Below are 56,928 nucleotides of genomic sequence, written 5' to 3' on the forward strand. Positions count from 1 at the left end.
ACCCCGCGATCTTGCACTTTTGGTCGGGATAAAGCCGACACACGCGACATTTCAGCGACCAAAAGTGCAAGATCGGCGGCGAGGCGCCGGGGTGTCGAATCCCCCGGCAAGTCTGGGAAGTCCTGGGAGTCTCAGGCAGTCCTGGGGCTCTCGGGGAGTCAGGGGGTCAAGGGGTGAGGGGGCGGCGGAGGGCCAGGAGGTGGACGTCGGGTAGGGGGGTCCAGTCCAGGTGGGGGGTACGGGTGAAGCCGTGGCGGCGGTAGAGGTGGTGGGCGGATTCGGCCAGGCCGTCGCGTACGCAGATGACCAGGGCGGTGCAGCCCAGCTCGGTGGCACGGGCGACGCACGCCTCGACCAGTGCTGCGCCCGTACCTCGGCCCTGTGCCGCCGGATCCACCGCCAGCATCCGGAACTCGGCCTCCCCGGGACCGCACAGTTCGGCGTACGGGCTGCCGGGCAGGACGAAGGTGACCGAGCCGAGCAGTTGCCCGGTGGCCGGGTCGGCGGCGACCAGCACCTCACCGTGCGCCGCCCGACCGGCCACGTCGGCCAGCACGTCGGCGTACCCGTTCTCGCCCTTGAGCTGCCCGTCCGCCTCGTACGCGGCGACGGTGAGCCGGGCCACGGCCGGATAGTCCGCCGGCACGGCCGGACGGACCAGCGGGCCGGTCAACCAATCACCGCGATCAGGTCGCCGTCCTGCACCACGTCGCCCTCGTTCACCGCGAGCTGCTGCACCACGCCGTCGGACTCGGCGACCACCGGAATCTCCATCTTCATCGACTCCAGGATCACCAGGGTCTCGCCTTCGGACACGGTGTCCCCGGCCGCCGCGACGACCTTCCAGACGTTGGCCACCATCTCGGCGCGGATCTCCTCGGCCATCTTCGGCCCCTTCCCTCGCGACTGCCTGCGACGTATCAAATCATGCGACGGCCGCCTGTGGGCCGGAGCAGCCCCGCCCGCGTTCGCCAGGAGCGGGCTCTAACATCAACAGGTCGGACCCTGGCGCCGGAAGGACCGGTGCGTGCACCGGCGCCGAGGTCGTGCGCAGGCGATCCGACCATCACGAGGAGGTCAGCATGGCGAAGAAGGCCCGCAAGAAGAAGGCCCGTAAGAAGAGCGCCGCCAACCACGGCAAGCGCCCCAACTCCTGAGCTGGCCCGCATCGCGGACCGGACAGGAAACGCCGATGACCCGGCTCGGGTCATAGCCGAAACGCCGGTGGCCCAGCTCGGGCCACCGGCGTTTGCGTACGAAAAGTGGGTCAGTCGGCCAGTTCGCGCGATTCGGTGCTCTCGAAGATGACGAGTTCGCTGATCCGTACCCGCAGCCGTTCGCGCAGTTCGTCAGGCGCGGACTCGTTGCCGCAACAGCGGGCCACCAGCGCCTTGACCTCCTGCTCGATGCCGTACTCCCGCAGGCAGGGGCCGCACTCGTCGAGATGGTGCCGGATCAGCGTCCGGCGCTCCTGCGCGCACTCCAGGTCGAGGTAGAGGTAGACCTCGGCGAGAACCTCACGGCAATCCGTCTCATGCGGATCTCCACAGCTCACGTCACACCTCCCGGCCACTGGCAGCGGCCGAACTCCGGGCCGACGGCGCGGCGGAGAAGCCGCGCTCCGCGGCATAGCCCTCAAGCAGCTTGCGCAGATTACGACGACCGCGGTGCAACCGTGACATGACGGTACCGATCGGCGTACCCATGATGTCGGCGACCTCCTTGTAGGAGAACCCCTCGACATCGGTGAGGTAGACCGCGAGCCGGAACTCCTCCGGCAACTGCTGGAGGGCCTCCTTGACGTCGCTGTCGGGGAGCCGATCCAGCGCCTCGGTCTCCGCCGAACGCAGACCGCTGGAGGTGTGCGACTCCGCCTCGGCGAGCTGCCAGTCGGTGATCTCGTCGGTCGGCGCCTGCACCGGCTGTCGCTGCCGCTTGCGGTAGGTGTTGATGTAGGTGTTGGTCAGGATCCGGTAGAGCCAGGCCTTCAGGTTCGTACCCTGCTCGAACTGGTGAAAGGCCGCGTAGGCCTTCAGGTAGGTCTCCTGGACCAGGTCCTCGGCATCCGCCGGGTTACGGGTCATCCGCAGCCCCGCCGCGTACAACTGGTCGACGAATGGCATCGCGTCCCGTTCGAACCGGGCCCTGCGCTCGTCCGTCTTCTCGGTGGTCAACCGCACATCCCCTCGGGTCGGATGCTTCCTCGCCGAGGATACGCGTCCAGACCTGCCGGGAGATTGGGTTCCGACGGGTGTGCCCGTCACCACCCTGGCCGGCGGCTCAGCCGCAGGCCACTCCGGTCCGGCCAACAGCTGCCTGAGCTGCGTGGCCTCCCGTTCGTCGCGCTCCCGGATCCGGAACTGGATCGGCACCGGTCACCCCCCTCGCACAGTGTTCGTCCGTGGGGTGCAACATCCGTCGCAGGTCCGGGCATTCCATCTCGCGTCCTCCCATTCCTGGTCCCGGCCGGGGGTGGGTGCACCACGGCCGGGACCGGGAAAGGGCCTGGGAGCCCGGTGCCATCCGAACCCGGGTGACACCATCGGGTGCAACGACCCGAACGGCAGCCGGAAACGGCGCGCTGCCTCAACCCGCCGCGAGCCCGATCCCGACAGCCCTGCGGTCAGTCCTGCGCCCAGCCGTGTCGGCGCAACCAGTCGAGCACCACCACAGCCGTGCCGGTCGGGTCGACCCGCAGGTCGTGGCGCTCCCCCGGCCGGATCACCACGTGCACCCCCGGAGCAGGTTCCGGCACGCCGAAGGGATCCCGGTCGCCGTTGACGACCAGGGTCGGCAGTCCGCTCGCCAGCTCACCGGCCCGACTGCGCTCCGGTCGCCCGGGCGGATGCAACGGAAAGGCAAGCGCGACCACCCCGACGGCCCCGACCGTGGTCGCGGTGCGGCAGGCCACCCGGGCCCCGCTGGACCGGCCACCCACCAGCACCGGTACGCCCGGCCAGCGGTCCCGCAGCACGGCGAGCACCACGCCCCACGCCTCGTCGAGGTGCCCGGCCGGTGCCGGCGCACGCCGACCGGCGACCCGGTACGGCTGGGTCACCCGAGCGACGATCACCCCGGCGGCCACCGCGGCATCGCGCAGCGCGCACAGGTCGGGGGCATCCACACCCCCACCCGCGCCGTGGCCCAGCACGAGCAGCGACCGGCCCGGTCCGGGTGGAGTGTCGATGTCCACCCGGGCCGGGCCACGCGGGGTCTGGATGATCTCGTCCTGCGGCACCGCCTCATTCTGCGGCCCCACCTCCCCAATGCGGGGCAGGCCTCGGCAGGAAGGGGCGCGCCGCGGTCACGGTCGAGGCGGCAGCCCGGTCCTCAGCGGGACGTCACCAGCGCGAGCAGTTGGTCGCGGACGGGAGGGCCCGCCTCGCTTGCCACATCGGGGTCCGGTTGGACCTCGTCACGCCAGGCCACCAGCATCGCCCGCCGCTCGCGGGGGGTGGTGCCGCCCCACACGCCGTGGCAGTCGCCGACCTCCAGTGCCCAGGCCAGGCACGAGCCCTGCACGTCGCAGCTGCGACACAACGACACGGCGGCGTCGGCCGGCTCGTTCGGCGCCGGAAAAAATGTCTCCGGATCGACGCTCTGGCAGGCACCTCTGGTGCGCCAGGCTTCATCCTGTCGACGCTCGCTCAGTGCCCGCAACAGTCGCGGATCACGCCGCGCAGCGGCTACCTCATGTGGACGGGGCATACGTGCCCGAGTCATCCACCCACCTCCCCCGTGGGACCAGCAAGATCGATGAATATCGCTCTATTTGAAGGGAGCGACACCCACCACCGGCGCTGTGTTCTATCGCACTTGTGCACATCGAGACAAGACTTCGCCGCGAAGTTGGCAGAACGATTTGCTGACCTTTCGTCCGCAACCGCGGCAAATCACTCCCGACAATGTGGGGGCGGACCGGTCAGAACAGGGTGACATCCACCTGCTCGGCCGCAGGCATCGACGGCACCCGGGCGATCAACTCAGGGCCGTCGTTGCGCACGTTGCCCACGCCCGGCCCCACCGGCCGGATCTCGACGCCGGCGAGCCACTCCAGCGGCGGCGGCGCGAGCAGGCTCGCCGGGTCGTCCGAGGGGCCCAGCCAGGTCGCCCACCGCTGGCGCGGCAGCAACAGCGGCATCCGGTCGTGCACCTCGGCCAACTCGCCGAGCGCAGCCGTGGTCACCACGCTGAAGGTCAGCAGCGGTCCGCTGGGAGCTTCCCAGACCGACCAGATGCCGGCGAAGGCGAGCACCGGATCGTCCGTCGAGGTCATGTAGTACGGCTGTTTCGAGCCGTCCGGCCGCCGGACCCACTCGTACCAGCCGTCGGCCGGGACCAGGCACCGGCGGCGGGCGAAGGCGGGAGCGTACGCCCGGCTGGTGGCCACCGTCTCGGCCCGAGCGTTGATCATGCGGGCGGCGTTGGCGGGTGACCGGGACCAGGGCGGCAGCAGGCCCCAGCGACCGCGCGAGAGTGCTCGGTGCCCCTGCGCGTCGAGCCGGACCAGGGGCACCGGATCGGTCGGCGCGACGTTGTAGTCGGCGACCAGCTCACCCTCGGTCTCGTCGGTGGCCTCGAACAGTCCGCTCAGCTCGCCGGAGCTCCGGGTCGTGGCGTACCTCCCGCACATGCCGCACACGCTAGCGCGCCGGCGACCGATTGCGATGTCCCGTCCACCGGGAGTGGTACCGGCGGCGGACGGACCGCCCGACCGCGACGCGGCAGAATGTAGTCGTGGGGAACCTGACCGCGACCCGGCCGCTACAGCCGTGGACCGCCCCGACCGCCAGCAATCCGGTCACGGCCTCGCTGCGGCTGCCCGGATCCAAATCGATGACCAACCGCGCCCTGGTGCTCAGCGCGCTGGCCGCCGGCCCTTCGACCCTGGCCAAGCCGCTGCGCGCCCGGGACACCGAGCTGATGGCCGGAGGGCTGCGGGCGCTCGGTGCCCACGTGTCGATCGCCGACGACGAGCGGTGGCTGGTCCGGCCGCACCGGCTGGTCGGCCCGGCACACGTCGACGTCGGGCTGGCCGGCACGATCATGCGTTTCGTGCCGCCGGTGGCCGGGCTGGCCGAGGGCCGGGTCACCTTCGACGGCGACCCGGCCGCCCGGACCCGCCCGCTCGGGCCGTTGATCGAGGCGCTGCGCTCGCTGGGCGTACGCGTCGACACCCCCGCCACCGGCAGTCTGCCGTTGGCGGTGCAGGGCACCGGCCGGGTCACCGGCGGTGAGGTCGTGATCGACGCCTCCGCCTCCAGCCAACTGGTCTCCGGTCTGCTGCTGGCCGCGCCGCGGTTCGACCGCGGGCTGGTGATCCGACACGTCGGCCCGCCCGTGCCCTCCGCGCCCCACCTGCGGATGACCGTGCAGATGCTGCGGGCCGCCGGTGCGGCGGTCGACGACAGCACGCCCGACGTCTGGGTGGTCGAGCCGGGCCCGCTGAGCGGCCGAGGCTGGGAGATCGAGCCGGATCTGTCCGGTGCGGTGCCGTTCTTTGCCGCAGCCCTGGTCACCGGTGGTGAGGTGACCCTTCAGGGTTGGCCACGCAGCAGCGCCCAACCGGTGGAGCGGCTGCGTTCGCTGTTGCAGCAGATGGGTGCGGAGGTCGCGCTGACCCCAGAGGGGCTGACCGTGCGGGGCACCGGCAGGGTGCGTGGTGTGCACGCCGACCTGTCGGACGTCAGCGAGCTGACCCCCGCGTTCACCGGGCTGGCCATGCTCGCCGACTCTCCCTCGGTGTTCACCGGCGTCGGCCACATCCGGGGTCACGAGACCGACCGGCTGGCCGCGCTGTCCCGTGAGTTCACCGCGCTGGGCGGGGACGTCACCGAGTCGGCCGACGGGCTCCAGATCCGCCCCCGGCCGCTGCGCGGTGGGGTCTTCCACACCTACGATGACCATCGGATGGCGCACGCCGCCGCCGTGGCCGGCCTGGCCGTGCCCGGCATCGAGTTGGACGACGTGGCGTGCACCTCCAAGACCATGCCCGATTTTCCGGCGCTGTGGTCGGCGATGGTGACCGGTAAGAGCTGAACGCAGAGACGGGAGCGGTCCTGGCGACCAAGCGGCGCGAGTACGACGAGGACGACGTACGGGTCCGGCCCGGCAAATCCTCCCGTCCGCGTACCCGCACCCGGCCCCGGCACGCCGACGCGCAGAACGGCTTCGTGATCGCGGTGGACCGGGGGCGGTACACCTGTGTGCTGGCCGCAGCCGCGCCGGACGCCCCCACCGTCACCGCGATGCGCGCCCGCGAACTCGGCCGAAAGTCGGTGGTGGTGGGCGACCGGGTCGGGCTGGTCGGCGACACCTCGGGCGCCCCGGGTGCGCTGGCCCGCATCGTCCGGATCGAGCCGCGCCGCTCGGTGCTGCGTCGTACCGCCGAGGACGACGCCAGCACCGCCGAGGGGCGGCTGGAACGGGTGGTGGTGGCAAACGCCGACCAACTCGTGATCGTCAGCGCGCTGGCCGACCCGCCACCGCGTACCGGCTTCATCGACCGGTGCCTGGTGGCCGCGTACGACGCGGACATCGAGCCGCTGCTCTGCCTGACCAAGGCCGACCTGGCCGGCCCGGAGACGGTGCTCGACTACTACACCGAACTGGAACTGCCGTACGTGCTGATCCGGCCGGACTCGTCGCTGGACGCGCTGCGCAGCCTGCTCGCCGGTCGGGTGTCGGTGCTCGTCGGGCACTCCGGGGTCGGCAAGTCGACGCTTGTGAACCGCCTGGTTCCGGAGGCCGAACGGGCGGTCGGCACGGTCAGCGCGATCGGCCGGGGCCGACACACCTCGACGAGTGCGGTGGCGCTGCGGCTGCCCGCGGTGGCCGGCCTGCCGGACGACCCGGGTTGGATCGTGGACACCCCCGGGGTGCGCAGCTTCGGGTTGGCGCACGTGTCGGCCGAGAGCCTGTTGCACGGCTTCTCGGATCTGGTCGAGGCCACCGTCGACTGTCCGGCGAACTGCTCACACAGCGCCGACGAGACCGAGTGCGCGCTGGCCGCCTGGGTCGCCGACGGTCGGGCCGACCCGCGCCGGCTGGCCTCGTACCACCGGTTGCTGGCCTCCCGGGCCGGTGAGACCGACCCGCGCGGTGCGACGAACCCCCGGGACGAGCCGGAGCACGATCCGCGCGGGCGGGCGGAGTGAGCGCGACCCACTCCGCCGGCGCGCCGCCGGCGTCGCTACGGTGCAACCCATGACCGGGTACGCCGACGACCTCGCCCTCGCCCACCGCCTCGCCGATGCCGCCGACGCCATCTCCACGGCCCGGTTCCGCGCCCTCGACCTGCGGGTGGAGTCCAAGCCGGACCTGACCCCGGTCTCCGACGCGGACACCGCAGTGGAACGCGAGATCCGCGCGCTGCTGGCGCAGCAGCGGCCCGACGACGGCCTGCTCGGCGAGGAGTACGGCGCGACGCCCACCGCCGGCACCCGCCAGTGGGTGGTGGACCCGATCGACGGCACCAAGAACTTCGTCCGGGGCGTACCGATCTGGGCCACCCTGATCGCGTTGCTGCAGGACGGCCGCCCGGTCGTCGGCGTGGTGTCCGCGCCGGCGCTGGGCCGCCGCTGGTGGGCGGCGCAGGGCAGCGGGGCGTACGCGGGCCCGACCCCCGACCGGGGCGAGGCGATCCGGGTCTCCGGGGTGCGCCAGCTGTCCGACGCGAGCCTGTGCTACTCGTCGCTGAGCGGCTGGGAGGAGCACGGCCGGCTGGAGCCGGTGCTCCAGTTGATGCGGGACACCTGGCGCAGCCGCGCCTACGGCGACTTCTACGGCTACATGCTGCTGGCCGAGGGTGCCCTCGACATCATGATCGAGCCCGAGTTGTCGCTGTGGGACGTGGCCGCCCTGGTACCCATCGTGACCGAAGCCGGGGGCATATTCACCGATCTGGACGGTCGTCCAGCCCCCGCCGGAGCCGAGACCAGCGCCGTGGCCAGCAACGCGATGCTGCACCCGGACATCCTCGAAAGGCTCGGTCGGCCGGCCGCGCGCTGACGCCCGGTAGCCTCTATCCTCGCCAGGTGGCTACCGCGAGTTGGTGTTTTCTGGCGGCGATGATCGTCGCGTACGGCATCGCCAACCTGTTGCAGTCGGTCGCCGCCGCTCGCACCACGATGCAGCACACCTTCGATCCCGGGCTGCTGCTGCGCCTGGCCGGGCATCGCGCCTATCTGGTCGGTCTGGTCTGCCAGGTGGGCGGGTTCGTGCTGGCCTTCCTGGCCCGCCGGGACCTGCCGCTGTTCCTGGTGCAGGCGAGCGTGGCCGCCGGGTTGGGCGTCACCGCCCTGCTGGGCGTGATCGTGTTGAAGTGGCGACTGCCGATGGCCGAGGTCGTCCTGTTGCTGCTGCTCTTCGCCGGGATCACCGCGCTGGTGCTCTCGGCGCAGCCGGCACCGTCGAAGCCACTCGGCACGGCCGGGGTGATCGCCCTGCTGGTGGCCCTGGGGGCGATCGCGGTGCTGGGCATCTTCGCGGTCCGGTTGCAGGGCGCGCCGGGCTCGGTGGCGCTCGGTTCCCTCGCCGGGTTGGGGTTCTCCGCCGCCGCGGTGGCCGCCCGACCGCTGGCCTCCGCGCCGACCTGGGACGCGTTCCTCACCGACCCGCTGCTGTACCTGCTCATCGGCCACTCGATCGTCGGCCAGCTGCTGCTGGGGCTGGCGATGCAGCGGGGTTCCACCACGGCGGCGGTGGCCGCGATGGACGCCGCCGGGGCGGTGCCCGCGGCGATCGTCGGCCTGCTGCTGCTCAACGACAAGATCTGGCCCGGCCGGGAATGGCTCGCCGGCACCGGTTTTCTGATCACCCTCGCGGCGGTCATCGGGCTCACCCGGTACGCCGAGCCGCAACACCATCACGCGGTCGCGCAGGAGACCACCCGGGCCGTGCTGGACGGCGGCGTGGGCGGCCGGCAGCTGCCTCTGGTGGCCCCTCGACTGGCCGAGGACCGGCTGTGCGACTCGGAGTCGACCGGCCCGGCTCAGGCCGCCTCGACCCAGGCCGCCTCGACCCAGGCCGCCTCGACTCAGGCCGCCTCGACCGGTTTACGCCGTCCGATCACCCGCTCGTAGAGCCGCTCCAGGGCACTCGCGGTCCGTTCCCACGTGTAGCTGCACCGGACCCGGTCGACGGCCGCGTGCCCGTACGCGAACCGACCCGCGTTGTCGGTGATCAGCCGGCGCAGGGTCATCCCGAGCGTGCGTACGTCGCCCGGCGGCACCAGCTTGCCGGTGACCTCGTCGACCACGGCGTCGGCGATGCCGCCCATGGCGTATCCGACCACCGGGACACCGCAGGCCATCGCCTCCAGGGACACCCGGCCGGCCGAGGAGTAGTGCGGGGTGCAGGCCACCACGTCGGCCGAGCGGTACCAGGTGGCCATCTGGTCGTGCGGCACCGCACCCACCAGGTGCACCTGGTCGGCCACGCCCACCCGTTCGGCCAGCTCGCGCAGCCGGCGGGCCTCGGCGTGACCGGCCAGCTGACCGGCCGGCGGGCCACCGGCGATCACCAGCTCCGCCTCGCCGACCAGGCGCATCGCGCGAATCAGGTCGTCCTGACCGTGGCCGGGCGACAGCCCACCCACCGAGAGGATCCGGGGGCGCTGGTCACGCGGGGCGGCCTCGCCGTCGGGATGGAACTGCCCGGTGTCCACACCGGTCGGCACCATCGCCACCGACATGCGTTGCAGACCCATCCGGGTCAGTTCCTCCACCTCGTCGTTGCACTGGGCCACCGCGATGTCCACCGCCCGGGTCAGCGCCCGCTCCAGCGGGATGCGGGTACCGGGTCCGTCGTAGCGCGGGCCGAGGTGCCGCAGTTGCTCCATGCCGAGCGAGTGGAACGTCTGCACGACGGGGATGTCGGTCTCCCGTACGGCGTGCGCGGCGGCCAGCCCGCCGATCCAGTAGTGACCGTGCACCACCTCGGGCGTCCAGTCGGTCGCCCACCGGTCGGCGAGCCACTGGCCGAACTCCGACACGTACGGCACCAGGTCGGCGGTGGGGGTCGGGGCTACCGGTCCGATCGGTGCCCGCTCGATCCGGTAGCCGTCGACCAGGTCGGTATCGGTGACGTCCGGATTGTCCCGTCGGGTGTACACCCGCACGTCGTGACCTCGTCCGGCCAGTTCGGCAGCGACCCGTGCGATGTGCTGGTAGGTGCCGACGACGGTCCCGTCGCCGGAGGTCGGCGCAGCGGCGTGGGCGCAGACAAGGCCGACGCGCATGGGTCACCTCCATGCGTAATTGAGCGGTGGTCCTCCGGTCAGAGCGTCCCATTAACCGGGGCCCGACGAGCCGAAACCTGGCAGATCGCCGCTGCTCGGCGGCGGCATGACCGGCGACACGGTGGGGTATCGGTACCCAATGCCTCTCGTTCGACCGATCAGCGACAGCACGGTGGTGATCACCGGCGCCTCCAGCGGCATCGGCACGGCGACCGCGTACGCCCTGGCCCGACGGGGATGCGCTCTCGTGCTGGCCGCCCGGACCGAGTCGGCGCTGCTGGCGGTGGCCCGGCGCTGCGAGGAGTTGGGCGCTCGGAGCCTGGTCGTACCCACCGACGTCACCGACCCGGCGGCGGTCGAGCGGCTCGCCGCGAGCGCGGTCGCCCAGTTCGGCCACATCGACGCCTGGATCAACAATGCCGCGGTCGGCGTGGTCGGGCTCTTCGACGAGATCCCGGTGGCGGAATTCCGCCGGGTGCTGGAGGTGGATCTGCTCGGCACCGCGTACGGCATGCGGGCGGCGCTGCCGCATCTGGATGCCGCCGGTGGCGGTGTGGTGGTCAACAACGCCTCGGTGCTGGCCGAGGTGGCGATGCCGTACCAGTCCGCCTACAACGCTGCAAAGCACGGCATCCGCGGGCTGTCCGACACGGTACGACAGGAGTTGCGGCTCACCGGTCGGGGCGACATCTCGATCTGCACGGTGCTGCCGGCCGCCATCGACACGCCCTTCTTCCGGCACGCCGCCAACCACACCGGCCAGGTGTTCGCACCGCCACCGCCGGTCTACCCGCCGACGATGGTGGCGGAGACGATCGTCCGGCTGTTGCAGCGCCCCCGTCGGGAGGCGTACGCCGGTGGTGCCGCCCGGTTGCTCGGCCTGCAGTGGCGGCTGGCCCCGGCGCTCACCGAACGGGTCCTCGCCTGGTACGCCCAGCGCACCCAGTTCGGCCCCGGCACGCCCGCCGACAGCAGCGGCAACGTCTTCCAGCCGGACGCGCAGGGCGTCCCGGAGGGCGGCTGGCACGGTCGCCGCCGTCAGGTGGTCCGGGTGACCGCCGCCCTCGGTCTGGCCGCCGCCGGCACCGCGGTCGGCACCGTCGCGGCGATGGCCCGCCAACGCCGTGACGTCCGGTGACGGCCTCGGCGTCCCCGATCGGCACCGACGATGCCGGTTACGGCACCGGGGCAGCGGGTAGTGGTGCAGGTATGCGCGAAGACGAGTACCCGACCCCGCTGTCCGACCCCGAGGCCGACGGTCTGCCCGACACCGCCGACGACGACTCGACGGCCGGGGACGACGTACTGACCGGACGGGAGGCGGACGGCCCGGCCCCCGCCCAGTTGCCCGGCGACCGCGTGCCGGTGGCGGTGGACGAGTTCGGCACCACCGCCGACGAGCAGCTCGACGGTGAGTCGCTGGACTACAAGCTGAGCCGGGAGCAGTTCGAGTTGCCGGTCGACGACCCGCTGGCCGCCCCGGTGGACCCGGACATCGCGGCCGAGGCGGACAGCCGGGAGCAGGCGGCGCAGGCGCAGCTCGATGCCGACGTGATGGACCCGGGCCCGACCTCCGACCCGAAGTCCCAGGTCTCCCTCTACGACCACGGGCAGTTGGGCGCGGGGGACGCCACGGTGGGTCGGCTGGTCCAACCGGACGAGGGCACGCACACCGACCAGGAGGCCGACGCCATCGCCTACGACGCGGGCAGCGCCGGTGGTGGGGCCAGCGCCGAGGAGTTGGCCGTGCACGAGACCCGCCCGCCGCACTCGGTGTGACGCCGACGCGCTACTCGTCCAGGCCGCGTTCGATCGCGTAGCGGGTCAGTTCGACCCGGTTGTGCAGTTGCAGCTTGCCGAGCGTGTTCTGCACGTGGTTCTGCACCGTACGGTGGGACAGGCCGAGCCGCTCGGCGATCTGCTTGTAGGACATCCCCTTTGCCACCAGCCGCAGCACCTCGGTCTCCCGGTCGGTGAGCCGGGGTGCGGTGTCCTGGCCCGGCTCCGGCCCACCGGCGGCGGCCAGCCGGCGGTACTCGCCGAGCACCAGCCCGGCCAGGCCGGGCGTGAACACCGGTTCGCCCGCCGCCGTACGCCGTACCGCGTCGAGGAATTCCGCGAGCGCGGCGGACTTGAGCAGATAGCCGGTGGCGCCCGCCTTTACCGCGTCCAGCACGCCCTGCTGTTCCCCGCTGGCGGAGAGCATCAGCACGCGGACCTGTGGCCAGGCGGCGCGCAGCCCACGGATCACCTCCACGCCTGAGACGTCGGGCAGTTGCAGGTCGAGCACCACCACGTCGGGGCGGGCGGCGGCCACCACCCGGACCGCCTGGCGGCCCTCACCGCAGCTGGCCACCACCTGATGGCCGGCCTCGGCCAGGTCGCGGGCCACCCCTTCGCGCCACATCGGGTGGTCGTCCACCACCATGACTCGTACGCCGCTCACGGGTTCCTCCTCCTCGACACGGTGAGTTCGACCTCGGTGCCGCTGCCCGGGACGGAGCTGATCGTGGCCGTCCCACCGAGGTCGGTCAGCCGGCCCCGGATGGCCTGGGCCACGCCGAGCCGTCCCTGGGCGACGGCCTCGGTGAGCCGGTCCGGGGCGAAGCCCGGTCCCTCGTCCCGGATCGACACGGTCACCGTCGAGTCCTCGTCCTCGACAAGCACCCAGGCCCGTCCGCCGCCGTGTCGGGCCACGTTGTCCAGTGCCGCACCGGTGGCGGCGGCCAGTTCGTGGGCCACCCGCGGGGGCAGCGGCACCGCGGTGGCGGGGGTGGACAGCGAGACGCTGGCCGAGGCGTACCGGCCGAGCAGTTCACGCAGGTCCACCGGCCCGTCGGTGGCGCGCGGCCCGGCGTCGGAGATCAGTGCGCGCAGGGCCGCCTCCTGCTCGCCGGCCAACCGGGCCAGCTCACCGGCCTCCCCGTCGAGGTGCTCGCCCCGGCGGGACACCAGGGCCAGCACCTGCAGCACCGAGTCGTGGATGTCCCGGGCCAGCCGTTCCCGTTCCCGGGTGGCCGCCTCCAACTCGACTGCCTGCTGCAACCGCTGTTCCGCGCGGACCGCCAACCGTGCCACGTGCCCGACCACCACACCGGCCAGCAACATCAGGATCGTGCCGTTGATCGCGGTCGGGGTGACCATGCCCCGGGTCACCAGGTCGGTCCCGCCGATCACCAACGCGGCGGTCACGCCACGGCGTCGGCCACCGGAGACGGCCCAGGCCAGCACCGGCCCGCTGAGCCAGGCGATCGCCAGCGTCGGCAGACCGGCGTCGAGGGCTTCCCGGCCCATCACCCACGGGGTGACCAGCAGGATCGCCACCACGAGACCCAGGTCGGCCAGGAGCAGCGGCCAGCCGCGCCGGGCCGGCGCCGCGTAGCCGAACGCGGTGACGACGGTCCAGGCCGCCATCACCAGGACCAGCGCACCGGCGGCGAGCGGGTGGGCGTACCGGTCCGCGTCGCGGGCCACGACCACGCAGACGTACGCCAGGGAAGCCACCCGGAAAACCGCGACGGCACGCCAGAGCGGGACCTCGAAACCACCGGGCGCGGGCACGTGCGTCACCATGCCACAAACGATCAGCCGGCACCTCGCCCCATGCGGCCCAATGAACCCTGACGTACGGTGGTAAATGCCGCGTAAACCTCCGCGATCTTCTGTCGGGACCGGGCCATGACGAACGCAGAACCCCCCACACCGCGTACGGTGGTGCCCATCGAACACGCCCTCCTGATCGCCGATGCCTTCGACCAGGCTCAGGTGACCGAGCTTCGACACTCGGTCGCCTCCTGCGCGTACGCTGCCGGGCTGCGCGACGATCGTCTCGACGACTTCGTGCTCGCCGTCAACGAGCTGATCACCAACGCCGTGCGGCACGGCGGGGGCCAGGGCTGGCTGCGCCTCTGGGCGGAGCCCGGTCAGCTGCTCTGCGAGGTCTCCGACCACGGCCGGGGCATCAGCGCCCAGCGACTCGACAACCGCAACCGGCCGACGCCCGACACGGCCGGCGGCTGGGGCCTCTGGCTGGCCCGCGAGCTGACCGACGCGATGGATGTCGCGACCGGCCCGGCCGGCACCACGGTACGCATCCTCACCGCGACAGTGGTGACCGAGCAGCACACCGGCCGGCACCGGCTGGACTGATCAGTCCCAGCGGTTGCCGGTCAGCTTCTCGTAGACGTCCACGTAGCGGGCGCGGGTGGCCTCGACCACCTCGGCCGGGACCTCGGGTGCCGGAGCCTGCTTGTTCCAGCCGCTGCTGGCCGCCCAGTCCCGCACGTACTGCTTGTCGTAGGAGAACTGCGCCCGACCGGGCTGGTACGACTCGGCCGGCCAGAACCGCGACGAGTCCGGGGTGAGCACCTCGTCGGCGAGGACCAGCGTGCCGTCCGCCGCCCACCCAAGCTCGATCTTGGTGTCGGCGACCAGGATGCCCCGCTGCGCGGCCAACTCGGTGCCGCGGCAGTAGACGTCGATCGTCACCTGACGCAGCCGTTCGGCGGTCTGGGCACCGACCTTGTCGACCACCTCGGCGAAGGTCATCGGCTGGTCGTGCTCGCCCATCGGCGCCTTGGTCGACGGGGTGAAGATCGGCTCCGGCAGGATCGATGCCTCGACCAGCCCACGCGGCAACTCGACACCGGAAACCGCGCCGGTGCGCTCGTACTCCTTCAGGCCACCACCGGTCAGGAAGCCTCGGGCGACACACTCGACGGGCACCATCTCCAGCCGACGGCAGCGGATCGCCCGACCGGCGAACTCCGCCGGCACGTCGGTCGCCGAGATGACGTGGTGGGGCACCAGGTCGGCCAGTTGCTCGAACCACCACAGCGACAGCGCGGTGAGCAGCTTTCCCTTGTCCGGGATCGGGGTCGGCAGCACCACGTCGTAGACGGAGATGCGGTCCGAGGCGACCAGAATCAGATCGTCGCCGTCGGCGTAGACGTCCCTCACCTTGCCCGAATGCAGAAGTTCCACGGCGACAAGTAGACCACGTGCCGCGCAGGCTGCCGAAAAGCAAGGGGCCCTCGGTGGAGGGCTGTGCAGGAGCCGGGCCCAGGTCAGCGCCGACGGCGCGTCATCCGGATCACCAGCAGCACGACCACCGCCACCACCGCCAGGCAGCAGAGCAGGCTCAGGAAGCCGAAGAAGCCACCACCACGCCGCCGTCGGGCGGCCTCGACGACCAGCTCCCCGGTCCCGGTCGAGGCCCAGGCGGCGACCGGAACGAACACCGACAGCACGACCACGCTCAGGAGCGTGCTGAGCCGCCCCCACCACTTGCTGAACGAAGACATGGGCTCATCCTCGCCGACGAGCGCAACCATGGTCGACAAACGGCACCCGTGTCGACGGCGGTGTCCTTTCGACGGCGGTGGCTTTGTCGACGGCGCGAGTCGACGAGACGACGATGGCCCCGGACCGAAGTCCGGGGCCATCGTCTGGCAGTAGCGGGGACAGGATTTGAACCTGCGACCTCTGGGTTATGAGCCCAGCGAGCTACCGAGCTGCTCCACCCCGCGTCGGTAGATTCAGCCTACCGCACCCACTGCTGCACCGATCACCCACCCCCAGCGTCGGCACGCAGTCGGTGCGAACACCGCCCACCGGGGCCATTCGCGCACCGCCGCGAGTCATGACCCGCATGCCCGCCGGAGCACCAGCGGGGCACCGACCCGAGACTCGGCACCGGACCCGAGAACGAGCCCGAAACGACGATGGCCCCGGACCGAAGTCCGGGGCCATCGTCTTGCAGTAGCGGGGACAGGATTTGAACCTGCGACCTCTGGGTTATGAGCCCAGCGAGCTACCGAGCTGCTCCACCCCGCGTCGCTAGATCCACCGTAGCGCACCACCCCTTGCCGCCGCAAAACGACGCCGAAACGGCCGCACGGCCCCGGCCACTCCCGCGGCCACCAGCGCCTCGCCACGGAACGCCGAAAGGCCTGCGGTGGTGATCGGAGAATCACCACCGCAGGCCTTCACGGTCGACGAACGTCAGCCGTTCGGTGTCGGGTCACCCGTGGGAGTCGCACCGCCCTGGGCGCCGCCTCCGCTGGCTGCCTGCTGCGCCTGCTGGAACGCGGTAAGCGCCTCGTCCAGCTCCTTCAGCGCCCGGCCGTACCGCTCGAAGTCGCCGGACGTCTGCGCGGCCCGCACCTCCGTGATCGCGGCCTGCACGCGGTTGGCGGCCGCGGCCAGGTCGCCGGTGAGCGGCGGCGCGTCACCAGCCGGTGGGGTGGCCGACGGGGTGGCCGATGGAGTGGCCGACGGCTCGTCATCGCCGGCCGGCGGCTCCTCGGTGGCCGGCGGCGGGTTGCCGGCGTTGGCCCGCTTGCCCTGCTCGACCAGTTGCTTGATGCCGTCGGTCGGGTTGTCGGCCAGGACCACGAAGGAACCGCCGTCACCGTAGGACATCAGCACCTTCTGCAGCAGCGGGTACGCGTCGGTCTGGTTGCTCTTGACGTAGACCGGCTCGACGTAGAGCATCCCGTTGCCGAACGGCAGGGAGAGCAGGTTGCCGTACTGCACCTGGGCCTGGTTGGAGGAGAGCAGGTTCAACTGCTGCCGGATGTTGGCGTTGTTGGTCATCTGCTGGTGCACCTGCACCGGGCCGGAGACCCGGGTCTGGTCGGGCAGCTCCAGCACCTGCAACCGGGGCTTCCCGTCCTGGTACGACCCGGAGATCAACGCCGCCAGGTTCTGCCGACCGTTCGGGGTGACCGCGCTGGTCAGCTGGAAGGTCGGCGCGGCCTGCTCGGGGAACTGGGTGTAGAGGTAGTACGGCGGCTGCTTGACCTCGCTGTCCGGCGCGTCCGGCACGTTCGGGACCTGCCAGAAGTCCTGCCCCGAGTAGAAGTCGCCGGGGCTGGTGACGTGGAACCGGGTGAGCAGGTTGCGCTGCACCTTGAACAGGTCCGCCGGGTAGCGGAAGTGGGCGGCCAGCGCCTCCGGGATCTCGGCGCGGGGCTTGATCAGGTCACCGCCGAAGGCCTTGTTCCAGGCCTTGAGCACCGGATCGTTCTCGTCGAACTCGTAGAGGGTGACCGTGCCGTCGTACGCGTCGACGGTCGCCTTTACCGAGTTGCGGATGTAGTTGACGTTCTCCCGGGCCAGCTGGATGGTGCCCCGGCCGGTCAGCTCGTCGGTGGTCTCCTGCTGGAGGTTGACCCGCTCGGCGTACGGGTAGGTCGCGGCGGTGGTGTAGCCGTCCACGATCCACTGCACCCGACCGTCGACGATCGCCGGGTACGGGTCGCCGTCCAGGGTGAGGAACGGCGCGACCTTCTCCACCCGGTCCCGCGCGTTACGCACGTAGAGCAGCTTGGAGTTGTCGTTGACCGCCTCGGAGAGCAGGAAGTTCGCCTCCTGCTCCTTGATCGCGTAGAGCAGTCGCCGGGTGAACGACCCGATCTCGACGCCACCTTCACCGGTGTAGGTGTAGTACGACTCGCGGCCCTCACCGCTCTCGCCGGCCGGCCGGTCGAACTCGGCGGGGTTGGCGTCCGCGCTGGGCTTGCCGACGATCGCGTAGTCGCTGTCGGACATCCGCTCGCCGTAGTAGATCCGAGGCTGGCTGGCCGGGATCAGGTCGCTGGGCGAGGAGCAGGACTCCTGCGCCCGATCACCGAGGAAGCCGGAGACGAAGTACGGCTGACCACCGCAGACCACCCGGTTGGCGGGAGCGGCCACCACCCCGTACCCGTGGGTGTAGACGGTGTGCCGGTTGATCCAGTTGCTCTGCTGGGCGGTCAGCTCGCCGTAGTTGATCTCACGTACGCCGACCACGTAGTCCTGGGTCTGGTTCTCGACGGTGTACCGGTCGATGTCCAGCTTCGGGCCGAAGTCGTAGAAGCCACGGACCTGCTGCAACTGGGTGTAGGTCTCGCTGACCAGCTGCGGGTCGAGCAGGCGGACGTTCGACACCACCGAGGTGTCGGTGGCCAGGCTCTCCGGCGGCGTCAGGTTGCTTGCCGCGTACGGCGTGTGTTGGGCGATGTCCAGCCCGAACGAGGCCCGGGTGGCCTGGATGCTGCGCTCGATGTACGGCGCTTCCTTGTCCCGGGCGCTGGGCTTGACCTCGAAGGTCTGCACCGCCCAGGGGTAGATGCCGCCGATCGCCACGGCGGAGACGCCGAGCAGCGCCAGCGAGATGCCCGGCCAGACCAGGTTGCGCATCCAGGCGTTGGAGAACACGATGATCGCGATCGCCACCACCACGGAGATGTAGGCGAGGATCTCCTTGGCCGGCAGCAGGGCGTTGATGTCGGCGTAGCCGGCGCCGTAGACACCCACGCCGTCGTTGTACTCCAGCAGCATCGAGCGCCGGTCCAGCACGTACGCGACCGCCTTGAGCAGGACGAAGACCGCGACCAGCGAACTCAGGTGAGCCCGCGCGGCGTTCGTCATCCGGTCGCCCACGCCCTGCAGACGCACCCCGCCGAACAGGTAGTGCACGGCCAGCGAGCCGATCAGGGCCAGCACCACGGCGGTGAAGCCGAGGCCGAGCAGGAACCGCCAGAACGGCAGCTGGAAGATGTAGAAACCGATGTCCGTGCCGAACTCGGGATCCTTGACGCCGAAGTCGCCGCCGTTGCGGAAGAGCAGCCACTGGTTCCAGCGGCTCTGCGCGGACAGGCCGGCGAACAGACCCACGATCGCCGCGGCCAGCGCGATCCACAGCCCGAGACGGGGGCCGAGCAGCATCCGGTAGCGCTCAAGCGTGGCCTGCTCCGGCGAGTGCGGTCGGTTGCGCGGTCGCAGTCGCTGCGCGAGCCAGAGGTTGCCCCCGACGATCACCGCCATCGCCGCGGCGGCGGCCAGGAAGAGCACCAGCCGGGTGACGAGCACCCCGGTGAAGACCCCTGTGTAGTCGACCTCGGAGAACCAGAGCCAGTCCGTCCAGGCCTGCACCCCCCAACCCAGCAGGGTGAACAGGACGAACACCCCGATCAGAACGCCGACCGTGACGCGTCCACGTCGGCTCATCCTCGGCAGGGGGCTGCTGCTACGCATGACCACTGTTGGCTCCGCACGCTCGATATGATCGGCACCGACCAGGCACCCAGAGTACGGGGTGTTCCTGCAAGCGTTCGCGCAAGGTCGCGTGGCGACTGCGTCAGGCGGTCGATCCGTAGCCGGGCGGCCTCCGAGTTTGACCTGGTCAGAGGCTTGAGCGTCAACGGTTGCGGGCGGTCACCGGACGATCTCAGCAGTGCGTCGGTTCGCCGCCGGAACGCATCGTTTCCAGCGCCGCCAATGCCTCGTCGAGCGAGCCCACCTTCACCAACGGCAGATCCGGCTGACGGTTGCGCACCGCCTCGGCACAGTTGGCCTCCGGCACCAGGAAGGCCGTCGCCCCGGCCTCCTTCGCCCCGACCAGCTTCTGCGGGATGCCGCCGATCGGCCCGACCTGACCGGAGTCGTCGATGGTGCCGGTGCCGGCGATGATCCGGCCGCCGGTGAGGTCCTCCGGGGTCAGCTTGTCGATGATGCCCAGAGCGAACATCAGACCCGCGCTGGGACCACCGATGTCCTTCAGGTCGAAGGAGAGGGTGAACGGGTGCGGCTGCTGCTGCCCGATGTCGACGCCGATGCGGGGGCGACCGTCGATCTCCCGGCTGGTGATCGTGGCGGTGTCGGCCACTCCGTCGCGGGTGAAGCCCACCCGCAGCGGCGTGCCGGCCGGCTTCGCCCTGATCAGTTCGGTCAGCCGGGAGGCCAACGGCACCGCCTCGCCGTCCACCGAGGTGATCACGTCACCCTCCTGGAGCAGCCCGGCCGCCGGGCCGTCGGCGGACACTCCCTTGACCACGACCTGGACCTCGTACCCGAGTTTGCGCAGCGCGGCGGTCTCCGCGCTGGTCTGCGAGACCTGGAAGTCCTCGGCGTTGCGCTGCTCGACCTGCTCCCGGGTCTCCCCCGGCGGGTAGACCAGCTCGCGCGGCACCACCGCCTGATCGTCGTCGAGCCAACCCTGGATGGCAGAGCGCAGCTTGACGTTGGGCTGCACGCCGACCGTGGTCAACCGGAGCTGACCGGTGGAGGTGGAGGTCTCCCGGCCGGAAACCTGAATCACCTCCTTGCCGTCCTCCTGCCCGAGAGTGTCGACGGTCGGACCGGGACCGAGCACCACGTACGGGACGGGTGCAGCGAGCACCCCGATGCTGAGCAGGGCGGTGAGCAGAGCACCGAGCAGGACGGTCACGCCTCGACGTCTCATGCGGCAGAGCGTACCGAGGCGGGACACGGCGTCCGGGCGGCACGACGGCGACTTCGCCCTCAGCGCAACAGCGGCGCGGGCCACCTGGGCTGCGGCACGCGTACCGTAGACGTCGTGCCTGATATTCCGTTCGGTTTCGCGCTACCGGGTGGGCAGCCGCCCGACCCCAACGACCCCGCGCAGATGCAGCAGTTCATGTCGCAGTTGCAGCACCTGCTCTCCGCGCCGGGAAGCGGGCCGGTCAACTGGGACCTGGCCCGTCAGGTCGCGGCCAGCCAGCTCGCCGCGGCAGGCGACCCGGCGGTCTCGCCGTACGAACGCAACGCCGTCGAGGAGGCGCTGCGCATCGCCGACCTCTGGCTGGAGCCGGCTTCCGCGCTGCCCTCCGGCATCCGGACCGTGGTGGCCTGGAACCGCAACGAATGGATCTTCAAGACGCTCGACGTCTGGCGCAAGCTGTGCGACCCGGTCGCCAGCCGGATGGTCGGCGCGATGGGTGACCTGGTGCCGCCGGAGGCCCGCGCCCAGCTCGGCCCGATGCAGTCGATGGTCGCGACGCTTGGCGGCGCGCTCTTCGGCGGCCAGCTCGGCCAGGCGCTCGGCTCGCTCGCCGCGGAGGTGCTCTCCGCCGGTGACATCGGCCTACCGCTCGGCCCGGCCGGCACCGCCGCGCTGATCCCGGCCAACATCCGCAGCTACGGCGAGGGCCTCGAACTCCCCGAGGACGAGGTACGCCTCTACGTGGCGCTGCGTGAGGCGGCGCACCAGCGGCTCTTCGAGCATGTGCCGTGGCTGCGCGGGCACGTGCTGAACGCCGTGGAGACGTACGCCGCCGGCATCCGGGTCAACCGGGAGGCGATCGAGGAGGCGATGGGTCGGGTCGACCCCACCGACCCCGAGTCGATGCAGGCCATCGCCCTGGAAGGCATCTTCACCCCGGAGGACACCCCGACGCAGAAGGCGTCCCTGGCCCGGCTGGAGACCGCGCTGGCCCTGGTCGAGGGTTGGGTCTGCCACGTGGTGGACGGCGCAGCGGCCGGCCGACTGCCGAACGTGGTCGCGCTGGGCGAGGCGTTCCGTCGGCGCCGGGCCGCCGGCGGGCCGGCCGAGCAGACCTTCGCCGCACTTGTCGGGCTGGAGCTGCGCCCCCGTCGACTGCGGGAGGCCGCGGCGCTCTGGGCGGCGCTCACCGAGCACCGGGGCATCGGCGGCCGGGACGCGCTCTGGGGCCACCCGGACCTGCTGCCCTCCGACGACGACTTCGCCGACCCGGTGGCCTTCGCCATGGCCGACGTCGACCTGATGACCGAGCTGGAGAACTTCGACTTCACCGCCCCCGGCGGCCCGGAGGAGAAGGCCCCGGGCGAGCAGGACCGTCGCGACGACGACCCCAAGGGCGGCGACACCCCGCCCTGACCACGGGGCACGCCTCCGCTCTGATCCGAGCCCTCCTGTCACCAGGATCACGCTCGCTGAGGGAAACCACGCTCGTCGTGCGCAAGATCACGCTCGCCCAACGACGCAAGATCACGCTCGATCCCAGATCGAGTGGCTTCGGGATGTCCTTGAGGCCCTCGACCTGGGATCGAGTGGATTCAGACCGCGTAAAGCTGAGTGGTGTCGCGCCAGGGGGCGTTCTTCACGCCGCGCCATCTCATGTTCAGGTTCTGCCAGGGCGGGTTGTTCAGCCGCTGCCGAGCTGGTGGCACACCGCGCGGGTGGTTCAGGCGCTGCCGGGCTGGCCGGCGCCGGACAGCAGGGCGCGGGTGTTCTCCCAGCCACCGAGGGCCGGGTCGAGCCGGGCCAGGTCTGCCGGACCGCGTAGCCGGTGCCAGGACGGGGTGACCGCCAGGTCGCCCGGGCGGGGTGCCACCGCGCGGACGGTCGCGGGCACCGTGGCGTCCAGGTCCAACGGCGGCAGCCAGGGCGGTACGGGTAGCTGGGCCGCCACACCCAGCAGACCGGCACCACCTTCGGCCGGGGCGACCGCGAGCGGACGGGTGGTCAGCGGACGCAACAGCTTGCCGATGGTGAGCCCCGGCAGGTCGGGAGCGTCCCCAGCGATCACCGCCACCTGTTCGTACGGCCCCGACGGCCGCTCGCCACCCGCCTCCTCCCCGGCACCGCCGACCAGCCCAGCACCGCCAGCCGGGGCGGTGGCGCTGGTCAGGGCGGCGAAGACGGCGTTCGGGGTCGGTTCGGGCACCTCGTAGACGCTGGTGCCGGGCCAGATCACGGCGTCGGCCAGCCAGCGGTCGGCCGGGGTGACCGCCACCGCGGTGTCCACCTCGTTGAGGGTGGCCAGCAGGTCCACCACGTCCTCGGCGAGCGCCGTACGCCAGTGCACCGGGTCGATGCCGGGCGGCGTCCAACTGATCGGCGCGAGCAGGGCCACCACCACACGTCGGGGCATCCTCCGACCCTACGCCGAGCCCGACCGACGCGCTCGAGGGCGTTAGGGGGTGCCGGCGACCGCGGCCACGCCTTCCAGATAGCCTCGGGCGCGTTCGGTCTTCGGGTACCTGCCGACCAGCGCCCAGAACTGGGCGTTGTGACTGGGCACGATGAGGTGCACGAGTTCGTGCAGCAGCACGTAGTCGATGACCCAGTCGGGCATGTCCTGGAGCCGGTGCGACAACCGGATGGAGCGGTCCGCCGGGGTGCAGGAGCCCCAACGGCCGTTCTGGTTGCTCACCCACCTGACGCTCGCCGGAAGCGCCTGTTTGCCGTACTCGACGAGGTAGAGATTGATCAGCCGGTCGGCGCGGTCCAGCAGCTCAGCGTCGGAACGGGCCAGGCGGCCCTCCCGGGCGGCGAGCCGGGCGAGCATCCGGTCGACCCACTCGCTCTCCTCGGCCCGGGAGAACTGGTCCGGGATGAGGACGACGACGCGCTCACCGTCGCGGTAGGCGGACACCGTGCGTCGCCGGCGCTGGCTGCGCCGTACCTCGACGACCGGCTTCCGCGGCCCAGCCATCAGTGGACCGCGCAGCCTCGGTTTGCTGTCACGATGGCAAGCTAATGCGTTGTGACCAGGGGTCCGCAAGGGTCAACCCCGGACACGCGTCCGAAAAGTGATAATTGATTGCCAGGAGTCCTAAAAAAAGTCTGGCCAGGGCGACGCCAGTTGCCACGATCACCCTTCGTGGTGACCGCTGAGCGGTGACGTCGCCGCACCCGCCACTCTAAGTGATCATCGCAGCGGCGGCCGAATCGGGGCCTCACTCCCCGCGTACCGGCATCACCAGCGCATTTGCGGGCTCCCGGTCGGCGTGTCCCCGCGAAACTGACCGATCTGGCCCGATTCGGCGTGCACACTCTCGACGTCGCCTTGCTCACAGTGGCAAAGCGCAGCTGACATGGAACCGCCCACACCTGGGTAGGGTCCGCCAACCAGCGGTCACGAGGGTGGCCGCGGGAAAACACCAGCGCCGGGCGCGTACGCGACCGCCGCCGGAAACCCGCCGGACCGGTATCGACCGGCGGACGAGACGAGGAGGGCAACGTGGCCGACCAGGCCCAGACCTACAACGGTTACTGCGTCAAGTGCAAGGAGAAGCGGGACTTCGAAGGCCGCGTCGAGGTCTCGAAGACCGGCATGAACATGGCCAAGGGCAAGTGTCCGGTGTGTGGCACAACAGTGAACCGCATCCTGGGCAAGGCCAAGGTCTGACGTACGCGCCAAACGAACCGGGGGTGGCCGACGGCCACCCCCGTTCGCGTTTCCGCTTACTGTCGGACGACCGACTCTGGTTACCCGCTGGTTGTGGATATCTCGCCAAATCCTGTGGACAGCCCTGGATCTGAAGCTGGCCACCTGTGGACAACGATCGACGCAACGCATGGAAGCGGTCACTATTCGTACCCATGCCGCCTTCCCCGCCGTCACCCCGTCCCACCCTGTTACCCGGGCTCAGCCGTCTCTGGCGCGACCGGCACACCCTGCAACTCGGGCTCGACCAGGAACGGGCCGTCCTCGTGGAGATCGCGGACCCGAGGACCGCCGGGCTGCTCGACCTGCTCGACGGCACGCACAGCGAACGGCAGGTGCTGACCGGGGCCGGCGCCCGGACGGAGTACGCCCGCACCCTGCTCGACGCCCTTCGTGCCGCCGGCCTGGTGGTCCCCCTGCACACGCTGGTGCCCCGCGAGCTCACCGGGCCGCGCCGGGCCCGACTGGTCACCGAGGCCGCCGCGCTGGCGCTCGCCGCCGCCCGACTTCCCGGCACCCCCGCCCAGGTGCTCCGTCGCCGACTGGCCAGCCGGGTCACGGTCACCGGCGTCGGCCCGCTCGGTGCCGCCATCGCCGTCGCCCTGGCCCAGGCCGGCGTCGGCCACGTCCATCCCGACCTGCCCGGCTGCGTCCGGCCGATCGACCTGGTCGGCAGCGGCATCACGGCTGGTGAGATCGGCCGGCCACTCGGCCGGGCGGTCCAGGCCGCCGTGGCCCGGTCGGCACCCGGCACCGGCACCAGCGCGCTGCGCCGACCACGACCCGACCTGGTGATCCAGTTGGGCGCCGACCGGCCTGCCGCGCTCCTGGCCGCCGGCCACGCCCAACGGCGACAGCCGCACCTGATGGTCGACCTTCGGGAAGGTGTCCCGGTGATCGGGCCGCTGGTCCGGCCGCCCGACGGGCCCTGCCTGGGCTGCCTCGACCTGCACCGCACCGACCGCGACCCCGACTGGCCGGCGCTGGCCGCCCAGCTGGCCAGCCGGCCGGCCGCACCGAGTTGCGCGGCGAGCATCCTGCTGGCGGCCACCGCGTTCGCGGTGGGCGAGGCGCTGCACCAGCTGGACGGCGGCACCCCGGAGACCCTCGGCGCAGCGATCGAGATCGCGTCCCCGGGCAGTCTGCGACGTCGCCACTGGCCGCCGCACCCCCGCTGCGGATGCTCGCGCACCCGGACGTCCGGTGGCCAGCCCGGCCGCACGGCAGCAACGAGGGTGCAGAGTCAGTAACAATGGCCAGGTGACCGACATCCCGCGCCGCGCCGTCTCCCGGACCGCCAAGCTCGCCGCTCTGCCGCTCGGCTTCGCCGGTCGGACCGTCCTCGGCATGGGAAAGCGCGTCACCGGGCTCGCCTCCGACGTGATCTCGGCGGAGATCCAGCAGCGCACCGCCGAGCAGCTGTTCAGCGTCCTCGGCCAGCTCAAGGGCGGGGCGATGAAGTTCGGTCAGGCGCTGTCGGTCTTCGAGGCCGCGCTGCCGGAGGAGGTCGCCGCGCCGTACCGGCAGGCCCTGACCAAGCTCCAGGAGGCCGCGCCACCGCTGCCGGCCGCCAGCGTGCACCGGGTGTTGGCCGAGCAGCTCGGCCCGGCCTGGCGAGACCGCTTCGACAGCTTCGACGACTCGCCGGCCGCGGCGGCCAGCATCGGTCAGGTGCACCGCGCGGTGTGGCGGATGCCGGACGACACGACCCGCGACGTCGCCGTGAAGATCCAGTATCCGGGCGCCGGTGACGCCCTGCTCGGCGACCTCAAGCAGCTCTCCCGACTGGGTGGGATGTTCCGGGCCATCCAGCCGGGGCTGGACATCAAGCCGCTGCTTACCGAGTTGCGCGAGCGGATCACCGAGGAGCTGGACTACGAGCTGGAAGCGGAGTCGCAACGGGCCTTCGCCACTGCGTACGCGGACGACTCCGAGATCTACGTGCCTACGGTGTTCTCCGCCTCACCCCGGGTCCTGGTCACCGAGTGGGTGGAGGGCACGCCGCTGGCCGACATCATCCGCGAGGGCAGCGAGCAGCAACGCGACGAGGCGGGTCGGCTGATGGCCACCCTGCACCTGTCGGCCCCGATGCGGGCCGGGCTGCTGCACGCCGATCCCCATCCGGGCAACTTCCGGCTGCTGCCGGACGGCCGGCTCGCGGTGATCGACTTCGGTGCGGTGGCGCGGATGCCGGAGGGAACCCCGGAACCGATCGGTCGCATCGCGGGGCTGGCTCTGCGCGGCGACGCCGACAAGGTGGTGGCCGGCCTGCGGGCCGAGGGCTTCGTCAGCGCCGACGCTCCGGTCGACGGCCAGGCGTTGCTGGATTTCCTGCGTCCGATGCTCGAACCGATCGCCACCGACGAATTCCGGTTCACCCGGGCCTGGCTGCGGGCCGAGGCCGCCCGGCTGGCGAATCCGCGCTCACCTGCGTACCAGTTCAGTCGGCAGCTCAACCTGCCGCCGTCGTACCTGCTCATCCACCGGGTGACGCTCGGGTCGATCGGCGTGCTGTGCCAACTGGAGGCCAAGGCGCCGTACCGCGGCATCATGGAACGCTGGCTGCCCGGCTTCGCGGCGGTCAGCTGACCCCCTGCGCACACACGTCGGCGGGCGAGGACCTTCTCAGGTCCTCGCCCGCCGGTTCGGTGTCTGGTACTACAGGACGCCCAGTTCGCGGGCCGACCGGGTGCGGCTGGCCATGGCGACGGTACGGGCGGATCGGGTTGCCTCAGTGCTCGTGGTGGTGCGACCGGCCTGAGGCCGGAGCATTCGAGCCCTCGACAACGCTTCGTTGAGTAGTTGCATCTCGGTGACTCCGCTCAGCAGGTGCAGCATGGATTTCGGCTTTCTCTCGGCCGGTGTGACACCGGCGGTACGGGTGCGGTTCGGGAACATGTCAGGCCGCCAGCCGGACGGCGTTGCGCGAGGTGGTAAGGCCGTTGGCCGCCAATCGCGCCTCGGCCTCGACCCGCAGTGCGGCGTCACGGGCGAGGTCCTCCTTGCGCGGACGGCCACGGGGCCGCTTGCGCGGGACGACCGCGCCACGCTCGAAGATCTCGCCACCCCAGACGCCCCAGGGCTCGGCCCGCTCGACCGCGCCGGCGAGGCACTCGACCCGCAGCGGGCAGTCCCCGCAGAGCGTCTTGGCCACGTCTAGGTCGGTGGGTGAGTCGGAGAACCACAGGTCGGGGTCGAACTTCCGGCAGGGCAGGTTCGCCTCGATCTCGACGTTCAGGTCGAGCGGGGCCAACGCCAGACTCATCTCCCGGTCACCTCTCTCTCATCTCGATCTCGTGGATCGCTGGTCCGACGTACTTCGGCGGTGCAAAAAAACTGAGGCCGCGGATCCCGGTATGCGGGTTCCGCGGCCTCGAGGTGAGCCGGTGGTCTGATGGTCAGACCGGTCTACCTCGAGGTGGAACACCGCGGACGTCCATCCGCTTGACGGCGCCATCGACGCCCTTGCCCGTGAAGCCACTGGTCCCCTGGAGCCCACGCTGGGTCGGTGCGAGGATCAGCTCGGCCTGAACCTCGACCCGGTGCACCTGCGGAGCCCACGGTCGCGCGGCGGCGACGCTAGCCCGACCGACCGACAGTGGTGCCGCGGTCAGAGTCAGGGCAGCCGACAGCGGAGCGACGGCAACGGGCAGCGCCGTCGGACGCTTGTTGATGTAGCTCTCCATCGGGGCCACCTCCTTTGACGTTCACTCGTAATCGACTCGGACATTCCCCGGTTGAGCAGCCCGAACAGGGCCCCCTTCGAGGTGTGTTCTGAGGCTATGCCCGCCGACCGCGCGAGGGCAAACGAATTAACGGCCAGATTCAAAAAGTTTTCTAGGGGCAGATTTCGTCGACTGCCGCGCCCTTCACCAGCGCCAGCACCGCCTCGCCGTAGAGGCCCAACTTGCGGGGACCGATGCCGGCGATGGCGACGAGTTCCTCGGCCCGGCCCGGCCGACGTTCGGCGAGCGCGACGAGCGTGGCGTCGGTGAAGACGACGTAGGCGGGCACCTTCTGCGTCTGCGCCACCCGGGATCGCCACTCGCGGAGCCGCTCGTGCAGCTCATCGTCGATATCGGAGGGACAGGTCGCGCACCGCCCGAGCTTGCGGTCGGGCCCGGCGAGCAGGGTCGTACCGCAGATCCGACAGGAGACGATCCGGTTGGCGCGCCGCTGCGTGCCGGGGGCCGGTCGGGTGCCACCGGCCCGTTCCGCCGTACCGGACGCCGACAGTTGGGGCAGGAAACGGCAGGGCCGCCGGGCCCGTCCGCCCGGCGAGCGGGCCGAGGCGTACGACAACCAGAGCCACTCGCGAGCCCGGGTGATGCCGACGTAGAGCAGCCGCCGCTCCTCCTCGACCTGCTCGGCGGTACGGGCGTACGTGGTGGGCAGGGTGCCTTCGGCCAGGCCGACCAGGAACACCGCGTCCCACTCCAGCCCCTTGGCGGAGTGCAGGGAGGCCAGGGTGACCCCGTCCACGGTCGGCGCGTGCTGCTGTGCGGCCCGTCGGGCCAACTCGTCGGTGAAATCGGCGAGGGTGACCGGACGCTCGACGGTGGCCGCCGCACCGAGCGGCATCAACTGCGGGGTGGCCGCGTACTCCTCGGCGAGTTGGACAAGCGCGGCGAGCGCCTCCCAGCGCTCCCGGGCGGCACCACCGGGCGGGGGCGAGTCGGGTGCCCAGCCGACCGCGCCCAGCGCCTCGATGACCGCCGCCGCCAACGGCGTCTCGCCGGGGATCGACCGGGTGGCCGCGCGCATCGCCACCATCGCCTGGCGCACCTCGGGCCGTTCGAAGAACCGGTCGGCCCCCTGCACCACGTACGGCACGCCCGACTCGGCGAGCGCCTTCTCGTACGCCTCGGACTGGGCGTTTGTGCGGAACAGCACCGCGATCTCGTGGGCCGGGGTGCCGGCGTCGACCAGGGCCCGGCAGCGCGCCGCCACGGCGTTTGCCTCGGCCGCCTCGTCGGTGAAGATCCGCACCTCGGGTGCGGGGCCGGCGGGGCGCTGGCCGACCAGTTCCAGCCGCAACCGCGCCTCGGTGCCCCGCGCCTGCGAGATGACCGCGTTGGCCAGACCGACCACCTGCGGGGTGGACCGGTAGTCACGGACCAACCGGACCACTGTCGCGCCGCGGTGCCGGCGCGGGAAGTCGACCAGGTACGACGACGTCGCCCCGGTGAACGAGTAGATCGTCTGGCTGGCGTCACCGACCACTGTCACGTCGTCCCGGCCGCCCAGCCAGGCGTCCAGCAGCCGCTGCTGCAACGGGTTGACGTCCTGGTACTCGTCGACGACGAAGTGCCGGTACTGGTTGCGGACCTGCTCGGCGACGTCCGCGTGCTCCTCGATGCCCCAGACCGCGGCCCGCAGCACGTCCTCGAAGTCGATCACCCCGCTGGTCCGCTTGAGCTTCTCGTACGCGGCGAAGACCTCGGCCACCTTCACCGGCTCGTGCGGTGTCTCACGCAGCGCCTTGGCCGCGGCCACCACGTACTCCCCCGGCTCGACCAGGCAGGACTTGGCCCACTCGATCTCACCGGCGAGGTCGCGGGCGGCGGTCCGGTCGGCGCGCAGGCCGGCCCGGGCGGCAGCGAGGGTGACCAGGCGGACCTTGCTGTCCAGCAGTTCGGGCATGGCCCGCCCGTCGAGCAGCCGAGGCGCGAAGTAGCGCACCTGGCGCAGCGCCGCCGCGTGGAAGGTGCGGGCCTGCACCCCGGCCACGCCCAGCTGAGCGAGCCGGTGTCGCAACTCGGCCGCAGCCCGGGCGGTGAAGGTGACCGCGAGCACGTGTCGGGCCGAGATCTCACCTGTCAACGCCCGGTACGCGATCCGCGACGTGACCGCCCGGGTCTTGCCGGTGCCGGCACCGGCAAGTACGCAGACCGGCCCGGCGGGGGCGGTGACCGCCGAGCGTTGCTCCGGGTCGAGACCGGCGAGCACGCGTTCAGACGGGGAGTTGACCACCACAACGGGGAATTGTCTCAGCTGCCCCGGACGTTGCAGCGGATAGCCCGAGCCTGGTCAGCGACCGGCCGGGCCCGACGTGGGAGGATCTGACCATGCTGACGATGTACTCGACGCCCTGGTGCGGCTACTGCCACCGGCTGAAGTCGCAGCTCGACCGGGAGGGGATCGCCTACCAGGTGGTCGACATCGAGCAGGATCCGGCTGCCGCCGACTTCGTGATGAGCGTCAACGGCGGTAACCAGACCGTCCCCACGCTGCGTTTCGCCGACGGCAGCGCGCTGACCAACCCGTCGATCGTCCAGGTCAAGCAGCACCTGGCCGGCATCGCCGCCTGACGACGATCGCCTCCTGACAACGCCAGTGGCGGTCCACCCCGATGCGGGGTGGACCGCCGCTGCTGTCGGTCAGTACGAAGGATCAGAAGTCACACTGGTTCGGGAACGCGATGCAGGTGGTGATGGTGGCACCCCGCTTCGGGAGCTCGCCGTACCGGTCGGCGTCCACGTTCGCCAGCGTGCCGTCGCTCATCGCGTTGATGATGCCCCAGAGGCCGTTGACGTTCTGCTTGATGAGGTAGCCACCGCTCTTCTGGCCGATGCCGCCGCGCGACTCGAAGAACATCGCGTTGCTGCGCCAGTTGGCGTACTCACCACGCGGGCCGGGGCCGTTGAGCATGGCGGCCGAGACGACGCCCTCGGGGATGTTGATGTACGGGTAGAGGGTGGTCTCGACCACGCCACTCTTGTTGGCGGCGTCCGCAGCCGCGACGCCCATCCGGCGGACGGTGTCCCACTGGCTCTGGGTGAGCATGCCGGGGTCGAGCGAGATGCCCACCGAGAAGGTGGTCATCTTGTCGGTCTCGTCGCCGACGTAGTACGTGCCCTGGTGGTGCAGGTCGATCATGTGGTGCGGCTTGAAGTCGGCCCAGGCGTACCAGAACTGCTGCGACTCGACGGCGCGGTACTGGGTGTAGCTGGTGAAGTTCCGCTCGGTCAGCGGAGCCTCGCCGCGGCTGGCCCGGACGCTGTTGATCTGGTCGAAGATCTGCCGGTCGACGCCCCAGTCACGGTTGAGGTCGATGCGGTGGACGCTGTCCTGGCGGCGGTACTCCTCGAAACCATCCGGGTTGTAGATCGGGATGATCGCGAAGCTGATGTTCTGCAGGACCTCCTGCGTCTTCTTCCCGCCGGACACCAGGGTCTTGAGGAAGTCCAGCGAGGCTTCGGCGCCGTAGGGCTCGTTGCCGTGGATCCGGCCCTGGATCCAGACCCGGGTCTCACCGGTACCGATGAAGGCGATCTCCAGCGGACGGTCCCGGCCGCTGCGGCCGATCTCCTCGATCCGGAGGGCACCCTTGCTGCGGGCCGCGAGGGCGTGCATTTCGGCGGAGACCTCGGCGGCGCTGAGGATCGAGGAGCGGTTGACGGTCTCCTGACCCGGCGGGACGAACGGGCCGTTCGCGTTGGCCACCCCGGGCGCCACCATGGGGGCGAGGAGCAGCGCGGCGATCAGGGCCACATGGCGGCGGCGTGGTCTGGTCACAGTTGTGACGTCCCTTCTGAGGTGTGGTGCGGCAGCGTCCAGCCGGACATCGTCGCGGCCCCGTGCGCCTGTCGCGTCTGTCGCGCGACGTGCTGGCCTGGCTGCAACCTTCCGAGCGGAAGGCCGTGTGTGGTGATCATTGAACGAGGGCTGTTTTCGCAGGTCAAGCACCAATGTCAAGTTCCGTCGAATGTGCAGGACGTGACCGTCGACACTCCATCGGATGTTCGGCGTCTGGAGGAGGGGTATCGGCCAGGGCCGCTGCAAGGTGGAGAAATGATCAGATCCCGGGGTTGGACCGGGTTCGCCGGAATGGCGGTGTCTGATCGGCGTGCTCACCGCCGTACCGTCGAAACGGCAGTACTCCCGTCTTTCCGATCTTCGGGGGCTGGACGCGCTCGCCCTTCGGGGGCGGGGCGCGGTGCCGGGATCCGGGGTCGCGCCGGCTGCCCGGCCGGCGGGCTGAGCTGGCGTCCACGCCAGAGGTATGCGGCGGCGAGCAGGGTGACCAGCCCGACCGCGACGAACACCAACCGGTAGTCGAGCACGCCGACGACCAGGGCGCCGGCGCCGATCGAGAGCGCCTGCGGCACCCGGGTCACCGCCTCGGCCGCGGCGGCGGCCCGGCCGAGCACCTCGGGCGGGGTGCGTCGCTGCACAAGCGTGTGCAGGCCGACCAGGGTCAGCGGCAGCGACACACCGGCCATCAGCACGGCGGCGAAACCGAGCCACATGGTCGGGTACGCCAGTGCCAACGCGGCCGGCCCGAAGAACGCGACACCGGCGGCGAGCGTGCCCACCTCGCCGACCCGGCGCAGCACGGCGGCCGAGACCAGACCGCCGACCAGACCGCCGACGCCCTGCACGGTGACCAGCACTCCGACGAACGCCGCGTCCCGGCCCAGCCCGTGATCGACGTACGCGAAGATGAGCGACTCGGTGAAGCCCATCACCAGCGAGCCGAGCCCGTAGCCGACAAGCGCTCGGCGGATCGCCGGTTCGTCGACGAGGTGGCGCAGGCCCGCGACGAGTTGGACCCGCCAGCGCCGGGCGACCGGACAGTCCTCGGCCGGGTCGTCAGCCGACTCGGCGAGGGGTAGCCCGCCCACCACAGCGGCGGCGACCAGGAACCCGACGATCCCGACGGCGGCCAGCATGCCGCCACCGACAAGCGCGTAGAGCCCGGCACCGGCCAGCGGGCCGACCAGCCGCAGGCCCTGGCGCACCGTCTGGAGCACCCCGTTGGCATCGCCGAGCAGGTCGGTGGGGACGAGTTCCCGGATCAGTCGACTGAGCACCACGCCGACTGTGAGGTTCGCCAGGCCGTAGAGCGCGGCCACCCCGTAGATGATCCACATGTCGCCCGCGTCGCGCACCGCGAGGAGCGGGGTGAGCAGCAGCGCCACGGCGAGGTTGGTGACCACGAAGACGCGACGCCGGGGGTACCGGTCGACGACCCAGCCGACCAGTGGTGCGAGCACCCGCGGGGCGATGATCACGAAGATGATGGCGCCGGCGAGGGCGTCCGATCCGGTCAGGTCCTTCACCCAGATGGCGAGTGCCAGCAGCAGCATTGACTCGGCGATCATGCTGGCCAGCAGTCCGCCGAAGAGCAGGCGGAAGTCCGGGCGTCTCAGGACGGTGCGCATTGATCCCTCCGGGGGTGGCGCGACGGGCGCGGCAGACGCCCCACACCACAGCGCCGCAGGTCACGGCGGGGCCCCTGTGCTGTCGGGTCTGCGCAATTCTGGAGACACGCCCTCGCCGGAACCTCCGGCGCCGGTCGCGACGTCCATACTGACCGTGGGGGGCGACTTTCATACAGTTACCGTCGCGTCTGCGGCGGTCGACGGAAAAGAGGACACCGTGCCTCCAGCCTCACCCGGCCCGATCCTGCGCCGTCGCCGGCTCGGCCTTGAGCTGCGTCGTCTGCGCGAGGCCGCCGGCCTGACCGGGGACCAGGTCATCGACCACATCGGCTGGGCCTCCGCGTCGAAGTTGTCCCGGCTGGAGAACGGACGCAGCCGGCCCGACCCGCAGGACGTCCGAGACCTGCTCGACCTCTACCGGGTCGATGCGGCGCTACGGGCCGAACTGCTCGGCATCACGCAGGAAGCGGGCGACATCCGTGGCTGGTTGAAGAACTTCCCGGCCATGACGCGGCAGCAGCGCAGCTTCGCCGAACTGGAGGCGGGTTGCGTCGAGATCTCCGAGTACAACCCGGTCCTGGTGCCAGGGCTGTTGCAGACCATCGGGTACGCCCGGATGCGGATCACCTCGGCCTGGCAGGTCGACCGGGAGGCCGGCGATCCGGAAGTCGGCGAGGACATCGACACCGAGATCAAGGCGCGGCTGGCCCGCCAGTCGCTGCTCACCCGGGACACCGACGCGCCCCGCTACACGGCCGTGCTGGAGGAGGCTGCGCTCAGTCACCGGGCCGGGCCGCCCGAGGTGCTCCGGGAGCAGATGACGCAGCTGTGCGAGCTGGCCATGCTGCCGAACGTCACGCTGCACGTGCTGCTGCGCGACACGCCGATCGGCCAGTGGTACCTGCCACCGACGGCGTTCTCCCTCTACCGGTTCGCCGACCCGCTCGATCCGGAGACGCTTGCCATCGAAGGTGGCTTCACCGACGTCATGTCGACCGAGGTAATCGCCCTAAATCGCTATAAAGTGGCGTTCGAGTGGCTATGCACGGCGGCGCTGTCCGCCAAAGACACCGTTTCCTGGCTGATGGAGTCGACGGAACGGCTGTCCGAGGCGGTGGTCCCGTCCACCGTGGTAGGTGGTTCGGCAACGGCGCCGACCCAGCGCCGCGGCTCCGCCGAGCGCCTGACGGAACGGTGAGGCAACACCGGACGACAGCCCAGCCACTCTTCGGTGTCGATCGACCTCAGGAGCACAAAGATGAACGAAATCCGCAACACCTCCGTCCTCGCCCAACTCGCCGACGCGCCCTGGCGCACCAGCACGCGCAGCCAGACCTCCAACTGCGTCGAGGTTGCGCCGCTGCACAACGGCCCCGCGGCGGTGGCGCTGCGCGACAGCAAGGACCGCGGTGGTCCGGTGCTGCTGTTCAACCGCGCCGGCTGGCTGGGCTTCATCTCCGGCGCCAAGAACGGGCAGTTCGATCTGAACTGAACCGAACTCGCGTACGCCCGATGGGGTCGCCGGCATCGGTGCCGGCGGCCCCTTGTTGTTCGGCGAGCCCGACGAGCAGGGGTCGGATGATCGGACGAGCCTGCACCCCAATCCGAGCGTTCCACTTGATGAGATGCGATTGCGGCGTAGCATGACGGATGTACCTGACGTGGAAGTTCCATCAACTCCACCCGTCGCGGCACATCCGGAGACCCACATGCGGTTCCTGATCGTTCGCACAAGCATCCGCGCCGCCGCCGAAGCCGACATCACGGCCGCCTGGGCCGAAGGCCACCGGCTGCGGGACGAGACCATCCGACCCGAGCCGCGCCGCCAGGTCGTGCACGCCGAAGACCGCGACGCCGCCTTCGTGCTGGCCCGCGCGTTCGCCACGGTCGGCGCCGTACGTTCCGGCAGACAGCGGATCAAGGTGCTGCCGCTGGACGACCCGGGGCGACGGCAGAACCGCCCGGACGACCCCGGCACCTGACAGCCACACTCGTCCGTCGTGGTCGACCGGCTCCCCCGCCGCGTTCCTCACCCAGCCGACCACGACGGCCCGTGTCCCCGGCCCGTGACCGCCGCGGCAACGACGGTCACGGGTCGGGGCCGCACTCCCCCGACAGGTTCCGCCCGTCTCAGCAGTGGCCGTCGAACCAGCGGTGGATCAGGAACAACGCGATCGACGACGGTGGGGGCAGGCGTAGTTCGGCACCGCCCACGTCCACCGGCCGACCGGCCAGCGCCGCGCCGATCTCCTGCCGGGTGAACCAGCGGGCCTCGGCGATCTCGGCGGCATCGACCCGTACCGGATGCGCCGGGTCCGCGGTCGCCAGGAACCCGAGCATCAACGAGCCGGGAAACGGCCACGCCTGACTTGTCACGTACGTGACGTCGGTGACTGGGACACCGACCTCCTCGTGGACCTCCCGCAGCACCGTCGCCTCGGCCGACTCACCGGGCTCCACATAGCCGGCCAGGCAGGAGAAGCGACGTTGCCCGGGGGTGCTCGGCCAACTGGCGTTGTTGCCGAGCAGACACCGCCCCTCGGCGCCGTCGACACCGTCGTGCACCAGCACGATCATCGCCGGATCGGTACGCGGCCAGATCCGCTCGCCCCGGCTGTCCACCCGGGACCAGCCCCCCTCGTTCGTCCGGGTCGGCTCGCCCGTGACGGGGTGGTACAGGTGCCGCAGGTGCCAGTTGGTCAACGCCAGTGCCGTGGTGAACAGGCCGGCGTCCCGGTCACCGAGCAGGTGGCCGATCTGCCGCAGGTTGACCGCCCGGGTGTCCGGCGCTATCGGCAGTTCGGTGTGTACGCAGAACACCGGCACGCCGTCCGGCTCCACGCCCAGGAACATCGCCTCGGCAGCGAGCTCCGGCGGCAGACCGTCGGCCTCGACGAGGACCAGGCTCGGCAGGTCGGTGTCGGTACGCACCAGGGCGCGTCCGCCGGCCTCGACGTCCAGCACCAGCACCCGTGCCCCGCTCCAGGCCCCGGCCAGCCAGTCGGTGTCGGTGCGCCGGTGCGCCGCCCGGTCCAGCGTGGAGCGGGCCAACGGCGGAGCGGCCTCACCGCCCGATCCGGTGCCCTGCCCGACGCCACCCCGATCAGTGCCACCGCCCGAGCGGGTGGCAGCTCGCGGAATCATGCCGGCACCGGCGCGGTCTCGATCGAGGTCAGGGTGCCCAGTGAGTCCGCGATCCGCTCGGCGTCGCCGAGTACCACGGTGACCGCCCGCGACGGGGCGAGGTGACGGGCCGCCACCGCGGCGACGTCGTCGACTGTCGCCTTGGCCAGTCGGGCCGCGTGCTCGGACAGGAAGTCCAGGCGCAGTCCGTTGCCGGCGTACGCACTGACCAGCGACGCCAGCCCAGCCTGGGTGGAGACCCCCAGTTGGAGGGTGCCGAGAGCGTACTGCCGGGCCTGCTCCAACTCCTCCTCGCTCGGTGCCAGGGTGGCGAGCCGACCCAACTCGTAGTGGGTCTCCAGCAGCGCCGGTGCGGTCACCTCGGTGGCCACCTCGGCGGCGGCCATCAGCAGCGAGCCGGCCACCGAATGCTCCACGAACGAGTGCGGGCCGTACGTGTAGCCCTTGTCCTCCCGGATGTTCTCCACCCAACGCGAGGAGAAGTAGCCACCGAAGATCAGGTTGGCCAGTTGCAGTGCGGCGTGGTCGGGATGGGTACGCGGCACCGCCGGCAACGCCATCCGCAGCGACGACTGCACCGAGCCGGGCCGGTCGATCAGCAGCAGCGGACCGGGCACCAGTGGCGGGGCAGGTGGCGGCGTGGCGGAGTGTCCGTCACCGCTCCAGCCGCCGAGTGCCTTTTCGGCCGCGTCCAGGGCCCGCTCCGGCCGTACGTCGCCGACCAGCACGAGGACCGCACCGGCCGGGTGCACCCGCTGGGCGTGCAGCGTACGCAGGGCCGCCGGCCGGACCGCGCGTACCTGCTCGGGCTCCGGCGTCTGCACCGCGTACGGGTGCTTGCCGTAGATCCGCTTGAGCAGCGCGGTACGGACCAGGTGGGCCGGCTGGCTGCGGGCGACCTGAATGCCGTCGATCATGCGGTCGCGTTCGGTGGCCACCCACTCGGCCGGGTAGTTGGCGCCGGTGAGCACCTCGGCGAGGATCTCCAGCAGGCGATCCAGACCGGTGGCCAGGCCGGTGCCGGAGAGCATCAGCCGATCCGGGTCGAGCCCGGCGGAGAGCCCGCCACCGATCTTCTGCAACTCGGCGGCGATCTGCACACTGCTCATCGTCTCCGTGCCGGAGAGCAGCGTCTGCGCGAGCAGTTGGCCCCGGGCCAGGTGCGCACGGCCGAACGGCATCCAGAGCCGCAGCTCGACGAGCGGCACCGCCGAACGGCGTACGGCGATCACGGTGAGCCCGTTGCCGAGCGTCCGCTCGGCCTGGCTCGGCAGCTTGAGCCGACGGGTCGGACCGAGCGGCGGCAGGGCCCTCGCACTCAACGGGCTGTCTCCTTCGTTCATGACCGGCCACCGCCGGGGATGACCTCGACAGATGCGCGGCGCTCCGGGCGCAGGGTGGCGGCGGCGGCGCGCATCTGCTCGTCGGTGACCGAGCCGACCAGCCGGGGCAGTTCGTTGAGCAGTCCCGGCTCACCGCGTTGCTGCTCCAGCACCGCCATCCGCAACGCGCGGCCGAGCACCGCGTCGGTGTCGCGCAGCAGGTGGGTGGCCATCCTGGCCTGGGTACGGGCCAGTTCCCCGTCGGCCAGCCCGTCGGTGGCCAGCCGGTCCAACTCCTCGTCGACGGTGCGCAGCACCTTGTCCACATCGCCACCCGGCGGCAGGTGCGCCTGCAACAGCAGGGCCGTGGGGTCGCGCACGTCGAACGGGTCGCCCAGGAAGCCCAGGTAGCCGCCGACGCTTGTCACCGTCCGGTCGCGCTGCACCAGCCGTTCGACCAGCCGGGAGGCGTCACCGTCGGTGAGCACCTCGGCCAGCACCACGTACGGCAGGTAGGCGGCGAAGTCATTGATCGGGTCGGGCACCCGCCACCCCGACGCCACCGCCGGTAGCGGCGCCAACTGGTCGGTGTACGCGGTGCGCCGCTCGACCGTCAGTTCCGGCTCGGCGAAGTCCGGGCGTTGCGGCGCCGGGCGGGCCGGCACGTCACCGAAGTGCCGCTCGATCAGCGTGGTCGCCTCGGCCACGTCGATGTCGCCGCTGACCGCCAGCACGGCGTTACCGCTGGCGTAGTAGTGCCGGAAGAAGTCGGCGGCGTCGGCGACGGTGGCCGATTCGAGGTCGACGAAGGAGCCGTAGCCGTCATGTGCGTTGGGGAAGGTGTCGAACATGACCGGCGGCAGGGTCAGCCACGGGAACCCGCCGTACGGCCGGTTGAGCACGTTGACCCGGATCTCCTCCTTGACCACGTCGACCTGGTTGCGCAGGTTCTCCTCGGTCAACCGAGGGCCGCGCATCCGGTCGGCTTCGAGGAACAGCGCCCGCTCCAGCGCGTTGCTCGGCAGGGTCTCGAAGTAGTCGGTGTAGTCCAGGTGGGTGGAGCCGTTGAAGGTGCCACCGGCACCCTGCACGTGCCGGAAGTGCGCGAGCTTCTCCAGATTCTCCGAGCCCTGGAACATCAGGTGCTCGAAGAGGTGGGCGAAGCCCGTACGCCCCTCGGGCTCGGAACGGATGCCCACGTCGTAGACGACCGCCACCCCGATGACCGGGGCGCTGCGATCGGGGGTGAGGACCACCCGCAGGCCGTTGTCGAGAGTGAACCGCTCGACCGGATACCTGGTCGCTGGGATTTTCGCTTTGCGCGTCGGCACGGTCCGACCCTAGCGTCTCGACGGCTACGCGCGGGAGGAACCGTTGTGCGCTGGTGCCGAGGCCGGCCGTGCCGTGAGTGCCGGAATCAGCCGGCCGTGCTGACCACGGACTCGGGGGGAACCGGTGGACCCTGGAGATCCACCAGACTGGAGGGCGCGGACCCGCCGGGAGTGACCGGCCAGGGCGTGAACGCCGCCACTGTGGCCAGCAGCAGTCCGACGACCGCCATCGCCACCACCAACAGCAGCTCACGTGCCGCCGCCGAGCCCACCATAGGTCCTACCTCCCCCGTGCCAAGCCGCATCTGCGCTTGCCCCCCGAGGCCAGCCTCACCCGGCCCGGGAATGCTGACAGTCAGCCACCCGACGCTTCAACGACTGATTCCCGACTCAGGATGCGGAGGAGTGCGCCCGAATGTGCGAACGGTCGGGTCACACCGGCCAGACGTTCACCGGACGTGACCCGACCGTTCGCGATCAGGAAGTGTGTGTCGCCCTGAGGTCAGAGCGGACGGATGTTCTCCGCCTGCGGGCCCTTCTGGCCCTGGACGACCTCGAACTCGACCCGCTGGTTCTCGTCCAGGCTCCGGTAGCCGGAGGACTGGATCGCCGAGAAGTGGGCGAAGACGTCAGCGCCGCCGCCGTCCGGGGTGATGAAACCGAAGCCCTTGTCAGCGTTGAACCACTTGACGGTGCCAATAGCCATGCTTGTTACGTCTCCTTGACGGAACGTCGATCCCGCACCTGTTGCGGGATCGGAGAGAGGAGTGCGCCGGGCGGACCTGCCCGGAACACCTGTCGCTTCTGGTCGCCCCGCCCGGAGAACTCCGGACACAACAAAGTGCGCCTGGGGCTAAGTTCAACCAGGCGCACACAGAGCTGGTAACCAAAACTCGCAACGCGAGGCACGTTACCAGCGCTCCGAGCCCGCAGCAAGTGTCACGACTGCGGAATCGAGGTGATCAACGCGGTGAGGCCGTCGAGGTCGAGCAGATCCGCCGGGCGTACCGTGACCCCCTCCCGCACGTAGTGGAAGGCCGCGCCGACCCGGTCGACCGGGATCCCGGCCAAGTCCGCCCAGGCCAGCCGGTAGACCGCCAGCTGCACCGCGGCCACCTCCGCGGACGCGCCGCTCGGGCGGGCACCGGTCTTCCAGTCGACCACGTCGAAGCGGTCCCCCGGCCGGCGGAACACCGCATCCATCCGGCCCCGCACCACCACACCGCCGATCACCGTGGCGAACGGCACCTCCACCTCGATCGGCGTCCGGTCGGCCCACTCGCTGGCCAGGAAGCGCCGCTGAAGCTCGGCCAACGCCTCGTCCGGTGCGGCGTCCTCGTCGGCCGCCCCGGGCAACTCGTCGGTGTCGAGCAGCCGGTCCGCCCCGAAACGCTGCTCCAGCCAGGCGTGGAAGGCGGTGCCCCGGCGGGCGTACGGGTTGGGTTCGGCGGGCAACGGCCGGCGCAGCGTACGGGCCAGGGCCGCCGGGTCCCGGCGCAGACTGACAAGTTGCGTCACCGACAGTTGCTCGGGCAACGCCACGTCGATCGGGCCGGACAGTCGGCTCAGCTCCGCCCGCTCGGCCAGCAGCAGATCGGCCTCCCGCCGCCACCGGGCCACCTGCGGATCCGAGGCGGCGGAGTCGTCCGGCCCGCCTTCCCCGGTGAGGAACCGGCGCACCAGCGCCGCCGCCTCGGTCAGCGCCGGCCGACGTACCCCCAGCGGATCCGCCGGCCACTCGGCGCGCAACACCACCTCGGTGGTCGGGTTGACCGCGTCGGGCGTCGGCTCGGGCGTCCACTCGTCGACCAGGTGACCGGGCCCGCCGTCCAGGCAGGCGTCGTGTATCTCGCGCAACAGCGCCGACGGCCCACGTGGGCGTTTGGTGCCCTCCCCCCACCAGTGGCCCGAGCAGAGCAGCAGTCGACGCGGGCGGGTCACCGCCACGTACGCCAGCCGCCGTTCCTCCCGCTCGTCGTGGGCCCGCCAGGCGTCGGTGAACTCCGCCATCGTGCGGGCCACCGCGCGTTGATCGGCGGCCTCGGCCAGGGCCAGCTCGGGTAGCCCGTCGGCGTCACCGCGCAACGGGAACGGCAGGACGCCCAGGCCACCGAGCCAGTGATCGGAATTGCGTACCGGCCCCGGCCACACTCCCCTGCTCAGCCCGGCCACCGCCACGACGTCCCATTCCAGCCCTTTCGCGGCGTGCGCGGTGAGGATCTGCACCGCGCCCTCGACCACCTCCACCTCACCGGGGGCGAGCCCACGCTCCTCGTCCTCGGCGGCGGCGAGATAGGCCAGGAACCCGGCGAGGGTGGCCCCCGGCGTCTCCCCGCTGAACCGGGCGGCCACGTCACCGAGGGCGTCCAGGTGGGCGCGGGCCAGCCCGGCGTCACCGGCACCCTCCCCGCCTGCCCGTACCGCCACCTCCACGTCCAGGCCGGTGGTCCGCTCGATGTCCGCGATCAGCTCCGGCAGGGACTGGTCCAGCCGGTAACGGAGCAACCCCAGTTCCCGGGCGTACGCGCGCAGCCGCGCATACCCCTCGGCCGAGTACGCCTGCGCCGGGCCGAGATCGGCCAGCGCCTCCACCAGGGTCGCCTCGTCCAGGCGATCCGTGACGATCTCGGGATCGCCGTCGTCGGCGAGTTGACGGCGGGCTGCGGCGATGGCCTTGGCCCGGCGGTGCAGGGCGACCAGATCCCGTGGCCCGATCCGCCACCGGGCACCTGTCAACAGGCGCAGCAGGGCGGCGCCGTCGGTCGGGTCGGCCAGCACCCGCAGCGTGCACACCACGTCGCGGACCTCGGGGGTGTCCAGCAGGCCGCCGAGCCCGACCACCTCGACCGGTAGGCCGCGCTCGCGCAGCGCGGCGGCGATCGCCGGGATCTGGCTGCGCAGCCGGACCAGCACCGCCGTGGTCGGGCGGGCGGCGACCGGGATCTGCTCGGGCAGCGCCGCGGGCATCCGGGCCGCACCCTGCCAGGCCGCCAGCAGGCTGTCGGCGATCCAGTCGGCCTCGTCGGCGTACGTCGACAGCAGCGCACAGTGCACGGTGCCGGCGGCGGCCCCGCGCGGGCTGCGGTGTGCGATGGGCTCGTCGACGCTGAGCGCGGCGTGCAGTTCCGGCACCCGGGCACCGGCCGCCCGCAACGGGGTGGCAAGCGCGTTGGCCACCGCGAGGATCTCCGGACGGTTGCGCCAACTGGTGGTCAGCCCGAGCACCCGGGCCGGGCTGCCGTCGCTGCCGACGAACTCGGTCGGGAACCGGTCCAGGGTGCCGGCGCTGGCGCCCCGCCAGCCGTAGATGGACTGGCAGGGGTCGCCCACGGCGGTCACCGGATGCCCGTCGCCGAACAGCGCCCGCAGCAGCACCACCTGGGCGTGGCTGGTGTCCTGGTACTCGTCGAGCAGCACCACGCGGTAGCGGTCCCGTTCGATCTCACCGACGCCCGGATGGTCGCGGGCCACCCGGGCGGCGCGGGCCAACTGGTCGGCGAAGTCCATCGCCTCGAAGTCGTCCTTGCGCCGGGCGTAGGCGCGGACCAGCGGCAGCAGCTTCAGCCGGGTCTGCTGAAGGGCCAGCGCCTTGCGTACGTCGGCGTAGATCCGGCCGGGGCGCGACTGCACGTCGGCGAAGAACCGGCCGGTCCACGCGGCCAGGTCGTCCGGCTCGACCAGGTGCTCGTCCAGCTCACCGGCGAGGGCCAGCACCGCGTCGGTGACCGTGCTGGGCATCCGGTCCACCTCGGACATGTCGCCGTCGTAGTTGCGCACGATGAGATCCACCAACTGCCACCGGGACGCCTCGGTGAGCAGTCGGGTGGACGGCTCGTAGCCGGCCCGCAGACCGTGCTCGGTGACGATCCGTCCGGCGTACGAGTGGTAGGTGGCCACCGTCGGCTCCCCGGCCAACGGGTCGTCGAGCGAATCACGCCCGCGCCGACCGAGGCGGCGGATCAACTGGTCGAGCCGGGTACGCACCCGGTGCCCCAGCTCACCGGCGGCCTTGCGGGTGAAGGTGAGGCCGAGCACCTGCTCCGGCCGCACGTACGAGTTGGCCACCAGCCACACCACCCGGGCGGCCATCGTCTCGGTCTTGCCCGATCCTGCGCCCGCCACCACCAGCAGCGGTTCGACAGGCGCGGCGATGATCGCCGCCTGCTCCCGGGTCGGTGCCGGCAGGTGGAGCAGCTTCGCCAACTCGACAGGGGTGTAGCGCGGACCGGAGTCGGCCGCCCGGGGTGCCGGGGCACCGGGGCTGAACAGCGCGGGCTGGGTCATGCTGCCCGCTTCGCCGGCTGGCACGCTCACTCCTCGCGCTCGGGACGACGCATGGTCGGCGGCTCGACCACCTGTCGCCCCTGCCCGGAGACCGGGCAGCTGGTACGCACCGGGCAGACCCGACACTTCGAGTTGGCGACCGCGGCGAAGGTGGACGCGGCCATCGTATCGGCGGTGCGGCGTACCAGGGCGGTGGCCCAGCCGGCCTCCGGGCCGTCGGTGGCCGGCGGCTGGGACTGCTCCCGAGCGTCGCGCGCACCGGTGCCGAGCTGCACCAGGGCCGCGCCGCCCGACTCGTCGCCGAACTCGGCGAAGGCCCCCGCCTCCACCGCCGCCTGGTACGCGCCGAGCTGCGGATGCTCGACCACCTCGCGTTCGGTGACGGTGGTCGACTTGCCGGTCTTGAGGTCGATCACCACCAACCGGCCGTCCTCGTCCACCTCCAGGCGATCCACCCGACCGACCAGGTCGACGGGCCGGTGCGGGTCGTCGAGGCGGACCGCGAACTCGTGCTCGATGGCGAGCAGCCGACGCGGGTTGGCGGCCAACCAGCGCAGTAGCTTGTCGACCATCGCCTCGGCGCGGGCCCGCTCCGGCCCCACCATCCAGCGGGCCGCCAACTCGATCGCGTCGAACCGGGCGGCGACGTACTCCAGCAGGGCGCTGCGGTCGGCGCGGGCGTCCTCGGCGAGCATCGCCGCCGCGTGCACCAGGTTGCCGACCCCCTGTGCGGCGCTGGCAGGTGTGCTGCCGCCGTGCCGTTCCAGCAGCCAACGCAGGCTGCACCGCAGCGCGCTCTCCATGCCCGACGGGGTGACCCGGACGGGTTCCCCCTCCTCGACCAGCGGCCGGTCGTCGGACAGCGGTCGCAGCCCCCACCACTCGTCGGGATGCGCCCCGGACACCCCGGCGGCACCCAGCCGGGCCAGCTCGGCCGCCGCCGCCTGCCGCCGGGCCAGCGGCGCGGCCGGATCGACGAGCGCGGTACGCAACTCCGCCACCAGGGCGGGCAGGGTCAACGCTCGCGGTGGCCGGCTGACCGGCAAGGTACGCGGCCCGCCCGCCTCGCTGACCGACGCCGCACTGTCGGAGGTCTCACTGACCGACGCCGCACTGTCGGAGGTCTCGCTGTCGGAGGTTCCGGTGCCCGCCGTCGCGTCGGTGGGGGTGTCGCCGGGGCCGAGTTCGTAGAGGAATCGGCTGGGTTGTTCGTCGTGGTCGTCGCCGCCGACCGAGGCCGAGGCGACCGCGCTGACCAGCAGGCGACGTCGGGCCCGGGTCACCGCGACATGGAACAGCCGTCGCTCCTCGTCCAGCAGGGCGGAGGTCTGCCCGACCATGGTGGCCACCGTTCCCGCGCCGTCCGCCCGGCCGGCCAGCACGTCCACCAGCCGTTCCGAGCCGAGCAGGCTGCCGCGCAGCCGCAGGTCGGGCCAGACGCCCTCCTGCACACCGGCGACGGCCACCAGGTCCCACTCCAGCCCCTTCGCGGCGTGCGCGGTGAGCAGCCGTACCGCGTCGCCCCGGTCGGCGGTCGGCGCGAGGGTGTCGGCGGGCAACTCCTGCCCGAGCACATGGTCGAGGAAGACCTCGGTACGCGCACCGGGCAGCCGGTCGGTGAACCGGGCGGCGGCGTCGAAGAGGACCATCACCGCGTCCAGATCGCGGTCGGCCGCCTCCGCCCGACGACGCCGCGCCAGATCGCCTTCGCCGGACACCGACGGCCCTCGGGTCAACGCCGCCGACCAGAGTTCGGCGAGACCACTGGCCCGCCAGACCGCCCAGAGCACGTCCTCGGCGGTGGCGCCCGGCCGAGCGGCCGTCTCCCGGGCCACGGCCAGCAGCCCGGCCACCGTCTGCGCCGGCTCGGCCCAGCGCCGCTCGACACCGGCCAGCTCGGCCGGATCACGCAGCGCCTCGATGATCAACTCGCCGGAAGGGCGGCGATCGCCGGCTGCCAGCGCCAGAGCCCGCAGGCCCTGGCGCAGCCGCCGCTCCGCCAGCGGATCGGCACCGCCCAACGGTGAGTGCAGCAGCGCGACCGCCGCCTCCTCGTCGAGCCGGTCCGGCTCCAGCGCACAACGCAGCAGGAGCAGCAGCGGCGCGACTGCCGGTTGCAGATGCAGCGGCAGGTCCTCGCCGTGCACCACGGTCGGCACACCGGCCGCGTGCAGGGCGCGGCGCAGCGTGGGCAGTTGCCGGCCGGTGGACCGCACCAGCACCGCCATCCGCGCCCACGGCAGCCCGCCGAGCAGGTGCGCCTCACGCAACGCGTGCGCCAACCAGGCCGCCTCACTGGTGGCCGACCGGAAGGTATGGATCTCCATCGAGCCCGGTGGCGTGCCCGGCACGGGACGCAGCCGGCGGTGCGCCGCCGGACCACGCAGCCGCCGCGCCAGTCGGGCGGAGGCGGCCAGCAGCCGCTCCCCGCAGCGGTAGCTCGTGGTCAGCAGCACCTGGGCGGCCGGCGCACCGGACGCCGTCCGGAACCGGTGCGGAAACGTGGTCACGCCGGTCGGGTCGGCGCCCCGGAAGGCGTACGTGGACGAGTCCGGATCGGCGAAGGCGACCAGGGTCAGACCGCCCCCGGCCACCGTCTCCAGCAGATCGCGCTGGGCGGGGTCGGTGTCGGCCAGCTCGTCGACGTAGACGTACGCCAGCCGACGCCGCTCGACGGCCAGCAGCTCCGGATCGTCACGCAGCATCCCGGTGGCCGCCCGGACCAGCTCCGCCGGGTCGTACGCGACCGATCCCCGGTTGGCGACGTCCCGCAGCGCCAGCACGGCCACGTACTCGCGCAGGAACCGGGCAGCCGCCGGCCAGTCGGCCCGACCCAGCTTCTCCCCGAGCCGCGCCAACTCGACCGGACCCACCCCCCGCTCGGCCGCCCGCATCAGCAGGTCACGCAGCTGTGCTGCGAAAGCGCGGGTACGCAACGCCGGACGCAGATCCTCCGGCCAGCTGACCTGGTCGTCGCCGGGCTCCTCCCCGACCACGTCCAGCAGCTCACGAATGATCAGATCCTGCTCGGGGCCGGTGAGCAGGCGCGGCGACGGCTCACCCCGCTCGGCCGCCGCACGCCGCAACAACCCGAAGGCGTACGCCGGGAAGGTACGCACCAGCGGCTCGCGCAGCACCCGCTGCCCATCGGCGGCGATCCGCGCCTCGATACGGTGCCGCAGGTCGGCAGCACCCCGCCGGCTGAAGGTGAGGACCAGGATCCGCTCCGGATCGACCCCTTCGGCGACCCGACTGGCAACCGCCTCGACCAGGGTGCTGGTCTTCCCCGTGCCCGGTCCCCCCAGCACCAGCATCGGCCCGTCGGTGTGCGCCACCACCTCCGCCTGCCCCGCATCCGCCACCCACCCCAGCCCACCCCGCAGCCCAACGCCCCGCGCCGAGCCGCTCTGCGGGCGAGAGGCCTGCGTCGGGCCGGGCTGCTCGGGAGAGCCTTCACCAGCGGGCGGCGAGGTGGGCGCTGGCGCAGTCGACGGCGGGTCGGCGACCGGAAGAGCCTGCGCCGGGGAGCGCCCGTCGGTCGGGCCGTCTCCCTCGGTCGGCCCCCCGGGCCGACGCACCAGCCGGTACGCCTGCATCCCGACATCCCATCACGGGCCTGCGACACCCCCTGCCGCGCCACACCCCCGGAGTTCCGACGCACACCGCGACCTCGACGCACCATCACACCTGCCCCACCCAGCGTGACCGTCCATGATCACCCTCGACCCCTGCCTGACCCAACAGCAAGAAGGGCAGGAACGGGGCAGGAGGGGGAGGTCAGGTGAGGCGGGATTCGAGGAGGTCCAGGGCGGCGGGGAGGGTGTCGGCGAACTGCAGGAGGTTGAAGCCGCCGGGCTTGACGAAGTTCTGCGCGGTCACGTTGCGCAGCCACTCCACCAGGGGCGAGTAGAAGCCGTCGGTGTCCACCAGCACCATCGGCTTGCGGTGCAGGGCCAGGGTGGCGGTGGTCCAGACCTCGAAGAGTTCGTCGAGGGTGCCCAACCCGCCGGGCAGCGTGAGGAAGGCGTCCGACTTCTCGATCATGACAACCTTCCGGCTGGCCATCGAGTCGGTGACCACCAGCTCGTCGGAGGCCAGGTCGGCGACCTCCAGGTCGACGAGCGCCTGCGGGATCACGCCGATCGTCCGGCCACCGGCCGACCGGGCCCCGTCGACAAGTGCGCCCATCATTCCGACGCAGCCGCCGCCGCTGACCAGGGTGTGTCCGCGCCGGGCGATCTCCGCGCCGGTGGCGGTGGCGAGGTCCAGCCAACGCTGGTCGAGGGTACGGGAGGAGGCACAGAATACGCAGATCGCAGCCACTCGGTCAGCGCTCCGACTCTTCTGCCGCCGCCTGCTGGTCCGCGGCGGTACGGGCCACGGCCTCCTCGCGTACCACCTCCTGCTCGGTGCTGAGCGCGGCCTCGGCCTCCACGATGTGCCGCACCGCCTCGGCGATGTCGTCGGTGACGCGGATCAGGTCGAGGTCGACCGGGCCGATCTTGCCCTCCACCGCCATGGTGTCGCGCAGCCAGTCGAGCAGCCCCCGCCAGTAGTCGCTGCCCATCAGCACCACCGGGAACCGGGTGACCTTGCCGGTCTGCACCAACGTGAGTGCCTCGAACAACTCGTCCAGGGTGCCGAAGCCACCGGGCAGCACCACGAACGCCTGGGCGTACTTGACGAACATGGTCTTGCGGGCGAAGAAGTAGCGGAAGTCGATCGCGAGGTCGACCCACTCGTTGATGCCCTGCTCGAAGGGGAGTTCGATGCCGAGGCCCACCGAGCGTCCGCCGGCCTCGCTCGCGCCCCGGTTGGCCGCCTCCATCACGCCCGGGCCACCCCCGGTGATCACCGCGTAGCCGGCCCGGGCCAGGGCCGCGCCGACCGCCTCGGCGAGCTGGCACTCCGGGCTGTCCGGTTTGCTGCGGGCCGAGCCGAAGACGCTAACCGCCGGCGGCAGGTCGGCGAGGGTGTCGAAGCCCTCGACGAACTCGGAGAGGATGCGCAACGCACGCCAGGAGTCCTTGGTCCGCCAGTCGGCTCGGGCCCGCGAATCCAGCAGCCCCTGGTCGGCGGTGCTGGTGGGAATAGCCTGCCGGCGCATCGTGACGGCGCCTCGATGCCGCTCCCGTCCTGGTTCGCGGTGGTTGCTCTGCTCCATGGGAGCAACCGTAGTGGAGCCGGGCCGCAGAACTCGGCAAACACTTTGTGATCTTGTGCAACCAAATCGCTTTCCCAGGCGTCGTACTATTCACATACCGGGTATGCCCCGGCGCGCGGCTTCGGGGGAGGAGACAACGCGTGATCAACAACAACGAACGGATCCGGATCCGGCGACAGATGCAGCGGCGCATCCGCGACGTGGTGGCCGAGCGTCGCCGGGAGCGGCTGCTCGAAACCGCTCCCGAGCCTGACGCCGAACCCGCCACCGACTCCCAACTCACCGCCGTCTGACCGAAAGGCACAAGCCTTCCGGTCAGACGCCGGCAAACCGACGGTTCGGGCGTTCGACGAACCAGGTTCAGGCGCCGGCAAGCCAACTGTGCAGGATGGCCGCGCCCTCGCGGATCTTGCCGATCTCCACGTGCTCGTCCGGGTGGTGGGCCAGGTTCGGGTCACCGGGGCCGAAGTTGAGGGCCGGGATGCCCAGCGCCGCGAAGCGGGCCACGTCCGTCCAGCCCAGCTTGCCGATCGGGGCGGCACCCACCGCCGCCAGGAACTCCCGCGCCGGCGGGGCGTCGAGCCCCGGCAGGGCGCCAGGCGCGCAGTCCGTCACCGCAAGCTCGTACCCCGCGAGCACCTCGCGCAGGTGCGCCTCGGCCTCGGCCGGCGTACGGTCCGGCGCGAAGCGGTAGTTGACCTCGATCTCGCACCGGTCCGGCACCACGTTGCCGGCGACCCCACCGTGGATGCGCACCGCGTTCATCCCCTCGCGGTAGTCGCAGCCGTCGATCGTCACCCGTCGGGCCTGGTACTCGGCGAGCCGGCGCAGCACGTCACCGGCGGCGTGCACGGCGTTGACCCCGTGCCAGGAGCGGGCCGAGTGGGCCCGGACGCCGGTGGTGACCACCGTCGCCCGCATGGTGCCCTGGCAGCCGGCCTCCACCACCCCGTGGGTCGGCTCCAGCAGCAGCGCGAAATCGGCCTGGAGCCACTCCGGATGTGCTGCGGAGACGAGGGTGAGCCCGTTGTACCGGGACTCGATCTCCTCCGCCTCGTAGAAGAAGTACGTCACGTCGTGGCGCGGCTCGGCCAGGGTCACCGCGAGGTGCAGGGCGAAGGCCACCCCGGATTTCATGTCCGAGGTGCCGCAGCCGTACATCAGGTCGCCGCGCATGGTCGACGGGAAGTTGTTGTTCAGTGGAACGGTGTCCAGGTGCCCGGCCAGCACCACCCGCGAGCCCCGGCCCAGGTCGGTACGGGCCATCACGGTGTTGCCGTGCCGGTACGTGCTCAGGTGCGGTACCGCCCGCAGCACCTCCTCCACACAGTCGGCGATGGCCTTCTCGTTGAGGGACACGGACTCGATGTCGACCAGGGCACGGGTCAACGCCACCGGATCGGCGAGGACCTCGGGGGTGAGCGGGTTCTCCATGGTCCGCACGGTACCGTCACAACTGGCTACCGCGAGACGCGAGCCCGTGAGCCCGTGAGCAGCTGGCAACGAGAGGTGAGTACGTGACGTCGACAGAATCCGCGTGGGGCATCGGCCTGGCCACCGTCACCGCCGATGACCAGGTGCTCGACACCTGGTACCCGACCGGCAAGCTGGGCCTGGGCGAGTTGCCGCTGGTGCCCGGCGAGGACGAGGCCGACGTACTGGATCTGCCGCCGGGAGCGCTCGGCGACCGGGCGCTGCCCGGTCTGCGTACCGTGCAGGTGGTGACGGTGATCGGCTCGCTGGCCGACCCGATCAAGGACGCGGCCGACGCGTACCTGCGGCTGCACCTGCTCTCCCACCGCCTGGTGCGGCCCAACCAGCTCAACCTCGACGGCATCTTCGGCAAGCTGGCAAACGTGGCCTGGACCTCCGCCGGGCCGTGCCCGCCGGAGCGGGTGGACGAGCTGCGCGTCATCGAGCGGGCCGCCGGCCGTCACCTGGCCGTGTACGGGGTGGACAAGTTCCCCCGGATGACCGACTACGTGGTGCCCTCCGGGGTGCGCATCGCCGACGCCGACCGGGTCCGCCTCGGCGCGCACCTGGCCAGCGGCACCACGGTCATGCACGAGGGCTTCGTCAACTTCAACGCCGGCACGCTCGGCACCTCGATGGTCGAGGGTCGCATCGTGCAGGGTGTGGTGGTCGGCGACGGCTCGGACATCGGTGGCGGCGCCTCCATCATGGGCACCCTCTCCGGTGGTGGCACGGACCGGGTGAGCATCGGCGAGCGCAGCCTGATCGGGGCGAACGCCGGGATCGGCATCTCGCTCGGCGACGACTGCGTGGTCGAGGCCGGCTGCTACATCACCGCCGCCTCGAAGATCACCCTGCCGGACGGTCGGGTGGTCAAGGCCCGGGAGCTTTCCGGCGTCGACGGGCTGCTGTTCTGGCGCAACTCGGTGAACGGCGCGCTGGAGGCCCGCCCGCGTACCGGCCGGGGCATCGAACTCAACGCCGCCCTGCACGCCAACGACTGAGGTGTAAGGAAGGGCCCCTTCCTAACGCCTCGCGTATAGGAAGGGGCCCCTCTTAACGAACGCCTGCCGCGCGGTTCACCGCAGGCGGTACGCCTGGATGATCCGCTGGGTCACCGTGCTGCCGGTGCTGTCCTGGGCGCTGGCCCGCAGCGACACGTGACCGGTGCCCCGCGGGTGCTTCACGACCGCCTGCCAGCCACTGCCGGCCTTGGTCACCTTCGCCTTCTGCCAGGTCTTCCCACCGTTGTAGGAGACGTCGACGGTCAGCGACGTGGTCCGCCCCTTCGGGGCACCCGCCTGACGTTGCACCTCGATCGGGATGACGAAGGCCCGATTGGCCGGTGCGGAGTTCCGCGCGTCCAACGCAGGCGCGAAGCGGACCACGCTGACCGGCAGCCGCGCGTACTTGTCACCCCGGACATGGCCGGACCGGAAGGTCCACGCCACGCTGACCTCGGTGCTCAGGTCCGTGAAGCTGCGCTTGGCCGACGTCTCCAGCCGGTAGTTCGCCGTACCGGACGGCACCTCGAACTGCCCCCAGCCGTACTCCTCGCTCTCCCCGACCAGCTTGCCGTTGCGATACAACGCGGTACGCCCGGCGTCCGTCACCGAACCGCCGACGTGACCAGCCGCGTCGTGGTACAACCCCAGGGCCAACCCGATCACGTCACCCTGCCGGGTCACGCCGTCGTCCGGCCACCGAGGCGTCGGGAGCGAGGGCCCGTACGGTGCACCGTTCCAGGTCTCCTGGTAGTGCCGACCGGCCCGGTACGCCGTCGGCTCGGACCAGTAGGCGGCCACCAGATCCAGCCACGGCAGGTCCTCGACCGGCGTACCGAACGCCAGTTCGCCGAACCAGCGCACCTGCTTGGTGTTGTAGTACTCGACCCGCTGTCCCGGCACGGCGACCCTCGTCACGGCCGCCCAGCCGCCCAGGTCCGGTTCGAAGACCGGGTAGACGGCTCGCTCGGCCAACGTCCCGGAGTAGCCACCCTGGAACCGGTGGGTGACCTTGGCCAGGTCGCTGTAGCGGTAGTGCTTGGTCAGACCGTTGGGCAGCCGACCCGGGAACTGTTCGCCCAGCCCGTAGAAGTACGTGCTGTTCGCCGCCTCCCAGTCGGTGAACTGACTCGACACCGAACTGACGAAACGGTCCGCCGGCACCGGTCGGCCGAGCTGCCCGATGGCAATACCACTGAAGTCGTCGCCGAGCGCACCGAAGCTGGCTGCGCCGAGGTCGCCGAGCAGGAAGGTCGCCTCGGCCGCGGCCAGCGCCGATGTCGCCGAACGGTCCGGCACGGTGAGCCGTACCGCGCCCGCCTTGCGTCCGTCGATGGTCACCGAGGTGTCCCGCTTCACCTCCAACTCCGGCCCGGCCATCATCGTCACCTGCTCGGTCGCTTCGTCGAACAGGTAGCTGACCAGCCCGTACCGGCCCTTGGGCACCCGGAGCTCCGAGGTACCCGACGGGTCGTACGCGACGTACTCGTCGAAGTTCGCCAGCCCGAGCAGGAAGGTGAAGTGATCGCCTGCCACGGCACCGTCGCGACCCAGGTGCTTCAGGGTCACGTCGTAGCTCTCCACCTCCTTGTTGATTGCCAGCGGGGTGGTCACCACCGTGTCGCCGGAGCTGGCGAGCACCCGGCCGGTGTAGTGGCCGTCCGGGCTGTCGACGCTGGTGTCGGCCGTGACGGTGGCCGAGGCCGTACCACCGGCCGGCACCACGACCTGCTGGGTGCTGAGCGAGAACATGCCGTCCGGGGCCGACTGCCCGCCGGGGCCGGTGGCCTGCACGGTCAGGTCCAGGGTGATCGCCGTAGCGCCGGTGTTGCGCCAGCTCAGTTCCCGGGTGACCGGCTCGTCGTCGTCGTGCGGCCAGATGGTACGACCGAGCGAGACGCTCGCCGGTTCGCTGACCACGTACTGGTTGATCGCCCGCGCCACGTCGACCCGGCCGGCGCCCTGCTGGTACGCGGTCAGGTCCGGATGCGGCTGAGCCGAGGCCATGAGGATGCCCTTGAGCTGTGCCGCGGTGGCGTCGCCGCGCTGCTGGGCGAGCAGGGCCGCCGCACCGGCAACGTGCGGCGCGGACATCGAGGTGCCGGAGAGCGTGACGTAGTGCTCCCCGACCGGCTCGCCGAGCTCGGTGCCGGCTCCCCGGGCCGCGACGATGTCCACCCCGGGTGCGGTGATCTCCGGCTTCAGCCCGTCGTCGCCGACGCGCGGGCCCTGGCTGGAGAAGTAGGCGAGTTCGTCGTCGCGGTCCACCGCGCCGACGGCGAGCGCGGCTTCCGCGCTGGCCGGCGAGCCCACGGAACCGGCCCGGCCGCTGTTGCCGGCCGAGATCACGAAGAGGGCGCCGGTCTGCTCGGTCAACGTGTTGACCGCCTCCTCCAGCGGGTCGATCGCGGGGCTGTCCGACCCACCCAGGCTCATGTTGATCACATCTGCCTGCTGGTCGACAGCCGCCCAGTGCATGCCGGCCAGGATGGCCGACTCGGTGCAGCCCCACTCCTCACAGACCTTGCCGTTCAGCAGTGTCGCGTCCGGGGCCACGCCCCGGTTGCGCCCACCGGAGGCGGCGCCGCTGCCGGCGATGGTCGCCGCGACGTGGGTGCCGTGCCCCACGAGGTCGCCCGCGTCCGCCTCCTCGGTGAAGTTCTGTGCCTCGGCGACCCGCCCGACCAGGTCCGGGTGGGCGGCGTCGACGCCGGTGTCCAGCACCGCCACGCGGACCCCCTGGCCGGTGTAACCGGCCTGGTGGGCGGCGGGCGCACCGATCTGCGGCACGCTGTGCTCCAGGGTCAGCTGCCGCCGACCGTCGAGCCAGACCCGCTCGACACCCCCCGCACCGTCGTGCCGAGCGGCGGCGCTACCGGCAAGGGCCGCCCAGAATTCACTTGTCCCCCGCTTGTCGGCGGTGGCCGCGACGCCCCCGATGGCGGCCAGGTCACGGGTGACGGTCACCCCGTCCGGGGCGGCCGCGCGACGGGCCGCAACCCCTGCCTGGTAGGTCATCAGCAGCGGCAGATGGTCCCGGCGGGCGTCGTCGTAGCCGGTGGCGATCAGACCGGCCACGTCGAACAGTCGACGGTCGACCCGACCGTCGCGAATCAGCGGCAGGGCGTCCTGCGGCACCACCCAGAGGTGGTCCTGCTGCCGTTGGGTGAGGAAGCGGATGCCGGACCGCCCCTCGGCCGGGCGTACGCTCGCCGCTCCGGACGCGCTGACGGTGACCCGGTCACCGGTGATCAGCGTGACGGTCGACTGTCCCGGCGCAGCCGGCCGGGCGGTGAGCTGGGCGGACTGCGGTGCGGCTGGCCCCGGCGGGGTGGCTGCGGCCGCCCCCGGCACCCCGAGCACCAGGGCCAGACTCAGCCCGATGGCGGTCAGTTTGCTCCTTCGTTGCAACTGATCCTCCTCTAGAGAACGTCTATCGATGTGAGGACATCGATGAAACCAGGGTTGCATACCGAGTATGCAAAAGGGAGTCAGAATTTCGACGAAGTTGAGTACGCGGCGCGCACCCGAGCGGCATGATCAGCCGATGAGATCCATGAAGGAGCGCATGCTGGCCGGCGAGCCCTACCTCGCCGACGACCCGGAACTCATCGCCGACCACCTGCGCGCCCTGCGCCTGCTGGAGAAGTTCAACTCCGGCTCCGTCGACCAACGCGAGGCCCGCTTGGCCGTGCTGCGCGAACTGCTCGGCGACCTCGGCGAGGAGACCTGGATCCGCCCACCGTTCCACTGTGACTACGGCTACAACATCCGGATCGGACCACGCAGCTTCGTCAACTTCCAGGCGGTCTTCCTGGACGTCGCACCGATCACCCTCGGCGCGGACGTGCAGGTGGGCCCGAACGTGCAACTGCTCACCCCGACCCATCCGGTCGAGCCGGAGCCGCGCCGCGCCAAGTGGGAGGCGGCCCGACCGATCACCATCGGCGACAACGCATGGCTGGGCGGTGGCGCGATCGTCCTCGCTGGAGTGACGGTGGGTGACAACACGGTCGTCGGCGCAGGGGCCGTGGTGACCCGGGATCTGCCGGCCAACGTCGTGGCGGTCGGTAACCCCGCCCGACCGGTACGCCAGATCGGCTGACCCAGACAACTACTTCTACCTGCACAAATACCGTCCTGGCGGTTGGCACTCGACCCAGAAGTCAAGCACTCTGGGTATTGGAGCTATCACCGGGAGGTGTCACTGTGGGCGGCCGGATTCTCGAACTTCGCGTACACGGAGTGTCCAACACGCCTCCCGCCGACACCCTGGGACTGAGCTCGACCCCAGGCGGCGAGGCCGCCGCACCGCAACTCGTCGCCGGTGGCCCGATCACCGGCTTCTACCGCTCCGCCACCAGCACGCCGCTCGACCCGATCGCGGTCGAGGCGTACAGCTGGGGGCAGTTGACCTCGGGGGCACGGACGGCACGCGACGTCGAGCGAGCACTGTGGACACTGCTGCTGCCCTTCACCCTCGCCAACGTGGCGCTGCACGCCCGACCCGGCATCCCGCCGGACCCCAACACCGAACGGCTGGCCAGCCGGTCCGGGATCACCGCCTGGCTGATCCGGATGTTCTGCCTCAGCCTGACCTGCACTCCGGTGTTCGCGCTGACCACCGTCGGCGTCGACCTCATCGCCTGGCAGTGCGTGGACTCGGCCTGCCTGAACCGGCTGCCCGGGCCGTGGGACTTCCTCGCCAATCCCTGGTGGCGGCAGAGCGGCCGGTCGCTCGCGGCCGGGCTCACCGTCCCACTCACCCTGATCGCGGTGCTCGGCGTCGTCGCCTGGCGGACATACCAGTACGAGGCGGTGATGCCCGCCGACCCGATGGACCCGCCGGTGCACCACACACCCGGCCCGGTCGACGCCGAACTGCCGGACGCACAGCCGGTGCCGGAGCCGCCACCCCCGCCCGCGCCCGCCGGACCACTCGCCAGTCCGCTACAGGATCCGACCTTCTGGTGGGGCGAGGGACAACTACGCCGGGCCGCCGTCCTGCACCTGTGCACCGGGACGGTGGTCGCGGCAGCCATCCCGCTCGGCACCGTCCTGGTGCTCAGCCCGCCGCACGGGATTCAGGCGGTGATCGCCTGGACCAGCGTGCTGGTGCTCGTCGCGGTCGTGGTGATCACCCTGGTGGCGCTCACCCTGCCCAGCCTGACCCGGCGCGACGGGGCCACCCCGCTCGGCCGGTGGAGCATCGCCGTCATCGTGCTCACCGTGACCGGGTTGACCGGCACCGTCCTGGTGCTGATGCTGCCCGACACCGGCGCCTCGCTCGCCGCCCTACGCCCGCCACCCGGTTGCGCCAACCTCCCCACCCAGCCCGGCTGCCTGGAGGACCATTCGCTGCCCGGCATCGACCGGATCGCCGCCTGGTTCGTCACCGGTCAACTGCTGCTGCTGATCGCCATCGGCGCGACCTCCCGCTCCGGCCGCCGCGGCGGCGCCGCCCCCGCCGTCGCCACCGTGCTGCTGGTCGCCGGCGCCGTCTGGAGCCACGGCTGGCTACCCGCCGTCCCGGCGGCACCACTGGAGGTCTGGCAGATCGCCCTGCCGCTGCTGCTGCTCGCCGCGGCCGGCCTGCTGCTGCCCCGGACCCGGATCGCCGAAGGCAAGCAGCCGCTCGGCCCGTACACCGACCTGACCTGGCGTGGCCAGGCACCCGCCGTCATCGCCGGCTTCGGCTGGCTGCTCTGCCTGGCCTACTGCGCCGGGCTGCTCTACTGGGTCACGAACCGGCTCAACGGCGGCAGCGTCCCCAGCGGCGCGGCACCGGTCACCCCACCGACGCCGGTCACCTGGGGCGGGCTGCTCTTCGGTGCCGCGCTGCTGATGCTGACCGTGATC

The 56,928-nt window shown here is 71.4% G+C and carries 51 protein-coding genes, 2 tRNA genes and 2 pseudogenes (1 of these 55 only partly in view); 20 read left to right on the plus strand and 35 right to left on the minus strand.

Annotated elements, in window-relative coordinates:
* Positions 1-166 precede the first annotated feature (166 nt).
* Together C1A38_RS14310 and C1A38_RS14315 are read right to left on the minus strand one after the other, a co-directional pair.
* Positions 167-673 carry a GNAT family N-acetyltransferase gene (locus C1A38_RS14310; RefSeq protein ID WP_102658326.1) on the minus strand — a complete coding sequence of 169 codons (507 nt, stop codon included), beginning with the start codon at positions 671-673 and terminating at the stop codon, positions 167-169.
* A complete protein-coding gene (locus C1A38_RS14315; protein ID WP_102658327.1) occupies positions 670-885 on the minus strand; it encodes a biotin/lipoyl-binding carrier protein in 216 nt (71 codons plus the stop codon). The genes C1A38_RS14310 and C1A38_RS14315 overlap by 4 nt, the downstream gene beginning before the upstream one ends.
* A 197-nt stretch (positions 886-1,082) precedes the next feature.
* Here C1A38_RS14315 and C1A38_RS32600 point away from each other — a divergent pair, with 197 nt between their 5' ends.
* Positions 1,083-1,157, plus strand: coding sequence for a 50S ribosomal protein bL37 (locus C1A38_RS32600; RefSeq protein ID WP_370461611.1), 75 nt, complete (start codon positions 1,083-1,085; stop codon positions 1,155-1,157).
* Positions 1,158-1,267: 110 nt separating this feature from the next.
* Here C1A38_RS32600 and rsrA read toward each other — a convergent pair whose 3' ends face one another.
* From rsrA to C1A38_RS14340, 5 genes are all read right to left on the minus strand, one after another.
* Positions 1,268-1,555 (minus strand): mycothiol system anti-sigma-R factor, encoded by a 288-nt coding sequence (gene rsrA / locus C1A38_RS14320; protein WP_013735734.1) that lies wholly within the window; start codon positions 1,553-1,555, stop codon positions 1,268-1,270.
* A gap of 1 nt (position 1,556) precedes the next feature.
* Positions 1,557-2,372: a sigma-70 family RNA polymerase sigma factor gene (locus tag C1A38_RS14325; RefSeq protein ID WP_275409877.1), complete on the minus strand. Its 816-nt coding sequence runs from the start codon at positions 2,370-2,372 to the stop codon at positions 1,557-1,559.
* A gap of 251 nt (positions 2,373-2,623) precedes the next feature.
* A complete protein-coding gene (locus C1A38_RS14330) occupies positions 2,624-3,238 on the minus strand; it encodes an alpha/beta hydrolase family protein (protein WP_102658378.1) in 615 nt (204 codons plus the stop codon).
* Positions 3,239-3,330: 92 nt separating this feature from the next.
* The gene (locus C1A38_RS14335; protein WP_102658328.1) at positions 3,331-3,723 is read right to left on the minus strand and encodes a WhiB family transcriptional regulator; all 393 of its coding nucleotides are present in this window, start codon (positions 3,721-3,723) and stop codon (positions 3,331-3,333) included.
* A gap of 199 nt (positions 3,724-3,922) precedes the next feature.
* Complete coding sequence (locus C1A38_RS14340; RefSeq protein WP_102658329.1) at positions 3,923-4,633, minus strand: SOS response-associated peptidase; 711 nt, start codon at positions 4,631-4,633, stop codon at positions 3,923-3,925.
* Positions 4,634-4,737: 104 nt separating this feature from the next.
* Between C1A38_RS14340 and aroA the strand changes: the two genes are divergently transcribed.
* The 4 genes from aroA (at position 4,738) to C1A38_RS14360 (ending at position 9,083) form a co-directional block, all read left to right on the plus strand.
* Positions 4,738-6,039: a 3-phosphoshikimate 1-carboxyvinyltransferase gene (gene aroA, locus C1A38_RS14345; protein WP_102658330.1), complete on the plus strand. Its 1,302-nt coding sequence runs from the start codon at positions 4,738-4,740 to the stop codon at positions 6,037-6,039.
* Positions 6,040-6,173: 134 nt separating this feature from the next.
* Positions 6,174-7,157, plus strand: coding sequence for a ribosome small subunit-dependent GTPase A (gene rsgA, locus C1A38_RS14350; protein WP_102658331.1), 984 nt, complete (start codon positions 6,174-6,176; stop codon positions 7,155-7,157).
* A 49-nt stretch (positions 7,158-7,206) separates the two neighbouring features.
* Positions 7,207-8,010: a histidinol-phosphatase gene (gene hisN, locus C1A38_RS14355; RefSeq protein WP_102658332.1), complete on the plus strand. Its 804-nt coding sequence runs from the start codon at positions 7,207-7,209 to the stop codon at positions 8,008-8,010.
* Positions 8,011-8,069: 59 nt separating this feature from the next.
* A complete protein-coding gene (locus tag C1A38_RS14360; RefSeq protein ID WP_102658333.1) occupies positions 8,070-9,083 on the plus strand; it encodes a DMT family transporter in 1,014 nt (337 codons plus the stop codon).
* Here C1A38_RS14360 and C1A38_RS14365 read toward each other — a convergent pair.
* Positions 9,038-10,240: a glycosyltransferase gene (locus C1A38_RS14365; RefSeq protein ID WP_102658334.1), complete on the minus strand. Its 1,203-nt coding sequence runs from the start codon at positions 10,238-10,240 to the stop codon at positions 9,038-9,040. The two genes, C1A38_RS14360 and C1A38_RS14365, sit on opposite strands and share 46 nt — an antisense overlap.
* Positions 10,241-10,379: 139 nt before the next feature.
* Between C1A38_RS14365 and C1A38_RS14370 the strand changes: the two genes are divergently transcribed.
* The gene (locus C1A38_RS14370) at positions 10,380-11,378 is read left to right on the plus strand and encodes an SDR family oxidoreductase (protein WP_233196828.1); all 999 of its coding nucleotides are present in this window, start codon (positions 10,380-10,382) and stop codon (positions 11,376-11,378) included.
* A 71-nt stretch (positions 11,379-11,449) separates the two neighbouring features.
* Positions 11,450-12,019, plus strand: coding sequence for a DUF5709 domain-containing protein (locus C1A38_RS14375; RefSeq protein ID WP_102658379.1), 570 nt, complete (start codon positions 11,450-11,452; stop codon positions 12,017-12,019).
* Between the two features lie 10 nt (positions 12,020-12,029).
* Here C1A38_RS14375 and C1A38_RS14380 read toward each other — a convergent pair whose 3' ends face one another.
* Both C1A38_RS14380 and macS read right to left on the minus strand, forming a co-directional pair.
* Entirely contained in the window at positions 12,030-12,668 is a 639-nt protein-coding gene (locus tag C1A38_RS14380; RefSeq protein WP_102658380.1) for a response regulator, read from the minus strand.
* A 14-nt stretch (positions 12,669-12,682) separates the two neighbouring features.
* Complete coding sequence (macS, locus tag C1A38_RS14385; RefSeq protein WP_102658336.1) at positions 12,683-13,813, minus strand: MacS family sensor histidine kinase; 1,131 nt, start codon at positions 13,811-13,813, stop codon at positions 12,683-12,685.
* Positions 13,814-13,918: 105 nt separating this feature from the next.
* Between macS and C1A38_RS14390 the strand changes: the two genes are divergently transcribed.
* A complete protein-coding gene (locus C1A38_RS14390; RefSeq protein ID WP_102658337.1) occupies positions 13,919-14,389 on the plus strand; it encodes an ATP-binding protein in 471 nt (156 codons plus the stop codon).
* Here the strand turns inward: C1A38_RS14390 and C1A38_RS14395 are convergent, their stop codons facing one another.
* The 6 genes from C1A38_RS14395 to C1A38_RS14420 all read right to left on the minus strand — a co-directional run bounded on the left by C1A38_RS14395 (position 14,390) and on the right by C1A38_RS14420 (position 20,468).
* Entirely contained in the window at positions 14,390-15,223 is an 834-nt protein-coding gene (locus C1A38_RS14395; RefSeq protein ID WP_102658338.1) for a phosphoribosylaminoimidazolesuccinocarboxamide synthase, read from the minus strand. It lies immediately after the preceding gene.
* Between the two features lie 83 nt (positions 15,224-15,306).
* The gene (locus C1A38_RS14400; protein ID WP_102658381.1) at positions 15,307-15,543 is read right to left on the minus strand and encodes a hypothetical protein; all 237 of its coding nucleotides are present in this window, start codon (positions 15,541-15,543) and stop codon (positions 15,307-15,309) included.
* Between the two features lie 151 nt (positions 15,544-15,694).
* A tRNA-Met gene (locus tag C1A38_RS14405) sits at positions 15,695-15,768 on the minus strand.
* Between the two features lie 233 nt (positions 15,769-16,001).
* A tRNA-Met gene (locus C1A38_RS14410) sits at positions 16,002-16,075 on the minus strand.
* 168 nt (positions 16,076-16,243) lie between these two features.
* Complete coding sequence (locus C1A38_RS14415) at positions 16,244-19,261, minus strand: UPF0182 family membrane protein (protein WP_199180206.1); 3,018 nt, start codon at positions 19,259-19,261, stop codon at positions 16,244-16,246.
* A 193-nt stretch (positions 19,262-19,454) separates the two neighbouring features.
* Complete coding sequence (locus C1A38_RS14420; RefSeq protein ID WP_043721852.1) at positions 19,455-20,468, minus strand: YlbL family protein; 1,014 nt, start codon at positions 20,466-20,468, stop codon at positions 19,455-19,457.
* A 114-nt stretch (positions 20,469-20,582) separates the two neighbouring features.
* On the opposite strand from C1A38_RS14420, the gene C1A38_RS14425 reads away from it, so the two are divergent.
* Positions 20,583-21,884, plus strand: coding sequence for a zinc-dependent metalloprotease (locus C1A38_RS14425; protein ID WP_199180207.1), 1,302 nt, complete (start codon positions 20,583-20,585; stop codon positions 21,882-21,884).
* Between the two features lie 307 nt (positions 21,885-22,191).
* On the opposite strand, the pseudogene C1A38_RS32605 reads toward C1A38_RS14425, so the two are convergent.
* The 3 genes and pseudogenes from C1A38_RS32605 to C1A38_RS14435 form a co-directional block, all read right to left on the minus strand.
* A pseudogene (locus C1A38_RS32605) lies at positions 22,192-22,551 on the minus strand (hypothetical protein); the annotation flags it as partial.
* A 95-nt stretch (positions 22,552-22,646) separates the two neighbouring features.
* Positions 22,647-22,881, minus strand: a pseudogene (locus C1A38_RS32610) (hypothetical protein); the annotation flags it as partial.
* A 42-nt stretch (positions 22,882-22,923) separates the two neighbouring features.
* On the minus strand, positions 22,924-23,445 hold the full coding sequence (locus tag C1A38_RS14435; protein WP_102658342.1) for a M48 metallopeptidase family protein: 522 nt from the start codon (positions 23,443-23,445) through the stop codon (positions 22,924-22,926).
* Positions 23,446-23,973: 528 nt separating this feature from the next.
* Between C1A38_RS14435 and C1A38_RS31370 the strand changes: the two genes are divergently transcribed.
* The 3 genes from C1A38_RS31370 to C1A38_RS14445 all read left to right on the plus strand — a co-directional run bounded on the left by C1A38_RS31370 (position 23,974) and on the right by C1A38_RS14445 (position 26,769).
* Positions 23,974-24,141, plus strand: a complete 168-nt coding sequence (locus C1A38_RS31370; RefSeq protein WP_012014940.1) for a DUF5679 domain-containing protein — start codon at positions 23,974-23,976, stop codon at positions 24,139-24,141.
* Positions 24,142-24,335: 194 nt separating this feature from the next.
* Positions 24,336-25,430, plus strand: a complete 1,095-nt coding sequence (locus C1A38_RS14440; RefSeq protein WP_102658343.1) for a hypothetical protein — start codon at positions 24,336-24,338, stop codon at positions 25,428-25,430.
* 10 nt (positions 25,431-25,440) lie between these two features.
* Complete coding sequence (locus tag C1A38_RS14445) at positions 25,441-26,769, plus strand: ABC1 kinase family protein (protein ID WP_102658344.1); 1,329 nt, start codon at positions 25,441-25,443, stop codon at positions 26,767-26,769.
* Between the two features lie 310 nt (positions 26,770-27,079).
* On the opposite strand, the gene C1A38_RS14455 is transcribed toward C1A38_RS14445, so the two are convergent.
* The 3 genes from C1A38_RS14455 to C1A38_RS14465 all read right to left on the minus strand — a co-directional run bounded on the left by C1A38_RS14455 (position 27,080) and on the right by C1A38_RS14465 (position 30,156).
* Positions 27,080-27,445 carry a WhiB family transcriptional regulator gene (locus C1A38_RS14455; RefSeq protein WP_102658346.1) on the minus strand — a complete coding sequence of 122 codons (366 nt, stop codon included), beginning with the start codon at positions 27,443-27,445 and terminating at the stop codon, positions 27,080-27,082.
* 133 nt (positions 27,446-27,578) lie between these two features.
* Positions 27,579-27,866, minus strand: a complete 288-nt coding sequence (locus tag C1A38_RS14460; RefSeq protein ID WP_102658347.1) for a hypothetical protein — start codon at positions 27,864-27,866, stop codon at positions 27,579-27,581.
* 151 nt (positions 27,867-28,017) lie between these two features.
* Entirely contained in the window at positions 28,018-30,156 is a 2,139-nt protein-coding gene (locus tag C1A38_RS14465) for an ATP-dependent DNA helicase UvrD2 (RefSeq protein WP_102658348.1), read from the minus strand.
* Positions 30,157-30,248: 92 nt separating this feature from the next.
* On the opposite strand from C1A38_RS14465, the gene C1A38_RS14470 reads away from it, so the two are divergent.
* Entirely contained in the window at positions 30,249-30,491 is a 243-nt protein-coding gene (locus C1A38_RS14470; protein ID WP_013735762.1) for a mycoredoxin, read from the plus strand.
* An 82-nt stretch (positions 30,492-30,573) separates the two neighbouring features.
* Here C1A38_RS14470 and C1A38_RS14475 read toward each other — a convergent pair whose 3' ends face one another.
* Positions 30,574-31,698 carry a M14 family zinc carboxypeptidase gene (locus C1A38_RS14475; protein ID WP_146017552.1) on the minus strand — a complete coding sequence of 375 codons (1,125 nt, stop codon included), beginning with the start codon at positions 31,696-31,698 and terminating at the stop codon, positions 30,574-30,576.
* Positions 31,699-32,033: 335 nt separating this feature from the next.
* Positions 32,034-33,347: an MFS transporter gene (locus tag C1A38_RS14480; protein WP_102658350.1), complete on the minus strand. Its 1,314-nt coding sequence runs from the start codon at positions 33,345-33,347 to the stop codon at positions 32,034-32,036.
* A 217-nt stretch (positions 33,348-33,564) separates the two neighbouring features.
* Here C1A38_RS14480 and C1A38_RS14485 point away from each other — a divergent pair, with 217 nt between their 5' ends.
* The 3 genes from C1A38_RS14485 (at position 33,565) to C1A38_RS14495 (ending at position 35,329) form a co-directional block, all read left to right on the plus strand.
* Entirely contained in the window at positions 33,565-34,545 is a 981-nt protein-coding gene (locus C1A38_RS14485) for a helix-turn-helix domain-containing protein (protein ID WP_102658351.1), read from the plus strand.
* 60 nt (positions 34,546-34,605) lie between these two features.
* On the plus strand, positions 34,606-34,839 hold the full coding sequence (locus C1A38_RS14490; protein WP_102658352.1) for a DUF397 domain-containing protein: 234 nt from the start codon (positions 34,606-34,608) through the stop codon (positions 34,837-34,839).
* 217 nt (positions 34,840-35,056) lie between these two features.
* Positions 35,057-35,329: a hypothetical protein gene (locus tag C1A38_RS14495; RefSeq protein WP_102658353.1), complete on the plus strand. Its 273-nt coding sequence runs from the start codon at positions 35,057-35,059 to the stop codon at positions 35,327-35,329.
* A 148-nt stretch (positions 35,330-35,477) separates the two neighbouring features.
* Here the strand turns inward: C1A38_RS14495 and nudC are convergent, their stop codons facing one another.
* From nudC to C1A38_RS14540, 9 genes are all read right to left on the minus strand, one after another.
* On the minus strand, positions 35,478-36,491 hold the full coding sequence (nudC, locus tag C1A38_RS14500; protein ID WP_233196829.1) for an NAD(+) diphosphatase: 1,014 nt from the start codon (positions 36,489-36,491) through the stop codon (positions 35,478-35,480).
* On the minus strand, positions 36,488-37,834 hold the full coding sequence (locus C1A38_RS14505; RefSeq protein ID WP_102658354.1) for a M16 family metallopeptidase: 1,347 nt from the start codon (positions 37,832-37,834) through the stop codon (positions 36,488-36,490). Before C1A38_RS14505 ends, nudC begins: the two co-directional genes overlap by 4 nt.
* On the minus strand, positions 37,831-39,144 hold the full coding sequence (locus C1A38_RS14510) for a M16 family metallopeptidase (RefSeq protein WP_102658355.1): 1,314 nt from the start codon (positions 39,142-39,144) through the stop codon (positions 37,831-37,833). The genes C1A38_RS14505 and C1A38_RS14510 overlap by 4 nt, the downstream gene beginning before the upstream one ends.
* Before the next feature lie 86 nt (positions 39,145-39,230).
* A complete protein-coding gene (locus C1A38_RS14515) occupies positions 39,231-39,419 on the minus strand; it encodes a hypothetical protein (protein ID WP_102658356.1) in 189 nt (62 codons plus the stop codon).
* A gap of 227 nt (positions 39,420-39,646) precedes the next feature.
* Positions 39,647-39,850: a cold-shock protein gene (locus C1A38_RS14520; protein ID WP_013735772.1), complete on the minus strand. Its 204-nt coding sequence runs from the start codon at positions 39,848-39,850 to the stop codon at positions 39,647-39,649.
* A gap of 233 nt (positions 39,851-40,083) precedes the next feature.
* Positions 40,084-43,428 carry an ATP-dependent helicase gene (locus C1A38_RS14525; RefSeq protein WP_102658383.1) on the minus strand — a complete coding sequence of 1,115 codons (3,345 nt, stop codon included), beginning with the start codon at positions 43,426-43,428 and terminating at the stop codon, positions 40,084-40,086.
* Between the two features lie 26 nt (positions 43,429-43,454).
* Positions 43,455-46,742: an ATP-dependent helicase gene (locus tag C1A38_RS14530; RefSeq protein ID WP_502696937.1), complete on the minus strand. Its 3,288-nt coding sequence runs from the start codon at positions 46,740-46,742 to the stop codon at positions 43,455-43,457.
* 463 nt (positions 46,743-47,205) lie between these two features.
* A complete protein-coding gene (locus C1A38_RS14535; protein WP_102658358.1) occupies positions 47,206-47,751 on the minus strand; it encodes an LOG family protein in 546 nt (181 codons plus the stop codon).
* 4 nt (positions 47,752-47,755) lie between these two features.
* The gene (locus C1A38_RS14540) at positions 47,756-48,592 is read right to left on the minus strand and encodes an LOG family protein (protein ID WP_102658359.1); all 837 of its coding nucleotides are present in this window, start codon (positions 48,590-48,592) and stop codon (positions 47,756-47,758) included.
* A gap of 140 nt (positions 48,593-48,732) precedes the next feature.
* Between C1A38_RS14540 and C1A38_RS31375 the strand changes: the two genes are divergently transcribed.
* Positions 48,733-48,885 carry a hypothetical protein gene (locus C1A38_RS31375; protein ID WP_199180208.1) on the plus strand — a complete coding sequence of 51 codons (153 nt, stop codon included), beginning with the start codon at positions 48,733-48,735 and terminating at the stop codon, positions 48,883-48,885.
* A gap of 67 nt (positions 48,886-48,952) precedes the next feature.
* Here C1A38_RS31375 and dapE read toward each other — a convergent pair whose 3' ends face one another.
* A complete protein-coding gene (gene dapE, locus C1A38_RS14545) occupies positions 48,953-50,026 on the minus strand; it encodes a succinyl-diaminopimelate desuccinylase (protein WP_102658360.1) in 1,074 nt (357 codons plus the stop codon).
* A gap of 83 nt (positions 50,027-50,109) precedes the next feature.
* On the opposite strand from dapE, the gene dapD reads away from it, so the two are divergent.
* On the plus strand, positions 50,110-51,069 hold the full coding sequence (gene dapD / locus C1A38_RS14550; RefSeq protein WP_013735779.1) for a 2,3,4,5-tetrahydropyridine-2,6-dicarboxylate N-succinyltransferase: 960 nt from the start codon (positions 50,110-50,112) through the stop codon (positions 51,067-51,069).
* Positions 51,070-51,144: 75 nt separating this feature from the next.
* On the opposite strand, the gene C1A38_RS14555 is transcribed toward dapD, so the two are convergent.
* A complete protein-coding gene (locus tag C1A38_RS14555) occupies positions 51,145-54,480 on the minus strand; it encodes a S8 family serine peptidase (RefSeq protein ID WP_102658361.1) in 3,336 nt (1,111 codons plus the stop codon).
* Positions 54,481-54,616: 136 nt separating this feature from the next.
* On the opposite strand from C1A38_RS14555, the gene C1A38_RS14560 reads away from it, so the two are divergent.
* Positions 54,617-55,174, plus strand: coding sequence for a sugar O-acetyltransferase (locus C1A38_RS14560; protein WP_102658362.1), 558 nt, complete (start codon positions 54,617-54,619; stop codon positions 55,172-55,174).
* 140 nt (positions 55,175-55,314) lie between these two features.
* A protein-coding gene (locus C1A38_RS14565; protein ID WP_233196830.1) for a hypothetical protein crosses the window boundary here: on the plus strand, positions 55,315-56,928 show its 5' portion. 969 nt of this gene lie beyond the right edge of the window; 1,614 of the gene's 2,583 nt are visible here — the first part of the coding sequence; the start codon lies at positions 55,315-55,317; its stop codon lies off the right edge, out of view.

Source organism: Verrucosispora sp. ts21 (assembly GCF_002879555.1).
Classification (GTDB): Bacteria; Actinomycetota; Actinomycetes; order Mycobacteriales; family Micromonosporaceae; genus Micromonospora; species Micromonospora gifhornensis.

Coding starts and splice junctions, on each gene's coding strand:
- C1A38_RS14315 (WP_102658327.1), bottom strand. CDS start 885: ATGGCCGAGGAGATCCGCGCCGAGATGGTGGCCAACGTCTGGAAGGTC.
- C1A38_RS14335 (WP_102658328.1), bottom strand. CDS start 3,723: ATGACTCGGGCACGTATGCCCCGTCCACATGAGGTAGCCGCTGCGCGG.
- C1A38_RS14340 (WP_102658329.1), bottom strand. CDS start 4,633: ATGTGCGGGAGGTACGCCACGACCCGGAGCTCCGGCGAGCTGAGCGGA.
- hisN (WP_102658332.1), top strand. CDS start 7,207: ATGACCGGGTACGCCGACGACCTCGCCCTCGCCCACCGCCTCGCCGAT.
- C1A38_RS14360 (WP_102658333.1), top strand. CDS start 8,070: ATGATCGTCGCGTACGGCATCGCCAACCTGTTGCAGTCGGTCGCCGCC.
- C1A38_RS14365 (WP_102658334.1), bottom strand. CDS start 10,240: ATGCGCGTCGGCCTTGTCTGCGCCCACGCCGCTGCGCCGACCTCCGGC.
- C1A38_RS14370 (WP_233196828.1), top strand. CDS start 10,380: ATGCCTCTCGTTCGACCGATCAGCGACAGCACGGTGGTGATCACCGGC.
- C1A38_RS14375 (WP_102658379.1), top strand. CDS start 11,450: ATGCGCGAAGACGAGTACCCGACCCCGCTGTCCGACCCCGAGGCCGAC.
- C1A38_RS14380 (WP_102658380.1), bottom strand. CDS start 12,668: ATGGTGGTGGACGACCACCCGATGTGGCGCGAAGGGGTGGCCCGCGAC.
- macS (WP_102658336.1), bottom strand. CDS start 13,813: ATGGTGACGCACGTGCCCGCGCCCGGTGGTTTCGAGGTCCCGCTCTGG.
- C1A38_RS14390 (WP_102658337.1), top strand. CDS start 13,919: ATGACGAACGCAGAACCCCCCACACCGCGTACGGTGGTGCCCATCGAA.
- C1A38_RS14400 (WP_102658381.1), bottom strand. CDS start 15,543: ATGTCTTCGTTCAGCAAGTGGTGGGGGCGGCTCAGCACGCTCCTGAGC.
- C1A38_RS14415 (WP_199180206.1), bottom strand. CDS start 19,261: ATGCGTAGCAGCAGCCCCCTGCCGAGGATGAGCCGACGTGGACGCGTC.
- C1A38_RS14420 (WP_043721852.1), bottom strand. CDS start 20,468: ATGAGACGTCGAGGCGTGACCGTCCTGCTCGGTGCTCTGCTCACCGCC.
- C1A38_RS14435 (WP_102658342.1), bottom strand. CDS start 23,445: ATGGCTGGGCCGCGGAAGCCGGTCGTCGAGGTACGGCGCAGCCAGCGC.
- C1A38_RS14440 (WP_102658343.1), top strand. CDS start 24,336: ATGCCGCCTTCCCCGCCGTCACCCCGTCCCACCCTGTTACCCGGGCTC.
- C1A38_RS14455 (WP_102658346.1), bottom strand. CDS start 27,445: ATGAGTCTGGCGTTGGCCCCGCTCGACCTGAACGTCGAGATCGAGGCG.
- C1A38_RS14460 (WP_102658347.1), bottom strand. CDS start 27,866: ATGGAGAGCTACATCAACAAGCGTCCGACGGCGCTGCCCGTTGCCGTC.
- C1A38_RS14470 (WP_013735762.1), top strand. CDS start 30,249: ATGCTGACGATGTACTCGACGCCCTGGTGCGGCTACTGCCACCGGCTG.
- C1A38_RS14480 (WP_102658350.1), bottom strand. CDS start 33,347: ATGCGCACCGTCCTGAGACGCCCGGACTTCCGCCTGCTCTTCGGCGGA.
- C1A38_RS14490 (WP_102658352.1), top strand. CDS start 34,606: ATGAACGAAATCCGCAACACCTCCGTCCTCGCCCAACTCGCCGACGCG.
- C1A38_RS14495 (WP_102658353.1), top strand. CDS start 35,057: ATGCGGTTCCTGATCGTTCGCACAAGCATCCGCGCCGCCGCCGAAGCC.
- nudC (WP_233196829.1), bottom strand. CDS start 36,491: ATGATTCCGCGAGCTGCCACCCGCTCGGGCGGTGGCACTGATCGGGGT.
- C1A38_RS14505 (WP_102658354.1), bottom strand. CDS start 37,834: ATGAACGAAGGAGACAGCCCGTTGAGTGCGAGGGCCCTGCCGCCGCTC.
- C1A38_RS14515 (WP_102658356.1), bottom strand. CDS start 39,419: ATGGTGGGCTCGGCGGCGGCACGTGAGCTGCTGTTGGTGGTGGCGATG.
- C1A38_RS14520 (WP_013735772.1), bottom strand. CDS start 39,850: ATGGCTATTGGCACCGTCAAGTGGTTCAACGCTGACAAGGGCTTCGGT.
- C1A38_RS14525 (WP_102658383.1), bottom strand. CDS start 43,428: ATGACCCAGCCCGCGCTGTTCAGCCCCGGTGCCCCGGCACCCCGGGCG.
- C1A38_RS14530 (WP_502696937.1), bottom strand. CDS start 46,742: ATGCTGGTGCTGGGGGGACCGGGCACGGGGAAGACCAGCACCCTGGTC.
- C1A38_RS14540 (WP_102658359.1), bottom strand. CDS start 48,592: ATGGAGCAGAGCAACCACCGCGAACCAGGACGGGAGCGGCATCGAGGC.
- dapE (WP_102658360.1), bottom strand. CDS start 50,026: ATGGAGAACCCGCTCACCCCCGAGGTCCTCGCCGATCCGGTGGCGTTG.
- C1A38_RS14560 (WP_102658362.1), top strand. CDS start 54,617: ATGAGATCCATGAAGGAGCGCATGCTGGCCGGCGAGCCCTACCTCGCC.